The organism is Nocardia sp. NPDC058244, from assembly GCF_042882065.1.
Lineage (GTDB): Bacteria > Actinomycetota > Actinomycetes > Mycobacteriales > Mycobacteriaceae > Nocardia.
The window spans coordinates 424374-481433 of the sequence record NZ_JBHVWX010000002.1 but is presented as its reverse complement, the minus strand read 5'-3'; the positions used below and the strand labels follow the sequence as shown (position 1 = coordinate 481433).

The following is a 57060-nucleotide window of genomic DNA, read 5'->3' as shown; positions in this document are numbered from 1 at the left end:
GCACCGATTCGTCGAGCAGCTGCACGGTCTGCGGCGCGCGTTTCAGGTTGGTGGCCTGCGGCAGGATCGCGGTGATCTCGGCGTCGGTGAGAACGGCGCAGGCATCGGGCCAATTGTCGACGGTGGCGGGCAGCGTCACCGTGATGGGCACGGCGGCCGGGGCCGCCGCGCCGAATTCGATCTTGGGCGGGCCGACCGGACCGCACCCGGACACCACCGCCGCCGCTATCGCGATCGAGCCGAGCACGCGCAGATTCACCAGAAATCCCCCCGCTAACACCGAGATTCGAACAGACGGTCGTTATTGTCGGCTGAACCCGACCCAGACGCAACGCGCGTTCTGGTCGTTCCAACAGTTCACAATCATTCGTCGAACATATTGGGTAATCCCCGAGCGTAGCGATCGGCGTCGATCACCCGCAGCGGCTCGAGTTCGGGCGTGCGGCGCAGCCGGAAAGTGCGGCAGCGCTGGGCCGATGAGCCGGCGACGTCGAGCAGTGCGTTGACCGCGGCGCGCGCCGATTCGTTGGCGCCCTCCATCGTCGCCAGGTCGACATCGGTGCGCACGTAATCGCCTGCCAGGAACAGATTCTCGATCGATCCGTGCGCTTCCGGCCGCGCGTCCCACGAGCCCGCGGTATTGATGAGCAACGGATCGGCATTCGCGTTCCGGCTGCCCTGCCAGGTGATCCCCGGATCGAGAAACCAGGAATGGACGTCGGCCGGGCGGAGCAGTTGTTCGCGGTCGTTGAGGTGCGCGGCGAGCTGGGCCCAGACCTCGCGGAAGATCTCCTCGTGCGTGCATTCCACGGCGGGCTTGCCGTACAGCATGCCCGGCGTATTCCAATCGGAGATGTCGACCGAGAGACAGTCGGCCACCGAGCCGTCGCCGAACGAATTCAGCTTGTGCGTCCACAGCTGGTTCTGGCTGATCGAGGTGAGCGACCACGGGGAATCGACGAACGCCGTGTGCCCGCGCGAAATATGCAGTGGGGAGCGGAAATAGATCTGGATGCCGTTCATCCAGTCGACGAACAGGCGATCCGTCGCCGCCAGTTCCGGCGCGAGTTCGAACACCTGCGGCGACCAGAGTTTGCGCGCCTGTTCGACCGGCAGCGCGGTGACGAAATAGTCCGCCTCGACGGTGCGGGCGCCGGTGGCGTCGGTGATCCGCGCGGCGCCGATGCGCCTGTCGCGCACCACGAGTTCCTCGACGCGCGCGCCGAGTTCGAAGCGCACGCCGAGTCCGCGCAGGTGCTGCACCCACGGGTCGATCCAGGCGATATTGGTGGCGTTGTTCAGCACCCGGTCCAGGCCGCCGTCGTTGCCCAGACCGAGCGGATTGCCGAGGAACTGCTCGCCCATGCTGCCGATGGTGCGGGTGCTGGCCAGATTCTCCTTGGCCGCGACCATGATGCTGGTGAGCGAACGGGACACGATCGCGCGGAACTCGTGCGAGCGCTCGTGCCCGTGCACGAAGTCATACCAGGAGGTGTGCTCCCACTGGCCGAAGCGGCGGGCCTCGCAACTGCTGTTGAACACCAGCAGCCGGTTGGCGAAGTAGCCGACCTCCGCGGGCGGCATCTTCGTCATCGTCGACAGGGTGGCGGCCAGGGTCTCCCTGATCGCGTCCGGATGGGTGTTCGGGTTGGTGAAGCCGTCGGGCAGGGCGAGCAGGATGTCGTCGGTGTCGCGGCGGGAGAACCTGGCCTCGGGCACGGTGAGCAGGTTGCTCCACACGCCGTCGGCATTGCCCGCGACGGGAATCCGGCGCATGGTGTCGGGCAGGTTCTGATAGAAGCCGGGGAAGAAGCGGAAGCCGTGCTCACCGGGCAGATCGGGCCTGCCGTCGCGGCCGGTACCGGGGACCGGCACGCTGCGCGCCTTGCCGCCGAAGGCCCTGGCCTCGTAGACGGTCACCTCGAAACCGCGTTCGGCCAGCTCGTGCGCGGCCGTCAGCCCGGCGACGCCGCCGCCGAGGACCGCGACCCGGCGGCCGGGAGGCGCGCCCAGCGCGACACCCGACGCGCCCGCCACGGCTCCTGCCGATACCACCCCAGCTGCGACTGTGCCGCGGAGAAAAGTCCTCCGCGAGACGGGCCACCGTTGCGCCATATGCTGTTCAGCTGCCTTGCTCGAGTATTGCCTGCGATTTGCTACCACTCTAGAGCGCGGCGAAGACCTGGCTGTTGCGACCTGCACGTCGTTCGCCCGAGCTCGAAACCGACCGGTCGCGCGGAAAACGCATCGCGCGATCGGTCACATGCTAGCCAGAGCCTTCGCGATTGTGCGCTGAATTGGACGTTAGACCTGCACCAGGCCGCGGTCGGGCACCGGGTCCGGTTGCGGTCGCGGCTGCCGGGTGGTCGTCGCGGCGAAGGCGCCGGCGATCACGATCGCGCCGCCGACGAGTGAGGCCACCGACGGCCGCTCGTCCAGGGCCACCCAGGCCGCGGCGATCCCGGCGACCGGCACGAGCAGCGACAACGGCGCCACCGTGCCCGCTGGATAGCGGCTCATCAGATACGTCCACAGGCCCGATCCGCACACTGTCGCGAGGAGGGCGATGTAGGCGAGCGCGGCCAGCGCGGGGAGCCCGGCGGTGGACGAGACCGCCGCGCCGAGCGCGCGGAAACCGGTGTCAGGCCCCTCGACAGCCAGCGACAGCGCCAGCAGCGGGAGCGGCGGGATCACCGACATCCACAGCGTCAGATGCAGCGGATCGAAGCCGGGGGAGTCGGCGCCGGCCTGGCGCGCGCCGATATTGCCGAACGCCCACCCCAGGCCGCCCGCCAGCGTCAGCAGGACCGGGAGCAGCGTGGCATCGGCCAGCCGATCGGCGCCGATGACGACCATGCCGAGCACGGCGACCGCCAGACCCGCGACCTGCACCGGCCGCAGGCGCTCGCGCAGCAGGACGGCCCCGAGCACCACCGTGAACGGCGCGGACGACTGGAGCACCAGCGAGGCGAGTCCGGTGGGCATGCCGGTGCGCATCGCGGTGAACAGGAAGGCGAACTGCAGGATGCCGAACCCGGTGCCGTAGAGCAGCAGCCAGCGGGTACGCACGGCGGGACGCGGAATGAAGACGAGCACGGGGATCGCGATCACGGCGAACCGCAGCGCGGCGAAGAAGAACGGCGGGAAGTGGTCGAGGCCGATCCGGATGGCCAGGAAGTTCAGGCCCCAGAGCACGACGACGGTCAGTCCGAGCAGGCGGTCGCGGGTGGTCACGCCCTAATCGTGCGGTTGGCGAAGCATCAGGACAATCGAATAAAAGTGGATCAATAAAGTAGATTTTCTTCATGTTTTCCATCGACCGACTGCGGATTCTGCGCGAGCTGGCCGATCGCGGCACGGTCGCCGCGGTCGCCGAGGCGCTGTCGATGACGCCGTCGGCGGTCTCCCAGCAACTGAAGGTGCTCGCCAGGGAAGCCGGCGTCGCGTTGCTCGAGCCGGACGGGCGCCGGGTGCGGCTCACCGACGCCGGACAGGCGCTGGTGCTGCGGGCCGATGACGTGCTCGCCGCGATGGAGCGGGCGACCGCCGAGATGGCGCACTACCGCGGCTCGCCGCGCGGGCAGGTCAGGGTGGCGTCGTTCCCGTCCGGCGCCGCGCTGCTGCTGCCGCCGGTGCTCACCGCGCTGTCCGGCAGCGGCGTAGAGCTCGTCGCGGGCGACGAGGACCTGCCGCCGTCGGCGGCACCCAAGCTGCTGGCCGACTACGACGTCGTGCTCACCCATCGCGACGAACGCGCGCCATCGCCCGCCGGTCCCCGGCTCTCGGCGCGGGTGCTGATGCGGGAACCGATCGACGTCGTCGTCGCCGCGACGCACCCGCTGGCGGGCAGGCCCGCGGTCCGCCCGGAGGAGCTGGCCGACGAGGTGTGGGTGAGCGTGCGCGGCGGATTCCCCGTCGACGACGTGCTCGAATCGATCGCCACCATCACCGGGGTGCGGCCGCGGATCGCGCAGCGGCTCAACGAGTTCCGGGTGATCGAAACGCTGGTGGCCTCGGGTTACGGTGTCGCGCTGATGCCACGCTTCGCGGTCGCGCATCCCGGGCTGTCGGTGCTGCGACTGGCCGGCGTGCGCGCGGCGCGGGTGTACGAACTCCTCACCCGGCCGCAGGCGCACCGGCGCCCCGCCATCGCCGCGGTGCTCGACGCCTTCGAGGCCGCGGCCCGCGACGTCAGCGCGCGCTGACCGGCGCGCACAGCCGCTCGACCAGCGCGCGCAGGATGCCGATGTTGGGGATGTCGGCGACCGCGGTCGAGTCCAGCTCGAACCACCTGCCCTCGACGGCGATCTCGGCATGCCCCGACACCGTTCGCAGGCCCTGGACCCGGTGCCACGGCACGCTCTTGTTGCGCGTGCCGATCTCGGTGCCGGTCAGCCAGATGCCGCCGAAGTCGAGGCGGTGTCCGGCGTGGACGGCCGCGAGCGCCCGTGGCAGCTGGGCCGCCGTGACGGCCTGCTGGATCCAGTCGCCCCACTGCTCGGCATCGGCGAACGAGCTGTCGAGCACGAAGTGCCGACCGGCGAGATCGGTGAGCGTGTAGGTGGCGACGGTGCTGACCGGCCCGCCGTCGGCACGCGTGCGGACGATCTTCCGCAGCACCGTCGTCGAGTCGAACCGCGCGACGCCGATATGCCCGCCCAGCACCGCGACCAGGCCGTGGTCGTAGACGGCGAGCCGGTTACCCGCGGTCTCCCGCTCGTGCCACCACGCCTGCGCCGTGCTCAGGACGAACGCGAAGACGGCGCCGAGCGCGGTCAGCCCGGTGATCCAGGCGATCCCGGCCTGCTCGATGACGAAGGCCAGGGCCGTGACCGCGAGCGCGACACCCGCCACGACGCCGATCACGCGAATCCGGCTCCACGCCATCACCGTCGGTGCGTACGCCGCCCGGTGCTGACCCAGCCCGGCTCCGGCCGCCACATCCGCGATCTGGCGCGCGGCATCGACCTCGGACACGTTCCCCCCCGGTTGATCCGGCTACGTCAGTACTGCCCCGGCTGGTACTGCTGGCCCTGGTAGGACTGCCCCGGCGGCGCGAACTGCTGGCCCTGCTGCTGCCCGTGGTAGCCGAAATCGTCGGCGACCATGGCGGCCAGTTCGAGCAGCGCCCGCCTGGTCGGCTTGCTGACCAGCTCGAGGTCGATCTCGGCGCCCTCGGCCAGGTGATCGTCGAACGGGACGATCTGCACGGCCCGGGTGCGGTCGAGGAACAGCTTGCGCAGCTGGTCCAGGTCGACCGTCGAGGCGCCGCGGCGCGAGGCGTTCACGACGACGACGGTCCGCTCGACGAGCTTGCTGTAGCCGTGGTGGTCGAGCCAGTCCAGCGTCGCCGACGCGCTGCGCGCACCGTCGATCGCGGGTGAGGTGACCAGCACCAGCGAGCTCGCCATGTCCAGCACGCCCGACATCGCCGAGTGCATCAGACCGGTGCCGCAGTCGGTCAGGATGATGTTGTAGAACGACTGCAGGATGCCGATCGCCTTGCGGTAATCGGCCTCGCTGAAGGCCTCCGACACGGCCGGGTCCTGCTCGGAGGCGAGCACTTCCAGCCGGCTCGGGGCCTGCGAGGTGTGCGCGCGCACGTCCGAGTAGCGGGTGATGTTCTGGTCCTCGAGCAGGTTGCGCACCGTCGAGCGGGTCTGGCGCGGCACCCGGTGGGCGAGGGTGCCCAGGTCGGGGTTGGCGTCGATCGCGATGACGCGGTCACCGCGCTGCGAGGCGAAGGTGGAACCGAGACCGACCGTGGTGGTGGTCTTGCCGACGCCACCCTTGAGCGAGAGGATCGCGATCCGATAGTCGCCGCGGACCGGCTGGTTGACCCGCTCGGCGAGGTCGCGATGGACGACGTCGGCCGCCGACTCACCCGGGTTGATCATGCCGCCGGAGGCCTTGTGCACAGCGCGGCGCCACCCGCTGCGCGGCGCCTTGCGGGCCCGCTTGAGCAGGTTCAGGTCGTTGACCGAATGGCCCGGCTGACCAGGTGCGGGCACGTGCTGCGGCTGGAACGGCTGATGCTGCTGCGCCGGTCCGCCCTGCCACTGCGGCTGTCCGGGCGGCGGGCCGAGCGGACCCGGCTGGCCGGGCACCTGACCGGGCGGCATGCCACCCGGCATCGGCGGCTGGTACATCGGCGGCGGCGGGGGCGCCCAGCTGTAGATGGGTTCGGACTGCTGGCCCTGCGGCGGCTGCTGCTCCTGCCCGGGGAACTGCGGCTGCTCGGGCGCGCCAGGATACGGCCCGGGAGCGCCGGGGTACGGCTGCTCACCGGTGGCCTGCGGACCGGGCCACGGCTGCTCGGCGCCGGGCACCGGCTGACCGGGCCACGGCTGTTCGGCGCCCGGCACGGGCTGACCCGGCCACGGCTGCTGCTCGGGGCCGTTCACGACGGGATGCGCGCCGCCGCTCTGGTACGGATCGGGCGCGCCCGGATACTGGTTCGGCGCGAACGGGCCCGGCACGAAGCCACCGGGCTGGAACACCGTCTGCTCGGCGAGCCCGGCGTGCGGCTCGGCCGCGGCGGCCTCGGCGGGCTGCGGCTCGGCGGCGTCGTCGGCCTGCTCGGCGGTGGCGGCCGTCGGCTCGAGGTCGTCGTCGGTGGCCGTCTGCACCCCGGCGGATCCGGACGCAGCGTCGGCCGTCTCAGCCGACGGACTCTGCAGCCAGGGCGGAGACGTCGGATTATGGTCGTTGTTGGTCACAGTTCCCCCACTTTGCCCGATGAACGAGCAGGAAGCTCGGCGCTGAATGTGCACCAAAACGCTAGCACGGTGCTAATTTCCGCGCGCCGGGGGCGGCCGCCCGGAGAACCGCTCCGGCCCGGCAAGCGCGCAGCTCAACCGGTAGATCCGCACCGAAGCCGACCGGTCGGGCCCGAGTTGTCCACAGCCCTTCCGGCCCTGTGCACAACCGGCGAAGGCCGGGCCCGCGCATCGCGGACCCGGCCTTCGCGGTGTCGAACTAGCGCGCGGCGGCGCGGTTGACCGCCGAGACGACGGCGCGCAGCGACGCGGTGGTGATCGAGGTGGCGATGCCGACGCCCCACACGACCTTGTCGCCGATCGCGACCTCGACGTAGGCGGCGGCCTGCGCGTCGTCACCGGCGGACATGGCGTGCTCGCTGTAGTCGAGCACCCGCACGTCGAAGCCGACGGTGGCGATCGCGTCGACGAACGCGGCCAGCGGGCCGTTGCCGGACCCGGTGATCTCCTGCTCGACGCCGTCGACCTTGACCGTGGCGACGATGGTGTCGACGCCGCCGTCGGTCTCCGACGCGGTCACCTTCTGGCGCATCCGCTCCAGCGGCAGGATCGGGTTCAGGTACTCGGTGGCGAAGACGTCCCACATCTCCTTGGGCGTGACCTCGCCGCCCTCACCGTCGGTGATCGCCTGGATCGCCTGCGAGAACTCGATCTGCAGCCGGCGCGGCAGCACCAGGCCGTGATCGGTCTTCATGATGTAGGCGACGCCGCCCTTGCCGGACTGCGAGTTCACCCGGATGACGGCTTCGTAGGTGCGGCCGACGTCCTTCGGGTCGATCGGCAGGTACGGGACCTCCCAGGTGATGTCGGCGACGTCGGCGTTCTGCGCGTCGGCGGTGGCCTTCATCGCGTCCAGGCCCTTGTTGATGGCGTCCTGGTGGCTGCCGGAGAAGGCGGTGTAGACCAGGTCGCCGCCGTACGGGTGGCGCTCGGCCACGGCCAGCTGGTTGCAGTACTCCACCGTGCGACGAACCTCGTCGATGTCGGAGAAGTTGATCTGCGGGTCGATGCCGCGGGAGAACATGTTCATGCCCAGCGTCACCAGGCAGACGTTGCCGGTGCGCTCGCCGTTGCCGAACAGGCAGCCCTCGATGCGGTCGGCGCCGGCCTGGTAACCCAGCTCGGCGGCCGCGACGGCGGTGCCGCGGTCGTTGTGCGGGTGCAGCGACAGCACGATCGAATCGCGGCGGGCAAGGTTGCGGTGCATCCACTCGATCGAGTCGGCGTACACGTTCGGGGTGGCCATCTCGACGGTGGCGGGCAGGTTGATGATCAGCGGCTTGGCCGGGGTCGGCGCGATGATCGCCGAGACCGCGTCGCAGACCTCACGGGCGTAGTCCAGCTCGGTGCCGGTGTAGGACTCCGGGCTGTACTCGTAGCGCCACTCGGTGTCGGGGTAGCGCTGCTCGATCTCCAGGCACAGGGTGGCGGCGTCGGTGGCGATCTTCTTCACCGCGTCGCGCTCGGCGCGGAAGACCACGCGACGCTGCAGGATCGAGGTGGAGTTGTAGAAGTGCACGATGACGTTCGGCGCGCCGTTGCAGGCCTCGAAGGTGCGCTCGATCAGCTCGGGGCGGCACTGGGTCAGCACCTGGATGGTGACGTCGGCGGGGATCGCGCCGTCCTCGATTATCTCGCGGACGAAGTCGAAATCGGTCTGGCTGGCGGCCGGGAAGCCGACCTCGATCTCCTTGTAGCCCATCCGGACGAGCAGGTCGAACATGCGGCGCTTGCGGGCCGGGCTCATCGGGTCGATGAGCGCCTGGTTGCCGTCACGCAGGTCGACGGCGCACCACGCGGGGGCGCGATCGATGATCTTGTCGGGCCAGGTGCGGTCGGGCACCGAGATGGGCTCGACCTCTTCGGCGAAGGGCCGGTACCGGAACGACGGCATCGACGAGTTCTTCTGGTGGTTCCAGGCGGGCTGGTCGGCCGGTGCGGGTTTGCCGGGGGCCGTGATGGTGCGCGAAGCGGATACGAATGCGTCAGCCGAGGACATGCAAGTTTCTCCGTGGATGTGAGTGGATTCCCTGGTGGGAGCGGGTCGACCGGCGCGTTGGAACCCCGCGACGGGAGCCGGTCCGTATCAGAACCCGTCGCGGCGGCCGAGAAGAAGTGCCCGCTGCATGATCCTTCGAGCTTACCGCGTGCCCTACCCCGCTGGTAAGCGGCCTGGGGAAACCGGCCGGTAGTAAGCGAGCGGTACGGTTTTCTGCGAATCGCACGCTTGTACGGACCATCGCGTCCGACGAGACGTCACAAAGGAACTCGGATGACCTGGTTACAGCAAGTGGCCGTGCTCGCGGCGGGCATCGCCGCGGGCGGCATCAACACGATCGTCGGCTCCGGCACGCTCATCACCTTCCCCACCCTGCTTGCCTTCGGTTTGCCGCCGGTGACGGCGAACGTGTCGAACACGATCGGTCTGGTCCCCGGCTCGGTCAGCGGGGTGATCGGCTACCGGCGCGAACTGGAAGGACAGCGGTCGCGACTGCTGCAGCTGGGCACCGCCTCGCTGCTCGGCGGCATCACCGGCGCGATCCTGCTGCTCGTCATGCCCGCGGAGGCCTTCAAGGCGATCGTGCCGGTGCTGATCATCGCCGCGCTGATCCTCGTGGTCGTGCAGCCCCGGCTGGCGGCCTGGGTGAAGCGGCGCAGGGCCGACGGTGACGCGGCCACCCCCGCGCACGGCGGCCCGATCCTGCTGGTCGCGGTGTTCGGCACCGGCATCTACGGCGGCTACTTCGGCGCCGCCCAGGGCGTGCTGCTGCTCGGCCTGCTCGGGGTGTTCGTGCACGAGGACATCCAGCGGCTCAACGCGGTGAAGAACGTGCTGGCGCTGATCGTCAACGCGGTGTCGGCGGTGATCTTCATCCTGATCGCCGAGGTGAACTGGCAGGCCGTCGCGCTGATCGCGGTCGGTTCGATCATCGGCGGCCAGCTGGGCGCGAAGGTGGGCCGCAGGCTCTCGCCGAACGTCTTGCGCGCGGTGATCGTCGTCGTCGGCACGATCGCGGTGATCCGGCTGCTGACGTCCGGGTGAGCGGGGGCCGCGTCATGCGGCCCGCCCGGTGGTTGTGACTACCACCAAAGGCCCCTCGGTTGAACACCATTGGCGTTTCACACGGGGTATCCTGCGCTCGGCCATGCGTGATGAGGGAGGTGGCCTGGTGCACAGACGTGCCTTCTTCAAGGCGGCGGGACTGGCGACGATCGCCGGTGCCGTGGGGACGACGCTGACGACCACGGCCGCCGCGGCCGATCCGCGCGAGGCGATGTTCCGTACCTGGGTACCGGAGATCTTCGAGCCCATCCCCGACGCGCCGGCGCACACCGAGGCCATCGTCATCGGTTCCGGCTTCGGTGCCGCCGTCACCGCACTGCGGCTGGCCCAGGCCGGGATCGCCAACACCGTGCTCGAGCGCGGTTCGCGCTGGCCCAACGACCCGTGGCGGGAGATCTTCACCGGCGACGACCTGCCCGACGGCCGCGGCTTCTGGCACCGCACCAGCTTCACCGGCGTCACCAAGGTGCCGATGAGCTTCGGCAAGTTCGGCGGCGTCCTCGATGTCACCGAGTACCCGGGGATCGACGTGTGGCGCGCGGCCGCGGTCGGCGGCGGCTCGGTGATCTTCACCGGCGCGATGGTGGCGCCCGAGCGCAAGCTGTTCGACCACGTCTTCGGTGGCGTCGTCGACTACGGCGAGCTCGAGCGCGTCTACTACCCGCGGGTGCGTGAGATGCTGCGGCTGGACCCGATGCCCGCCGACATCTACCAGTCCGCGCCGTTCGCGCACTCACGCGCGTGGGACGACCAGGTCCGCGCCGCGGGCTATCAGCCGGTGGCCAACGATTCGATCTTCACCTGGGACGTGCTGCGCAGCGAGCTGGCGGGCAATTCCCGCGCCTCGGCCACCGCCGCCCGCTCCAACCTGGGCAATTCCAACGGCGCGAAGTTCGACCTGAACCAGAACTACCTGCGCTACGCCAGGGAGACCGGCAGGTCGCAGGTGTACCCGGGCCACCGCGTCGACGCCATCGCCCAGGAGGCGAGCGGCAAGTTCGTGGTCACGGTGACGAAACTGGCCCCGACCGGTCAGCACCTCGGCACCCGCACGCTGACCTGCGACAAGCTGTTCCTCGGCGCTGGTTCCGTCGGCACCTCCGAATTGCTGGTCCGGGCCCAGGCCACCGGCGCGCTGCCCAACCTCAACGAGCACGTCGGCGACGGCTGGGGCACCAACGGTGACGTGGTGCTGGCCCGCGGCGCGAGCGCGGTGGCGGGCCAGGGGCAGGGCGTGCCGAGCGCGAGCCGCGTCTTCGACGCGTCCGGCGTCCCGCTGACGCTGGAGAACTGGTACATCCCCGGCATTCCGTTCGAGACCGGCGCGCTCGCGTCGCTCGGCATGGTGCTCGACTCGACCAGGGCCCGCTTCGGCTACCACGGCGGCGGTGTCGGGCTGAGCTGGTCGGCGGGCGCGCAGAACGCCGTCGTCGACGCGGCGCGCGCGGTCGATCACCGGATCGCCGAACGCGCGGGCGCGGTCGCCGAGTACGGCGCGCTCGGCTACGACGCGAACGCCCAGTTCACCGCGCATCCGCTGGGCGGCGCGGTGCTCGGCAAGGCGACCGACGCGTTCGGCCGCGTGCACGGGCACCCCGGCCTCTACGTGATGGACGGCGCGGCGATCCCCGGCAGCACCGCCACGGTCAACCCCTCGCTCACGATCACCGCGCTGGCCGAACGCAATATCGCGGCCGTCATCGGCGCCGGTCGCTGACACTCGCGCGGACGGTCGCGCGCAATGTGACCGATCCGCGCCGATTCGGCCGTACGCTCGGCAAGGACGATGGCGTTCGAAGGGAGTACCGAGGTGGCCTCACCGGGCATCGAGCGGATCGAGGCATTGCCGGACGTGCGCTCCAAGACGCCGTCGCTGAAGACCGATCTGTTCATGCTGGTGCTGGCCATCATCTCGGTCGGGCTGGTCGTGTGGGTCACCTTCTTCCCGGTCTCCGGGACGACTTATCACGCGATCGTGGTCACCGACTGGACGATCTGCGGCATCTTCCTGATCGAGTTCCTGTGGCGGTGGCGCCGGGCGGGCTGGCCGTGGAGCTTCCCGTTCATCTACTGGTACGAAGTGCTCGGCATGATCCCGGTGACCAGCCCGATCTTCCGCGGCTTCCGGCTGCTGCGGATCGTGGTGATCCTGATCCGGCTCGGCCGGGTCGCCGATCGCGCGCTGGGCGAGCGGGTCACCGCGACGGTGGTGAACCGGTTCGTCGGCACCATCGTCGACGTGATCAAGCGCCCGATGACGATCGCGATCCTCGACGAGGTCTCCAAGGTCCTGCGGGCAGGCCACTACACCAAGAACATCGCCGCGGCGCTGGAGGAGAACCACGCCGAGGTCGACCAGATGATCGTCGACCTGATCAAGAACGACCCGGCGACCAGCAAGCTGCGCTATCTCCCGTTCCACGACGACATCATCCGGCTCGTCGCCGACACCGTGTACCGGATGCTGCGCCAGCTGCTCGACGATCCGCGCACCGACGAACTGGTCGCCGACATGCTGCGGGAGAACCTCGATCAGATCAACGACGCGGTGCGCGCCGGCATCAACGTGCCGCCGTCGCACCGCGGGGCGACGCCCGCCGAGCACGGCGTGCGGCACCACCTCGATCAGGTCAAGCGTGCCTGATCTCGTCGCGCGGGGTCGCGTAGCGCACGGTCTCGAAGATCACCAGCAGGGCCAGCACCGCGCAGAGCAGCGTCAGCGCGGCGAGCGCCGGTAGCTTCGTCGCCACCGGGACGAGCGCGACCAGGATCACCGCGGTGACCACGCGGGGGAGCGAGATCGACTTGGTCGCATAGTATTTCGCCGCGATCACGCCGAGCAGGAACAGGGCGGGCCCGACGTAGAGCGCGATCAGCGGAATCCCGTGCAGCGCGTCGGTGAGCTTGTGGTGCGAGGCGTCGCCGACGTAGTACAGCACCTTCTTCAGCCCGAGCGAGAGCGCGATGACACCGGCGATCATCGGGAAATGCCCGTAGGTGTAGCTGCGCTGGGCGATCTTGATCTGGTGTGCGCCGCGGGAATGCGCGAAGGCGTGCTCGATCGAGATCGCCGCGACGTCGAAGTACAGCCACCACAGCAGGCCCGACACCGCGAGCCCGAGCATCGAACCGAGCGCGATCGGCCACGAGATCGGCAGACCCGCGACCCCGATGCCGATCGAGACGATGGACTCGCCGAGCGCGATGATGACGATCAGCCCGTACCGCTCGGCGAAATGCGAGGCCGAGTTGATCCGCCAATCGCTGCCCGCGAACCAGGTCCAGAGCATGTCGCCGGCGATCGCGCCCAGCCACAGCAGGATCTGGGTGAGGCCGTCGGTCATGGCGGCGACGACGAGCAGGCTGGTGCCGAGGGTGATCGAGCCGATCGCCCAGCGCAGCAACTGCCCGCGCAGCTGGGAGTCCTCGGCGCTGATCACCCAGAAGATCGAGACGTGCACCAGCCGGACCACGAGGTAGGCGATGGCGAAGACCAGCGGGCCGAACCAGCCGCCGCTCAGGTCGTCGAACGCCTCGGGGATGGTCAGTGCCGCGATGAACGCGCCGCCCATCGCGACGAACATCGCGACCCGGGCGATGCCCTCGTCGGCCCTGACCACATTGCCCAGCCAGGAGTAGGCGATCCACAGCCACCACATCAGCGCGAGCACCAGTCCGGCGCGGACCACGTTGGCCGCGGTCGGATCGTCGGCGGCCAGCGCGGTGACCATGGTGAACGCGAAGACGATCACGAGGTCGAAGAACAGTTCGAGCTGGGTCACCGAGGCGCCTTCGGCCACCTGCTGGAACCGAACCCGTCGAGTACCGATCATGCGCACATCGTCGCACCCGGCGTCGTCGTCCGCGCGGAACGGACGGAGCTTTCGCCGTCGGCGCAACCGCTAGCCGACGCCGTATCGCTCGATCTCGGGATACCGCTCGGCGAAGTCGATGAAGTTCGCGACGACCTCGTCACTCACCTTGCGCAGGGTGCGCTTGAACAGGATGCCGGGGATGGGCAGCGGCAGCTGGATCTCGACGTGGTAGTCGATCTCGATGCCCTCGGGGGTCTCGAGCAGGTCGAACGAGCCGCTGCCCTTGGACCCGCGGCTGCTGTCGACGACCTCCCAGGACACCCGGTTGTGTTCCCAGAAGAACTCGAGGACCTGTGAGTCGGAGTTGCCCATGAAGGTCGCTGTGACGAAGACCCGGCGCGGCCTGCCGTCGGCGTCGCGGGGGCCGACGCGAACGTCGCTGTAGGTCGTCGACCACTCGGCCAGCAGGTCGACGGCGAGCAACGCATCCATGATCTGGCCGACGGGAGCATCGACGGTGAATCGGATGTCGATCTTCGAGCGCATCTTGCCTGTCCTCCGAAACCCCCGCTGTGTTCGCGCCCGATTGTGCACAGTTGTACCAGTGATCGTCAACACGTCTATGGTCTGGACAAATGACCGGGTCAGGGGCGTATTGCCCGCTCGACGGCGGTTTCGATCAGTTCCATGCTCTGTTGCTCGGTGAAGATTCCGGGCAGTGTGAGGTGTTCGACAATGAGCCAATTCAGGGCCAGATACAGCAGGAGCACCGAGGCTTCGTCGCCCGGCTGGCCGGACGCCAGGTGGTTGCGGACATTGAAATCGAGGTCGGCCCTGACCCGCTCGGTGAGCACTTCGCGCAGCTCCGGACGCCGGGTCGCCTCCAGCCGCAATTCGAGGAGGGCGAGGTAGGCGGTGCGGTGCGATTCGAGCCGTCCGACCACCTCCTTCATCAGCGCGGTGATGTTCTCGACCGTCTTGGGTCCCTCGCTGACCAGCGCCATCGTCTCCTCGGTCGGCTGGACCACCTCGTAGAACCGGGTGCCTGCCTGGGTGAGCAGCTCGTCGCGGCTGGTGAAGTAGTTGGACGCGGTGCCGACGGGCACCCCGGCCTGCTTGTCCACCGCGCGGAAGGTGAGGCCGCGCGCGCCCTCACCTGCCAGCACCTCGATCGCCGCGTCCAGCAGCGCCTGCCGTCGTTCGGGATTAGTTCGCACTTGACACCACTCCGTCTGTAGTACTACGTTCAAACCACTTCATTCAGAGTACAACAATTTAGGCGGTACCCATGCGAAAGCTTGTCTACTACATCGGTGTCTCGCTCGACGGCTACATCGCAGGTCCCGGCGGTGAGGTGGACTTCTATCCGACGCCGCAGAACTACATGGAATGGATGACGGCCGAGTTCCCCGATTCGATTCCGACCCATATCCGCCCGCACATCGGGATGGACCCCGAGCTGCCCGCCGTCAAGTGGGACACGGTGCTGATGGGTCGCGGCACCTACATCCTCCCGGGCGAGCACGTCGAGAGCCCGTTCTCGCACCTGAAGCAGTACGTCGTCTCGTCCTCGCTGGACCAGGCCGATCACCCCGGCGTCGAGATCTTCGCCGGCGATCCGGCCGAGCTGGTGCGCGAGCTCAAGCGAGGGGAGGGCGGCGACATCTGGCTGTGCGGCGGCGGGAACCTGGCCGGTCAGCTCATCGGCGAGATCGACGAGATGGTCGTCAAGAGCTACCCGGTCATCGCGGGCGACGGAGTACACGCGTTCACCGGCGTCTTCCAACCGACATCCTTCACGCCGGTGCAGCGCAAGGAATTCGACAACGGCACGCAGGTCACCTGGTTCACCCGGGCCTGATTTCCGCGGTTATCCACAGGTGACGAGCCTGTGTCGTTTTCCACAGGCTGGGGAGGTAGCGGCAAATCCGGTGGACCTGGGCCGGTAGTCTAGGTCGCTGATACCAAGCCTGACTGTCGATCGTGAAGGACCTAGCCGTGGCTCTCGTTGTTCAGAAGTACGGAGGATCCTCGGTGGCCACCGCCGAGCGGATCCGGCGCGTCGCTGAACGGATCGTGGAGACCAAGAAGCAGGGCCACGACGTCGTCGTGGTCTGCTCGGCCATGGGCGACACGACCGACGAACTCCTCGATCTCGCGGAGCAGGTGGCCCCCGCGCCGCCTGCTCGCGAGATGGACATGCTGCTCACCTCCGGCGAGCGCATCTCGAACGCGCTGGTGGCCATGGCGATTCATTCGCTCGGCGCCGAAGCACGCTCGTTCACCGGATCCCAAGCCGGCGTGATCACCACCGGCGCGCACGGCAACGCCAAGATCATCGACGTCACCCCGGGCCGCCTGCAGGAGGCGCTGGCCGAGGGACAGATCGTGCTGGTCGCCGGTTTCCAGGGCGTCAGCCAGGACAGCAAGGACGTCACCACGCTGGGCCGCGGCGGTTCCGACACCACCGCCGTCGCCCTGGCCGCGGCGCTGAAAGCCGATGTCTGCGAGATCTACACCGACGTGGACGGCATCTTCAGCGCCGACCCGCGCATCGTCGGCGACGCGCAGAAGCTCGACAAGATCTCCTACGAGGAGATGCTCGAGATGGCCGCCTGCGGCTCGAAGGTGCTCATGCTGCGCTGCGTGGAGTACGCGCGCCGCTACAACGTTCCCGTTCATGTCCGGTCGTCCTACACCGACAAGATCGGCACCACTGTTTTCGGATCGATGGAGGACATTCCCGTGGAGCAGGCAATCCTGACCGGCGTCGCGCACGACCGCAGCGAGGCCAAGGTGACCGTCGTCGCCCTGCCGGACGAGCCGGGCTACGCGGCCAAGGTGTTCCGCGCGGTCGCCGACGCCGAGATCAACATCGACATGGTGCTGCAGAACATCTCCAAGGTCGACACGGGCAAGACCGACATCACCTTCACCCTGCCCAAGACCGACGGCGCCCGCGCGGTCGAGATGCTCACCAAGCGGCAGGACGAGATCGGCTTCGCGCAGGTCCTCTACGACGACCACATCGGCAAGGTCTCCCTGGTCGGCGCGGGCATGAAGTCGCACCCGGGCGTCACCGCCACCTTCTGTGAGGCGCTCGCCAACGCGGGCGTGAACATCGACCTGATCTCCACCTCGGAGATCCGGATCTCGGTGCTCGTGCGCGACACCGAACTCGACGAGGCCGTGCAGGTCCTGCACAAGGCCTTCGATCTCGGCGGCGAAGAGGCCGCCGTCGTCCACGGCGGAACGGGGCGTTAAGCGATGGGTGTACGGGTAGGAGTCGTCGGCGCGACCGGTCAGGTCGGCGCCGTCATGCGCAAGCTGCTGGAAGAGCGCAACTTCCCGGCCGACGAGGTGCGGTTCTTCGCGTCCGCGCGCTCGGCCGGCAAGACGCTGCCGTGGCGCGGCGGCGAGATCGTCGTCGAGGACACCGAGACCGCCGATCCGTCGGGTCTGGACATCGCGCTGTTCTCGGCCGGTGCCACCATGTCCCGCGTGCAGGCCCCGCGCTTCGCCGCGGCGGGTGTCACCGTGATCGACAACTCCTCGGCCTGGCGCAAGGATCCCGATGTGCCGCTGGTCGTCTCGGAGGTCAACCCCGAGGCCACGCGCAACCTGCCCAAGGGCATCATCGCGAACCCGAACTGCACCACCATGGCCGCGATGCCGGTGCTCAAGCCGCTGCACGACGTGGCGGGCCTGCAGCGCCTGATCGTGTCGAGCTACCAGGCCGTGTCCGGGAGTGGCCTGGCCGGTGTCGAGGAGCTCGCCACGCAGATCCGCGCGGTGGCCGCCGACGCCGAGAAGCTGGTCCACGACGGCAGCGCCGTGGAGTTCCCCGCGCCGAACAAGTACGTCGCCCCGATCGCGTTCGACGTGATCCCGCTGGCAGGCGCGCTGGTCGACGACGGCTCCGGCGAGACCGACGAGGACCAGAAGCTGCGCAACGAGAGCCGCAAGATTCTCGGCCTGCCCGACCTGCTGGTCAGCGGCACCTGTGTGCGCGTGCCGGTCTTCACCGGTCACTCGCTGTCGATCAATGCCGAATTCGCCGAACCGCTTTCGGTGCTGCAGGCGCAGGAACTGCTGGCCAAGGCGCCGGGCGTGCGCCTGGTCGACGTGCCGACCCCGCTGGCCGCCGCGGGCCAGGACGACTCGCTGGTCGGCCGCCTCCGCCAGGATCCGGGCGTCCCGAACGGCCGCGGCCTCGCGCTGTTCATCTCCGGCGACAACCTGCGTAAGGGCGCCGCGCTCAACACCATTCAGATCGCGGAAGTCCTCCTGAACAACCGCTGAGCATCGCCGTCGAACGGGCCTGACCACCGATACCGGTGGGCAGGCCCGTTTTTCGTGCTCAGGACTCGACCCGGCGCAGTCCGTCCAGGATGACCGCGAAGGTCAGCTGCCGCTGCCGATCGTCGGCTTCGCGAGTGGCGCCGAATCCGGCCTTCAGGATGAGCATCAGGTCGTCGACATCGATATCGGACCTGATCGCGCCGTCCCGCTGCGCGCGCCGCAGCAGCGTGCCGATGGCGCCGGCCAGGTCGGCCGCCGCGCCGAGCGTGGCCAGCCGATCCGAGCCGACCGCGTCGGCGAGATCGCGCTTCACACCGTTCTCCCGGCCGAGAAATGCCAGGAATTCGAAGAACGCCGCCCCGGCATCGTCGGCCTCGGACAGTTCCCGCGCATAGGCCGCGGCGCGTTCGACCCGGTCGATGATCGCGGCAGTGAACAGCGCTTCCTTGGTCGGGAAGTGCCGGTACACGGTGCCGGCGCCGACGCCGGCGCGGCGCGCGATCTCGTCGATCGGTACCGAAAGTCCTTCAGCGGCAAAGGCTTCCTGTGCCGCAGTGAGGACCAGCGCGCGATTGCGGCGGGCGTCGGCGCGCAGCGGGCGTGGTTCGTCGGGCACGGTGGCGATTCTAGCGACGACCGTTGACAACCGGGGCGCTGGTTCCGGATGATAAGCGGGTCCATCGTTCCGGTTATGAAGGATGCTCCGATGACCGAAAGCCCGGTCCAGCTCGTCGAGCGGTTGATGACCGTTCTCCCCGCCCGCGACGCGACGGCCTTCACCGCCGAATTCGCCGACGACGCCGTCTTCGAGATGCCGTTCGCGCCGCCGGGCGTGCCCGGCCGCATCGTCGGCCGCACGGCGATCCGCGATGCCCTCCGGCAGGGCTGGGCGGCCACCTCGGCGGTCCAGGTGCACGCCGTCCATCCGCAGATCTATGCCACCGACGACCCCGAGGTCGTGGTGGTGGAGACCGAGGTGGAGGTGACCCGTCCGGGTGCGGAACGTGTCCGGGTCCGCTCCGCGATCAACGTGATCCGGGTGCGCGCGGGTGAGGTGGTGCTGTACCGCGACTACCTGGACTCGTCCCGTTTCCGGCATCCCGGCAACAGTGGCGCCGAGGGGGACTCGCGATCCTGACCTAGCGCCGGATCCCGGGGGTGCGTGGATCGTCGCCGAGGCAGACCAGCACCGCGCATCCCGGCGGAATGCTCGCGAACGGCGCGGCCAGCGGCTGGTTCAGGCACTCGAAGACGGTGCAGCCCGGATAGGCGCCGGGGCCGATGCCGAAGACCGCGAGCAGGATGTTGGCGTCGATCAGCCGCGCCGGATCGAACTCCACCGGCGGCTCGACGTACGGTTCGGCGACCGGCGTCGGCGCATCGGTGAACGCCGCGAACAGCCGGCGGAAGAACTCGTGCGGCAGTTCCTCGGGATGCGCGATCACCCCGCTCGCGCCGTAGGCGGTCTCGTTGCCGAACGCGCCGGTCCACATGACCATCAGGTCGAGACCGGGCAGGAAGAAGACGTTCTGCAAGGCGAGCCCCGACATGAAGAAGCCGTCGGCGGGCAGGAAATCGGGCGACTCCGCGCAGTCGGCGCCCACCCAGAACAGGTAGCCGTAGCAGTGATTCTGCGGTGACGGGGTGCGGGCCGCACGCAGGTAGTCGGCCGAGATCACCCGGTGCGCGCCCCAGCGGCCGTCGTTGGCGACGAGCAGGCCGATCTTGGCGAGATCATTGGGCGGCAGCAGCAGGTGGGCGTAGCCGTAGGTGTGCCCGGACCGGTCCCGCGCCCAGTAGTAGTCCGAGCGGGGGATGCCGAGCGGGTCGAACAGCTCGCGCTGCGCGAACTGCTGCAGCGGTTCGCCGACGGCCAGCTCGATCACCCACGACAGCAGGTCGACATTGCGCTGGCTGTAGCTGAACGTGGTGCCCGGCGGGTTGGTCAGCTCCACCGCCAGTGCCTGGATCGCGCTGTTCGGGTCGACCGGGATCACCGCGGTGATGCCTTCGGTGAGCACGCCGACCTTCATCCCCGAGGTCTCGGTGAGCAGGTTCTCCACCGTGATCGACCGGTGCAGCGCGTCGCCGAGGCCGCCCGGCAGATAGCGGTCGATCGGGGCGCCGATCTCGAGTTTGCCCTGATCGGAAGCGATTCCGGCGAGCAGCGACACCACCGACTTGGTGACGCTCCAGATGTTCCACGCCACGTCACCGGTCTCGTCGTTGCGCGGGCCCTCCCCGACGAGGCAGTTGTGCCGGAACACCTGGACATTGAGCCGGTTACGGGTGTCGGCGAAGCGCAGGGCCTCGTCGAGCTTGGCCGGGTCGAGTCCGACCTGTTCCGGACGGGCGCGTTCGAGGTCGCGTGCGGAGGTCACCGCGCACGTCTTCGGGGTGGTGGGGGCGGCCACCGCGGGTGGGGCGACCAGTGTCGCCGAAGCCAGTGCAGCCACGATCGTTCCCGCGAAAAATCCCCTGATCAGCCCCATACGGCCGAGACTAGCCCGCGCCGCCGTCCGTAACCCGTATAGCGGGGCCGCCCGATCCCCTAATCGCGGGCATGTTCATCTACCCGTAAAGCCCCGAACCAGATAGATCGTCGCGCCGACGGCCAGCACCCCGAGGCCGGCGAGCACCGATCCGATCGGCAGCGCGAACCCGACGACGACGCAGCCCAGCGCCCCGAGCACCGGCACCCAGCGCGGCGGTCTGCCCTCGGCCGTGGTCAGCGTGGCCGCCGACAGATTGGCGATCAGGTAGTAGGTGAGCACCGCGAACGAGGAGAACCCGATCGCCGCCCGCAGGTCCACCGTCGCCGCCAGCACCGCGACGACGGCGCCCACCGCCAGCTCGGCCCGATGCGGCACCGCGTAGCGCGGATGCACCGCGGCGAGCGGACGCGGCAGATGCCCGTCGCGCGCCATCGCCAGCGTGGTCCGCGAGACACCGAGGATCAGCGCCATCAGCGACCCGGCCGCCGCGAGCACCGCCCCGGCCCGCACCACTGGCACCAGCCACCCCGCCCCGGCCGCCTCGACGACCCGCGCCAGCGGATCACCAGCCGCCGCGAGCCCGCCGGACCCGAGGGTGAGCAGCGCGGCCACCGCGACCAGCGCGTACACCACCAGTGCCCCCGCCAGCGCGAGCATGATCGCCCGCGGAATCGTGCGGGCCGGGTCGCGCACCTCCTCGCCGAGCGTGGCGATCCGCGCGTAGCCTGCGAACGCGAAGAACAGCAGACCCGCCGCCTGCAACACGCCGTACGCCCCGATCTCCGCGTCGAGAACCGTTGCCGCCGAATGATCCCCACCGATCCCCACCACGACCACCGCCGCCAGCACCGCCAGCACCAGCCCCACGATCACCCGCGTCGCCAGCGCCGACTTCTGCACGCCCACATAGTTGATCGCGGTCACCACGACCACCACCCCCACCGCCACCCCGTGCGCCTGCGCGGGCCACGCGTAACTCCCCACGGTCAACGCCATCGCCGCGCACGACGCCGTCTTCCCGACCACGAACCCCCACCCCGCCAGGTATCCCCAGAACTCCCCGAGCCGCTCCCGCCCGTACACATACGTCCCACCCGAGACCGGATACACCGCCGCCAGCCGCGCCGACGACATCGCATTGCAATACGCCACCACCGCCGCCACCCCCAACGCCACCAGCAACCACGACCCGGCCACCCCCGCCGCGGGCCCCAATGCCGCGAACACCCCGGCCCCCACCATCGCCCCCAGCCCGATCACCACCGAGTCCCGCACACCCAGCTCACGTCGCAACGGCAGATCGGAAGTCATGCGCTCATCGTCGAACATCACCCGGCGTCCCGCGACCGGACGCGGCCGGAGACGGCAAACGCCGCCAGGTCGATGAGGGAGACCTGGCGGCGTTCGAGTCGAAGGGCCGCCGCATGGACGGCCCGTCAGGGTGTCGACGCCCCACAAGCGCCTCTCGGCGAGTGGTCGCTCGTAGCGACAAAGGGGTGAGGCCCGGGGCTGTTCGGGCGCCGACAGTGGTGTTCAACCAAGGCTCCCTTCGAGCTATTCCGCGCCTCGGATGTGATCCGCGCAACGGCTGCTTGATTGACTCGTTTTCTTGACTTATTCCAGAAAATGGGCAGAGTGGATGGTGTGCACACCGAGGAGATGGACGCTTGCCGACTGTTGCGCGAGGCCGGGTTGCGGGTGACCGCGCCCCGGATCGCGGTGCTGGACGCTGTTGCCGCGCTGCCGCATTCGGATGCGGAGACGATCGCGACGGCCGCCAGGGCGCGGTTGGGCGCGGTGTCGACGCAGGCCGTGTACGACGTGCTCAGCGCCTGCGTGCGAGTGGGAATCCTGCGGCGGATCGAGCCCGCGGGCTCGCCTGCCCGGTTCGAGACCAGGACCGGGGATAATCATCATCACCTGGTGTGCCGAAGTTGTGGGCTGGTCGTCGACACCGATTGTGTGACCGGCGCCCCGCCCTGTCTGCAGCCCGCGGACGATCACGGTTTCGCGATCGATGAGGCCGAGGTCGTCTTCTGGGGGTTGTGCCCCGACTGTCGAAACCAGGAGGCCGCGAAATGACCAAGCCGACCACGACGAACACCGGCAATGCCGTCGAGAGCGACGACGAATCGCTGACCGCCGGAACCCAGGGACCGGTGCTGCTGCACGACCACTACCTGATCGAGAAGCTGGCCCAGTTCAACCGCGAGCGGGTGCCGGAGCGCATCGTGCACGCCAAGGGGTCCGGTGCCTACGGTGAGCTGGTGGTGACCGGCGATGTCAGCCGCTACACCAAGGCCAAGCTGTTCCAGCCGGGCGCGCGCACCGAATCGCTGGTGCGGTTCTCGACCGTGGCCGGGGAGCAGGGCAGCCCGGACACCTGGCGCGACCCGCGCGGGTTCGCGGTGAAGTTCTACACCGAGGACGGCAACTACGACCTCGTCGGCAACAACACCCCGATCTTCTTCATCAAGGACGCGATGAAGTTCCCCGACTTCATCCGCTCGCAGAAGCGGCTGCCGGGCAGCGGCCTGCGTGACCACAACATGCAGTGGGACTTCTGGACGCTGCGCCCGGAGTCGGCGCACCAGGTGACCTGGCTGATGGGTGACCGCGGCCTGCCCAGGACCTATCGCCACATGGACGGCTTCGGCTCGCACACCTACCAGTGGATCAACGCCGAGGGCGAGCGGTTCTGGGTGAAGTACCACTTCAAGACCGACCAGGGCATCGAGTTCCTCACCCAGGCCGAGGCCGACACCCTCGCCGGTTCCGATCCCGACTACCACCGCCAGGACCTCTGGGAGGCGATCGAGCGCGGCGAGTTCCCGAGCTGGACGCTGAAGGTGCAGATCATGCCGGTCGCCGAGGCCGAGGGCTACCGGTTCAATCCGTTCGACCTGACCAAGGTGTGGTCGCAGCGGGACTACCCGCTGATCGAGGTCGGCACCTGGACGCTGAACCGCAATCCGGGCAACTTCTTCGTCGACATCGAGCAGGCCGCCTTCGAGCCGTCCAACATCGTCCCCGGCATCGGTTTCTCGCCGGACAAGATGCTGCTCGGCCGGGTCTTCGCCTACGCCGACGCGCACCGCTACCGCATCGGCACCAACTACGCGCAGCTGCCGCCGAACCAGGCCAAGGCCGCCGAGGTGAACTCCTACTCGAAGGAGGGCGCCATGCGGTACCAGTACAACCCGGCCGACGTGCCGGTCTACGCGCCGAACTCGTTCGGCGGGCCGCACGCCGACCCGGCCGCGGCGGGCGACGGCGGGCTGTGGGAATTCGATCCGTCGATGGTGCGGGCAGGCTATGTCGAGCACGCCGAGGACGGCGACTTCACCCAGGCGGGCACGCTGGTGCGCGAGGTCCTCGACGAGGCGGCGCGTGAGCGCTTGGCCGACAATATCGTCGGGCACGTGCTCGCCGGTGTCAGCGAACCGGTACTGAGTCGAGTATTCGAGTACTGGCGCAATGTCGACGCCGATCTGGGCAAGCGCGTCGAGGAAGGGGTGCGGGCAGGCCGGGAGGGCTGATCCACCGCATCGGAGCGACAGCGGGGCAGGTACGCCGAAAGGCTGCCTGCCTCGCGTCGTGTCCGCAGGAAATGGGTTGGCGCGGAGCGGATTTCGTTCCGCGCCGTCGATGTTTTTCGGTCAGAAGTTGCTGAACCAGTACAGCAGGCTCGCCAGCAACCAGACGATCACGGTCTCCATCGTCGCTCTCCATCTTGTCGGTACTTCCATCATCGCCGAAGAATCGGCCGATGCTGACAAGTTGTTCTTAAGAACCTCTCGAGACGGGCATCGCATCCTTTCTCCAGACACCGGAACAACCGGGTCCGACCGGTCTCGAGGGGTGATCAGTCGGACCCGGCGGTGCAGACCAGAAGGTGGCTCTTCCAGACGCTGAAGACGCACTGCCGACGGTAACCACACCGAAGGACTGGGCCGGAGCTGTTCCGCGGGTGTCGCGGGGTACGCCGACCGGGCCGGTCTGTTCGCGGGGTGACCGGCCCGGTCGTTTGCGTTCGACGGCATTCGCCGTCAGGGTTGAGGGGTGGTCGAAATCGCCGAGCACCGAGACGCGCTGGATCGTGCCGAGGTACGGCTGCGCGAAGAGTTCGCGACGATGTTCGAGCCGGCGACGATCCATCGTTTCCTGCACACCTCCTATGACGACTTCGCCGCCAGGGCGACGGTGACTTTGTATCTCCCGTTGCTGGCGGAACGTTTCGGCAGGCAGCGGCTCCAGGCGCTGGCCAAGGTCGAAGGCAAGGTCGCGACGCCGCGTCCGACGGTGCTGTTCCTGTGTACGCACAACGCGGGCCGGTCGCAGATGGCGCTGGGGTTCTTCGAGGAGCTGGCGCTGGGCCGCGCGGTCGCCTGGTCGGGCGGGTCGGTGCCGGGCGAGCAGCTCAATCCGGCCGCGGTGGCGGCGATGGCGGAGGTGGACGTCGACATCTCGCGCGAGTATCCGAAGCCGTGGACCGACGAGATCATCCGGGCCGCCGACGTGATCGTCACGATGGGCTGTGGCGACACCTGTCCGCTGGTGCCCGGCGTGCGCTACGAGGAGTGGATCATCGAGGACCCGGCTGGTCTGGAACTGGAGCTGGTGCGGCCCATCCGCGACGACATCGGCCGCCGCGTGACGGGCCTGCTCACCGAGCTGGGGATCGACGTCAGCGAGCCCGCAGGTACGCCACCCAGCCCCCGTAGCCGGTGATGTCGGTGGCGGCGACGGCGGCGTCGTAGCTGCACGCGAATCCGATCACCGAGCGGCCGTCGGACAGCTCGATGCTGCTCAGCGCCATCGGTGCGGGCAGCTCGGCCAGGAAACGGCCGAGACCGCCGGGGGAGACCAGGAACAGCTCGCCCAGGATCGGCGCGCCGAGGCCGTCGCCGTGGCGGACCAGGCCGGGCTTGGGCGGGGTGGTGTCGAGCGCGGTGAGCCGGTAGGCGTCGCTGGTGGTGATCTCGCCGGCGAACCGGGCGCCGAGCTGTTCGAGCTGCCAGTGCAGCGGCTGGCCGCGCAGGTGCGCGCCGAATACCGCCAGCGGCACACCGGTTTCCACCAGCAGCGGCGGCGGGGTGCCGGTCAGGCGGGCGGCCAGGTCGACGGCGAGCTGGTCGGCGAAGGCGGGGACGACCACCATCACGCCGAACGGCGATCCGGCGGCGGTGGGCGCGCCGGGCACCGCGACGGCGGCGAGATCGAGCAGGTTGCAGAAGTTGGTGTAGGTGCCGAGCCTGCGGTTGATCGCCACCGGGTCGGCGGCCACCTCGGCGAGCGACGGATGCTCGGTGGTGGTCGGCAGCAGGAGGCCGTCGTAGCCGGTCAGCAGCGCGGTGGCCGCCGCCCTGGCGCGGGCGAGGGTATCGAGATCGGTGGCGAAGGCATGCGCGTCCAGTTCCCGTGCCGCGCCGATGATTCCGGCGACGGTGGGATCGAGGCCGGCCGCGCCCTTGTCGACGAACGCGCCGACGGCCGCGTACCGCTCGGCGACGATCGCGCCGTCGTAGAGCAGCCGGGCCGCGTCGAGCAGCGGGGAGATGTCGATCTCGTGCACCGCGACGCCCTGATCGCGCAGGGTGGCGACGGTGTCGGTGAACGCCTGCCGATAGGCGGGGCTCAGGGGCGCGAGGTCCTCGGGGCGGGGGATCGCCACCTTCGGCCGGGGTGCGGCGGCCAGGCGCACGTCGGCGGGCCAGGCGCGGCTGCGCGGATCGCGGGCGTCGGGGCCCGCCATGGTCCTGGCCGCGGTGACGGCCAGGTCGAGGTCGGCGGCGAAGACGGTGACCGCGTCGTAGTCGGCGCAGGCCGGGACGACGCCGTGCGCGGGGATCACCCCGAGGCTGGCCTTGATGCCGACGATGCCGTGCAGCGCGGCGGGTACGCGGCCCGATCCGGCGGTGTCGGTGCCGATCGCCAGGTCGGCGATGCCGAGGGCGACCGCCGCCGCCGAGCCGGAACTCGAACCGCCGGAGATCAATTCGGGATACAGGGCATTGCGGACCGCGCCGTACGGGCTCCGGGTGCCGACCAGGCCGGTGGCGAACTGGTCCAGATTGGTCTTGCCGAGCACCAGCGCGCCCGCCGCGACCAACCGCTCGACGGCCGCGGCGGTTTCGATTGCCGGATAGGCGAATTCGGGGCAGGCGGCGGTGGTCGGCAGGCCCGCGACATCGACATTGTCCTTCACGGCGACGAGCAGTCCGGCCAGCGGCAGCTCCTCGCCCGCGGCGATCCGGCGCTCCAGTTCCGCTGCCTCGGCGGCCAGTTCGGGTTCCGGGCGCAGCGTGATCCAGACCTCGGGACGGTCCACTTCGGCGATCCGGGCGTACGCCGCGGCGACCCTCGCGGTCGCGGTGTCGAGTAGTCCTGCTGACATGGCGGGGTCTCCTTAATCGCTCATGGACATGGCGGCGACGGCGCGCGAGATGCGGTCGAGCACGACATCGAGCGAGTCGCCGATGTGGGTGTGCAGGAGTCGCTGCGCCAGCTCGAGCTCGCCGGCGAGCACGGCGTCGAGAATGCCGAGGTGCTCGCTGATCGTGGTCTCGATGCGGTTGTTGATCATGAAGTCGTACATGCGCACATGCCGGATGCGGGAGTTCACCGCGATCAGCGCGCGCACCATCTCGGCATTGCCCGCCGCGGTCAGCAGGGCGACGTGGAACTCCTCGTCGACCACGACGAACCCCGGCTCCTGGGCGGGCGGGTCGGCCTGCAGGGCCAGCCAGCGCTGTTGTTCGGCGCGCAGCAGGCGTTCGTCGTGGGTGAGGGTGGGGTCGGTGCGCACCCTGGTCATCCCGCCCAGTTCGAGCGTCAGCCGGAGTTCGTACAGGTCGCGGATGCGGGCCACGCTCGGCCGGACCGGGCTGAACCCGAATTCCTCGCGTTCCAGCAGGCCGTCCGAGCAGAGCATGGTCAGCGCCTCGCGTACCGGCGTGCGGGAGATGCCGAATCTGGTCGACAGCTTCGGCTCGGTCAGGCGCTCGCCGAAGCGGATGTCGCCGTTCATCAGCTCCGCGCGCAACGTCGAGTACACGACGTCTCGCAGCGGTCTGCCCGCGCCGTCATCCGGTGCATCCACCCTTGTCGACATGGCTGTATACGCTATCGACCGGGAATTTCTATCAAGTGACAGAAAGTAAGCGTCAGGTTATCGGGTCCTCACACCGCCGCATCTCACCAAGGCCGCGTTCGCGTGGAGAGCACTTCTCAACCACCTTCGAACACGCAGGGAACCTCGGGTGACACAGTCCGCGCGCAGTCTTTCACCGAGCCCACCGCCGCGCTCCCACTCCGCTCACCCGGAAGGGCGACCCATGAACGCATCCGCCGCAATCGTGGCCCTCATCCTCGGCCTGTTCTCGGTCATCGCCATCACCGTCTGGTGGCCCAACCCCCTCGACCGCGAAACACCCCCACCCTACGAAGAACCTCTGCTCCGCGGCGCGTCCGTCCCTCGCCCGACCCGTCGCGACCACCACTGATCCGGCCGGTGCGCCGGATAGCCGGGTGAGAGTTCCGCGGCGGCTGTAGCATCGCTCGGTTGCGACCACAACGGCATATGAGGGAACGTGAGAACCGACGCGAGACGGGCCACTCCGGCAGACAGCGATCTTGACCCCGGATTTTTCGACGCCGACGCCCAGCAGTCCGTGGCCTGGCTCGCGTGGAGCGACCCGGCCGCGATCGACGCCCGCATCGAGCGGTTGTTCGACGAGACACTGCCCCGGCTGGAAGCGGTTCGGGGTACCGAGGGCCGCCCCTCGCTCGATGACCGATTCAGCGTCGCCGCGTTCGACTGGATCGCTGCCCTGATCGAGGTCGCCGTCCGTGGCGAGGACGGACGGTACACGCCCGAAACCGATCATCTCGCGGACCAATTCGTCACCTATATCGGCGAGTGGCTGGTGCGACGCGTCGAGGGCGTCTGGTTCAACTCTCCCGGGAACGGCGCACCGATCTTCGACCAGTACGGTCCAGCGGTCGGCTACCGATGGTCGCCGGAGTCGGCGAACGACCTGGTGGCGTTGCTGTTCATGATGGCCGTGAACAGCGACGACAGCCCGTACGCGTACTTCGTCGACCTGCTGTGCGAGCGCGGACTGGTGTTCGCGGAGGAGCGGGACAGGCCGGATCTGAAGGCGGAGATCTTGGCGTGACCCCGGAAATACGAGGAGCCCCTGACCAGTGAACTGATCAGGGGCTCTTCTGTGTCTCAACCAACACGTCGGGGTGACAGGATTTGAACCTGCGACCTCTTCGTCCCGAACGAAGCGCGCTACCAAGCTGCGCCACACCCCGTGAGGCGAACCTGAAGTAGCTTACAACGAGGTGGTCGGGATTGTTAAACCGGCTGGTCAGGGAGCTAGTTGAGGGCTCGGACCGAGCTGAAGATGCGCTTGGCGGTGGCGGCGTCGATGGCGTCGGGGACGCCGGTGTCGGCGATCATCACCATCACGAAGCTGCCGTCCTTCGCGCCCTTGAACGCGTAGGTGTAGATGGAGAAGGTGGACGCGCAGCCGGGCTTGGGGTTGGGGACGGTGCCGGTGGTCTCGGTGAACATGCCGTCGGTCTTGCCGTCGATCGACTTCAGCGGCTGGGCCGGGCCGGGGGTGCCGGTGGCACCCGTGTAGGCCAGGGGCGCGGCCTTGGTGCCGAGCTCGGCGCCCGCCGCGGCGTGGTCGGCCTGCTTGGAACCGGTGAGCAGCGACATGGTGCGGGTGGAGCCGGGGCAGTAGTCGCGGCCGTCGGAGGCGTAGCCCTTGCCGATGACGGTGTCGCCCGGCGGTTCGCCGACGCCGCCGATGGTGGTCTCGGTGGCGACCTTCCAGCTCGGCGGCACGTCGTAGGCGGCGCCGCGATCGGGCGAGGCGACCACCTGATAGCCCGAGATGAGCGGCGTGCGGTTGCCCGCGGCGCCGGACGGCGACGGCGTGGTGGAGCTGGGCTGCGGCTTGCTGCTCGACGGCGGCGGCGCGCCGGTGGTGGTGAGGGCGCTGACCATCGACGGGGTGGTGCTCCCGCTCGCGGTGGTGGCCGGGTCGTCGTCACCCCGGGTCAGCGCGAACGCCGTGATGGCGCCACCGGCCAGCAGCAGGGCGGCGACACCGGCCGCCACCCAGACCACGGCCTTGCTCCCGGATTTCCGCCCGGGCGGGCCGTACGGCGGCTGTCCGTAGGGCTGGTTGCCGTACTGCTCCAGCGGCGGCACCTCGCCGTACTGCGGCTGCCCCCACTGCTGCGCGGGATTCGGCTGTCCCGCAGGCGGTTGCGCGCCCCACTGCGGCTGACCTGCGGGCGCGCCCCAGGGCTGACCCGGCTGCCCAGCGGGCGGATTCGTCCCCGGCCACCCCGCGTTGGGGGTGCGCAACTGAGTCGCGTCGGCCTGGCCCGGCTGGGGTGCGCCGGGCGGTCCTGCCGGGGGGTTCGCGCCGGGCCACGGGGTGGGGTCCGCAGGCCCGCGCAGCTGGGTGACATCGGCCTGGCCGGGCTGCCATGGTTGCGGCGAACTGGGTTGTGCTGCGGCGGGATTCGCGTTTGGCCAAGGTGCCGCCGGATTGCCCAACTGGGTCGGGTCGGCCGGCCCTGGCGGCGCGGCAGGCGGATTCGCGCCGGGCCACGGGCCGGGTTCGGCGGGGTTACGCAGCTGAGTGGCGTCGGCCTGGCTGGGCTGCCATGGCTGGGGTGAACCGAGTTGTCCGGCAGGGGGATTCGCGCCGGGCCAGGGCGTCGCTGGATTGCCCAGCTGGGTCGGGTCGGCCTGCCCTGGGGGCGCGGCAGGTGGATTGCCGCCTGGCCACGGGGCGGGGTCCGAGGGGCCGCGCAGCTGAGTGGCGTCGGCCTGGCCGGATGTCGGAAAGCCTGGCTGTCCGGTCTGGGGGTTCGCGCCGGGCCAAGGCGGCGGTTCGGCAGGGTTACGCAGCTGGGTGGCGTCAGCCTGGCTTGGCTGCCACGGCTGCGGCGAACCCGGCTGTCCGGCGGGGGTATTCGTGCCTGGCCAAGGGGCCGAGGGGCCGCGCAGTTGGGTGGCGTCGGCCTGGCCGGGCTGCGGCTGCCCGGGAGGCGGGTTGTCCCACTGCTGGGGGCCCGCCGGCGTCCACTGGGTGGGCTCGGGGAGGGCGGGGAGTGGGCCGGAGCCGTCCCAGCGCAGGGTGGGTGGGAGGCCGGTGCTGCCGGGTGTCCACACGGTGGTGGGATCGGGATTCGGCTGTCCCGGAGCGGGATCCGCCGGTGTGGGAGCGCCCGGGGGCGGGTTCACCGCACCGGGGCGCTGCCACTGCGCGTCGGATGGGTCGGGAGCGCCGGAACCGCCGAATACGGTCGGGTCGTTGCGCCGGTCGTCGGATCCACTGCTCACTGTCATCCCCTACTGACAAACGTCGTTCGGGGCGCAACCCTAGCGGGCGACGGCCTCCGATGCCGAGATGCCGTGGCCGGTGTCGGCCGACGGCCGCTTCGGCGGGGCGCCGACCAGCGTCAGCAGGGTCGCCTCCGGGCGGCAGCAGAATCGGTAGGGCGCCCACGGCGAGGTGCCGATGCCCGCCGAGACGTGCAGCTGGGTGTGCTCGCCCCACTGCGAGGCGCCCTTCACCCGCGACTTGTCGATGCCGCAGTTGGTCACCAGCGCGCCGTAACCGGGCACCACCAGCTGCCCACCGTGCGTGTGACCGGCGAGCACGAGGTCGTAGCCGTCCTCGGCGAAGCGGTCGAGTACCCGGGGCTCGGGCGAGTGGGTGACGCCGATGCTCAGCTGCGCGAGCTGGTTGGGCGCGCCCGCGACGGTGTCGTAGCGATCGCGCTGCAGGTGCGGGTCGTCGACACCCGCGCTCGCGATGCGGATGCCCGCCACCTCGAGGTCGCGACGGGTGTGGGTCAGATCCAGCCAGCCGCGTTCGGTGAACGCCGCGCGCAGATCCTGCCAGGGCAGCGGGTCACCGTAAACGCGGCGATGATCCTTCTTGAAATACTTCAGCGGATTCTTCGGCACCGGCGCGAAATAGTCGTTCGAACCGAACACGAACAGACCGGGACGGGCCAGCAGCGCGCCGAGTGATTGCACGACGGCGGGCACGGCCTTGGGGTGCGAAAGATTGTCGCCGGTATTCACGACCAGGTCGGGTTCGAGCCGGTCGAGTTCGCGCAGCCACTGCTGTTTGAGCTGCTGGCCCGGCATCATGTGCAGGTCGCTGACATGCAGAATCCGCAGCGTCGGTGAGCCGGGCGCGAGGACCGGCATGGTGGCTTCACGCAGGACGAACGCGTTCCGTTCGATCAGCGTGGCGTAGCCGATTCCGGCGACGGCGGCCCCGGCGGCTCCCAACGCGGTTCGGCGGACAGCGGACGTCGAGATAACGGGCATTTGCCCAGCATAGGCGACCCCCTCCCGGAACGGCGCGTGTGTTTCCGCACAAACGGTCGGAAATTCGGTTGCGATGAAAATGTGATGGGACTCCGCCGGGTGAACAGCTAGCGTGAGGCGCATGTCGGAACTGAAATCGCAACTGCGCGCGGATATGACCGCCGCGATGAAAGCCAAGGACACTCTGCGTCTGTCGACCCTGCGGATGCTGCTCGCCGCGATCCAGAACGCCGAGGTCTCGGGAGCGCAGGCGAGGGAACTCTCCGATGCCGACGTCGTCTCCGTGTTGCAGAAGGAAGCCAAGAAGCGCAACGAGTCGGCGCTGATCTACGAGCAGAACGGGCGTGGCGAGCTGGCCGCCAACGAGCGTGCCGAGGAAGAGATCATCGAGGAGTACCTGCCGACGCAGCTGACCGAGGCCGAGGTGGCCCAGGTGGCCGACACCGCGATCGCCCAGGTCGCCGAGGAGATCGGCGAGCGGCCGGGGATGAAGCAGATGGGTCAGGTCATGAAGGCGGCCACCGCGCTCGCCGAGGGCAAGGCCGACGGTTCGCGGCTGTCCGCGGCGGTCAAAGCCCGCCTCTGAGCGGTCGGACAACGAACAGGGCCGCCGTCCGGAAGGACGGCGGCCCTGTTCACGTTCCTAGCGCGGCACCGGGATCGGGATCGGTGGCAGGCGCGGGATCTGCGGGAGACCGGGCAGCGCGGGCGCGGGCGCGGCCGGCGGCGGCGTGGTCGGCACCGGCACGCGGACCGAGCCGTCGCTGATGTAGATCGTGACGACCGAGCCGGGGATGGCCATGCCGTTCGGCGAACTGCCCATCACGGTGCCCTTGGCCTGCGAGCCGGGGCTGGTCACCGCCGACACCTGGAATCCGGCGCCGGACAGGATCGAGGTGGCCTCGCCCTGCGACTTGCCCGCCACGTCCGGGACCTGGGAGTTGTTCGCGCCGCGGACGTACTTGTCGTCCACCGGCGGCAGGCCGGGCGGCGGGAACCGGTCGAGGACCGGCTTGATGGCGTTGAACCAGGTGCGCGCGGGTTCGTTACCGCCGAACAGGCCCGCGGCGTTGCTGGCGCCACAGTTGCGCAGCGGGAACGAGCAGATCTCGCCGGGGGTCGGGCTGTCGCCGTAGACGTAGACCGCCGAGGCCAGCGAGTTGGTGAAGCCGAGGAACGCCGAGGAACGGTGGCTTTCGGTGGTGCCCGTCTTGCCCGACATCGGCGCGGCCCAGCCCGCGGCCCGTGCGGCGCCCGCCGCGGTACCGCTGACGTCGTCCTTGCTCATCGCGTTGGCGAGGGTGTTGGCCAGACCGGGGTCGACCACCTGCTCGCACGCCTGCTGGGTGAGCGGGACGGCCTTGCCGCTGCGGTCGACGACCTCCTTGATCGGCGAGGGCGGGCACCACTTGCCACCCGAGCCGATCGTGGCGGCCACGTTCGACAGCTCGAGCGGGTTCAGCGCGAACGGGCCGAGGGTGAACGAACCCATGTTGTTGTTCTTGATGTGGTCGGCCAGGCTGGTGTTGCCGTGTCCGGAGGTCCCCGGCTCGGTGTAGGTCCGCATGCCGAGGCGCACGGCCATGTCCACCGCGGCGGCCACGCCGACGTCCTGGATCATCTTCACGAACGTGGTGTTGGGCGAGGTCGCGAGCGCGTCGGTCACCGACATCGACCCCGGGTAGTTGCCCGCGTTCTTGACGCACCACGAGTCGGCCGGGCAGCCCGGCGAGTTCGAGTAACCCATGCCCTTGGCGGCGTAGGTGCCCGGCACGTCCACCTGGGCGGCGATGCCGAGGCCCTTCTCCATCGCGGCGGCGGTGGTGAAGAGCTTGAAGATCGAGCCGGCGCCGTCACCGGCCATCGAGTACGGCTGGCCGAGCAGCGTCTGGTTGGCGTCGCGGTCGAGGCCGTAGGTGCGGCTCGACGCCATCGCGAGGACGGGGTGCGAGTCCTGGCCGGGCGCGATCACCGACATGACCTCGGCGATGTTGTCGAGGTTGGGGTCGGCCTGCTCGTTCACCGACCGCTTCACCGACTCCTGCAGGACCGGATCGAGCGAGGTCTTGATCAGGTAGCCACCCTTGTCCACCTGCTCGCGGCTGATGCCCGACTCGGCGAGGTACTGCAGCGCGTAGTCGCAGAAGAAGCCCTTGTCGTTGGCGGCGATACAGCCGCGCGGCAGGCCCTTCGGCTCCGGCAGCACACCGAGCGGCTCGGACTTGGCCTTGCGGAACTCCTCCGCGCGGTTGGGGATGTTCTGGATCAGCGTGTCGAGCACCGTGTTGCGGCGATCGGTGACGCCCTGGACGTTGGTGTACGGGTTCAGCTTGGAGCTGGACTGCACCATGCCGGCCAGCATCGCCGACTGGGTGACGTTCAGGTCGGCGGCGTCGACGCCGAAGTAGGTCTGCGCGGCGTCCTGGATGCCGTAGGAGCCGTTGCCGAAGGGCACCAGGTTCAGATAGCGGGTGAGGATCTCGTCCTTGCTCAGCTCGCGGTCGAGGGTGAGCGCCATCCGGATCTCGCGCAGCTTGCGCGCGGGGGTGGTCTCGATCGCGGCCCGGCGTTCGACGTCGGTCTTCGCGACGACGAGCAGGTTGAAGTTCTTCACGTACTGCTGGTCGAGCGTGGACGCGCCCTGCTGCACCTCACCGGAGGAGGTGTTGGTGAGGAACGCGCGCAGCGTGCCCTGCCAGTCGACGCCCTTGTGGTCGGCGAAGCGCTTGTCCTCGATGGAAACGATCGCCAGCTTCATGTTGTTGGAGATGCGATCGCTCGGCACCTCGAACCGTCGCTGCTCGTAGAGCCAGGCGATGGGCGCGCCGTTCGCGTCGACCATGGTCGAGACGGCCGGGACCGTGCCTTCGACCAGTTCGGCTGACACGTTGTCGACGGCATCGGCGGCTCGGTTGGAGATGAACCCGAATCCACCGGCCAAGGGGAACAACAGCCCGGCGACTAGCACGGAGGCCAGCGCGCAGCTGCCGGCCAGCCTCGCGAGCGTTTGAGTGATCGGCACCCGCCCAGCCTAAAGGGTGGGGTGGCGGTGTTCACGGCTGTGCTGCTCGACAGGTGATGTCCGGTCGGTGCCAGGGGGGTTGCTCGGGCGTGTCAACAAAATGATCACATCGGCGTGTCGCGCCCGGCCACGCCGGTGAACAGCAGGACTGCCCGGTCGGATCCCTGATTTGAATGGACGGCCGTACCAAAAAATCGGGGGGTGGTCTTGCGCAAGCGCCATACCTTTACCTAGATTGAGAACCCAGTGTGATAGAGCTAACACTCAAAGTGGAATGTGGTGCGGACCGCAGCGGTAGTTGGGTTGCTGTGATCCGCGCTCGCGATTCTGGAGCGCCGCACAACGGTGTTCGGACTGCAAAGGGGCACATCAAAATGCACATCACAACCCCCATCGCTCGACTGGATGTAGAGCAGGCCGAGGCAAGGATCGCTTGGGTTGCCCAGGCGCGATGCAAGGAAGTGGACCCTGATCAGCTGTTCGTTCGTGGTGCGGCGCAGCGCAAGGCGGCGACGATCTGCCGCCATTGCCCGGTGTTGATGCAGTGTGGCGCCGACGCGCTGGACAACCGGGTGGAGTTCGGAGTGTGGGGCGGGATGACGGAGCGGCAGCGGCGCGCGCTGCTCAAGCAGCATCCCGATGTGACGTCGTGGGCCGACTTCTTCCAGGCCCAGCGCCAGCACCAGGTGGCGATCTAGCAGGCGAGACCGCAGCGTTATCACAAACGGCGCCGAGACCGCTGGGTTTGCGGAATCGGCGCCGTTGGCGAGTGTTACGAAATTGTGAGCTATAGCTGAAATGTCTGAATCGAGCTCTGGATTCGGACCGGACAGCTCAGACCGCGGCGGGTTTGCCCGCCAACTGGTCACCGACCGCACGCAACGCCTCCAGGTCGGAGACCTCGAACGGCAGCGCGGTGACCGAAACGATCGGGACCCGCGGATGGGCGCCGGTGAAGCGATGCAGCAACCGCTGTTCCCGCTTCGCCGTCGCCACCCGCTCGGCGTGGATGCGCAGCACCGACGCGGCCAGCGAGTCCGTCCCATCGAGCTGATCGGCGGCGGTCAGCGCGTGATCGGCGGACAGTCCCGACAGCGCGGGGTGGGTCCGGTTCAGCACCAGGCCGGCCAGCGGCATCTGCTCGGTGGACAGCCGGTCGACGAAGAACGACGCCTCCCTCAGCGCGTCGGGTTCGGGCGCGGCGACCACCAGGAAGTGCGTGCCCGGCTTCGACAGCATCGCGAAGGTGCGCTCGGCCCGGTCCTGGAAACCGCCGAACAGCGACTCCAGCGACTGCAGGAACGTCGAGGCGTCCTTGAGCATCTGGCCGCCGACGATCGTCGAGACACCGCGCATCGCCAGGCTCATCGCCCCGGTGACGAACCGGCCGACCCCGCGACCAGGCGCCATGATCAGCCGGATCATCTTGCCGTTGAGGAAGTTGCCGAGCCGCTTGGGCGCGTCGAGGAAGTCCAGCGCGTTGCGCGAGGGCGGAGTGTCGACCACGATCAGGTCCCACTCCTTGTGCCCGGCCAGCTGACCGAGCTTCTCCATCGCCATGTACTCCTGCGTGCCGCCGAAGGACGAGGCCACCGTCTGATAGATCGGGTTGGCGAAGATCTGCTCGGCCTTCTCGGCGCTGGTGTGCTCGAGCACCATGTCGTCGAAGGTGCGGCGCATGTTCAGCATCATCGCGTGCAGCTCGCCGGGTACCTCGGGACCGAGGTCGACGCGCTGCGGGGTGTTGTCCAGCTCGGCGACGCCGAGCGACTGGGCCAGCCTGCGCGCCGGATCGATGGTGAGCACCACGACCTTGCGGCCCGCCTCCGCGGCCCGCAGCGCGATCGAGGCCGCGGTCGTGGTCTTGCCGACGCCGCCGGAACCGCAGCAGACGATCACGCGGGCCGTCGGATCGGCGATGATCCGGGAGACATCCAGCGGGGGCGTGGTGGTCACTTGCTCGCTCATCGCACTCCCTGCGCGGATAGCTGTTCTGCCAGTTCGTAGAGTCCGCCCAGGTCCATGCCTTCGCCGAGGGCGGGCAGGTGCAGCTGGGGCACGTCGACCCGCGCCAGTTCGGCGGCGCTCTCGTCCTGTGCGGTCAGCATGACGGCGTGGTCGACGGTCTCGGTGAGCAGACCCGCGAAATCCTCGTCGGGCAGCGTGATTCCGGCCTTCGCCAGACTGGCGGCGATGCCGGTGCTGTCGAGCTCGCCGCGCACGGCCAGCGCGCGATCGACGGCGGTGAGCCGGGATTCGGCCGCCCGGTTGACGATCACCGTGCCGATCCGCAGGTCGTTGGCCGCCAGCTCGGCGACCGCGTCGGCGGTCTCCTGCACCGGCAGCGCCTCGAGCAGGGTGACCAGGTGGATCATCGTCTGGTCCGAATGCAGCAGCTTGGACACGCCCTCGGCCTGCGAGGCGATCGGGCCGCCCTTGGCGATCTCGGCCATGGCCTGGGTGACGTCGAGGAAGCTCGCGATCCGGCCGGTCGGCGGTGCGTCGACGACGATGTCGTCGTAGGCGGGCTTGCCGTTCTTGTCGGCGCGCACCACGCATTCCTTGATCTTGCCGGTGAGGATCACGTCGCGCAGACCGGGCGCGATGGTGGTGACGAACTCGATCGCGCCCATCCGGCGCATCGCCCGGCCCGCGAAGCCGAGGTTGTAGAACATGTCGAGGTATTCCAGGAACGCGTGCTCGATGTCGAGGGCGAGCGCGAACACCTCACCGCCGCCGTCGGCGCTGGCGATCTGGGTCTCGGTGGGTGGCAGCGGCGGCCGGTCGAACAGCTGCGCGATGGACTGACGGCTCTCCACCTCGACCAACAGCACTTTGCGTCCCCCCGCGGCCAGGGCGAGCGCGAGTGCGGCCGAAACGGTCGACTTGCCGGTGCCTCCCTTGCCGGTGACGTAGTGCAAGCGGGCGGTGGCCGCGCGCTGTGGCCATCCGGTCGACGGTTCGGGAACCGACGAAACCGGCTCTGCTGTTGGTGCTCCCACGTGGCCGAGCCTATAACCCGTTTCTCGGCGGCGGTCGGGGTGCGCCCTAAACTCACACCATGAGTGAAGTCACCCTGTGGGAGTACGCCACCGTGCCGCTGCTGACGCACGCGACCAAGCAGATCCTCGACCAGTGGGGCGCCGACGGCTGGGAGCTGGTCACGGTGCTGCCCGGCCCGACCGGCGAGCAGCACGTCGCCTACCTGAAGCGGCAGAAGTAGCCGTGGCCACCGCGTGGAAGGACGCGCTCGATCGGCTCGGGGTCACCCTGCCGCCGGTCGCCGCTCCCGTCGCGGCCTACATCCCGGCCGTGCGCACCGGTTCGCTGGTGTACACCTCCGGCCAGCTGCCCTTCGTCGACGGTGAGCTGTCGGCGGTCGGCAAGGTCGGCGCGGACGTCGATGTGGAGCAGGCCAAGGAGGCCGCGCGGCTGTGCGCGCTGAACGCGCTGGCCGCCGTGCACGACCTGGTCGGGCTCGACCAGGTGGTGCGGATCGTCAAGGTCGTCGGGTTCGTCAACTCCGCACCGGGATTCACCGATCAGCCGATCGTGATCAACGGCGCCTCGGAGTTCCTCGGCGAGGTCTTCGGCGAGGCGGGCGTGCACGCGCGCTCCGCGGTGGGTGTCTCGGAACTGCCGAAGAACACTCCCGTCGAGGTGGAATTGATCGTCGAGGTCGGATAGGCAGCCGTCATGGCACTGGAACATCCCGCGTACGGCCAGGTCAGGGCGGTCACGCCGACGGCATCGGTCCTGCTGGCGGACAACCCGTCGCAGATGACGCTCGACGGCACCAACACCTGGCTACTGCGCGCTCCCGGCAGCGACGACTACGTGGTCGTCGATCCGGGGCCGAAGGACAAGAAGCACACGGCCGCGATCGTCGCGGCCACCGGCGGCCGGGTGGCGCTGACCCTGATCACCCATCACCACCCCGATCACACCGGCGGCATCGATCACCTGGTGAAGGCCACCGGGACGCCGGTGCGTTCGGTGGATCCGAGCTACCTGCGCGGCGAGGTCAGCGCGCTGGTGGCCGGCGAGGTCGTCGAGGCGGCGGGCCTGCGGATCACTGTGCTCGCCACTCCGGGCCACACCGCCGACTCGGTGAGCTTCCTGCTCGACGACGCGATCATCACCGGTGACACGGTGCTCGGCCAGGGCACGACCGTCCTGGCCTCGTCACCGGGCGCGCTCGCCGACTTCCTCGGCTCGCTGGAGCTGCTGCTCGAGCTCGGCGCGGGCAAGGCACTGCTGCCCGCGCACGGTCCCGATCATCCCGACGCGGCCCCGGTGGTGCGGTACTACCTGCACCACCGGCGCGAACGGCTCGATCAGATCCGCGCGGCGCTGGTCGAATTGGGCCAGGACGCGGGTGCTTTCGAGGTCGTCCGCAAGGTGTACGCCGATGTGGACAAACGGCTGTGGCCCGCCGCGCGTAGCTCGGTGAAGGCACAGCTGGAATATCTGCGGGCCGAACGCGGGGCCTGAGCGCGGTTCGGAGGCCGACGTGCGGTGATCCGCGCGTCGGCCTTCGGCGTGCCCGGACGACGTGCTGAAACGACGACGGCACGCCGGAACCACAGTGGTGCGGACGAGGCCCTCTTCCTACGGAGCCGCACCGGTGGTCCCGGCGTGCCGAGACGTCGACGAACTACTCGCCTCAGCGAGCGCGACGGGCGAGCCGCTCGGAATCCGAGATCAGCACGCTCTTGCCCTCGAGTCGCAGCCAGCCGCGATGCGCGAAGTCGGCCAGCGCCTTGTTCACGGTTTCACGGGAGGCGCCGACCAGCTGGGCGATCTCTTCCTGGGTGAGGTCGTGGGTCACGCGCAGCGCGCCCGCTTCCTGGGTGCCGAAGCGCTGAGCGAGCTGCAGCAGCGCCTTGGCGACGCGACCCGGCACGTCGGTGAAGATCAGGTCGGCGAGATTGTTGTTGGTGCGGCGAAGACGTCGGGCCAACACGCGCAGCAGCTGCTCGGCGATCTCGGGGCGCTGATCGATCCACGCCTTGAGCGCGTCACGGTCCATCGTCACCGCGCGGACCTCGGTGACCGTGGTGGCGGTCGAGGTACGCGGGCCCGGGTCGAAGATCGACAGTTCACCGAACATGTCCGACGGACCCATGATGGTCAGCAGGTTTTCCCTGCCGTCCGGGGACCGACGACCGATCTTCACCTTGCCCGAGGTGATGATGTACAGCCGGTCGCCGGGTTCGCCCTCGTTGAAGATGACGTGGCCGCGCGGAAAATCTACGGGCTGCAGCTGCTTGGCGAGCGCGGCCACCGCGGTGGGCTCGACGCCTTGGAAGATGCCTGCTCTGGCGAGGGCCTCGTCCACGAATGTGCTCCTTATGGGATATGGCTTGCGAACCTGGTCGAGCGAATCGACCAACAGCGCAGTCTACGCGGCATCACAGCAGCACAGTGACAGACACCACGTAAAGAGTGGATTGCGCACTGTGCGCGGAGTGTGAACGGGCGGTTGTGCCCAGGGTGGAACGATGATCAGCTGGCCCGAGCGACGTCCATTTCGGCGGTCCGTGAGCGGCGCTTGCGCATCCGCGCGACCGCGGCGGGGAGGCCGAGCTTCGTCAGCTCTTTCACTTCGGCGTTGCTGGCGTTGTCCAGGTACTGCTGAACCTCTTCGTCGGGTTCGAGAAGCTTTCGGAGCCGATTCTCGACCCGCTCCATCCCCAGCGCGAACAGCATCAACAGCACTGGGAAGAGCACCACAGCGAGTCCTTGCATGACAGGCAGTAAACACGGTCCAGGTCTCAGATGGAACACAGGCGGCAAACTGGCCACCCGATGTTGTCGTAGCGGTTCCGTATGGTGGACAGGTGCCCGTTTCCCCCTCCACCGCGGCCGCAGGCGACGCCGAAACGGCCGCGGCGCCCACCGGTATCTCCGCGGCGCGCAAGCGCAAGAACCGTGCGATAGCTGCGGAAACGCGGATCGGATTGGTTCGGCGGGCACGCCGGATGAACCGCACCCTCGCCGCGGCCTTCCCCGACGCGCACTGCGAGCTGGATTTCACCACTCCGCTGGAGCTGGCCGTGGCGACGATCCTGTCGGCCCAGTGCACCGACGTCCGCGTGAACCTCACCACTCCCGCGCTGTTCGCCAAGTACCGCAGCGCGCGCGACTACGCCGAGGCCAACCGGGCCGAGCTGGAGGAATACATCCGGCCGACGGGGTTCTACCGGAACAAGACCAGTTCGCTCATCGGGCTCGGTCAGGCGCTGGTCACCGAATTCGACGGTGAGTTGCCTCACACCATGCCGGAACTGGTCAAGTTGCCGGGCATCGGACGCAAGACTGCGAACGTCATCCTCGGCAACGCCTTCGATGTGCCGGGAATCACGGTCGACACCCATTTCGGCAGGCTGGTGCGCCGCTGGAAGTGGACCGAGGACGAGGATCCGGTCAAGGTCGAACACGCGGTCGGCGAGCTGATCGAGCGCAAGGAGTGGACGATGCTCTCGCATCGGGTGATCTTTCACGGTCGCCGGGTGTGTCATGCGCGCAAGCCGGCCTGCGGCGCCTGCGTGCTCGCCAACGATTGCCCGTCGTTCGGGATCGGGCCGACCGATCCGGTGGCCGCCGCCGATCTGGTCAAGGGGCCTGAGCGCGAGCACCTGCTCGATCTGGTCGGCCTGTGAGTGATCCCGCCGAACCGTCGCCGATGCGACGGCCCGCGGTCCGCTGGGCGCTGGCCGCGCTGATCCTGGTCGTCGCCGCGGCGGTGGCGCTGTGGCCGCGTGGTGGTTCCGAGAACGCCGGCCCGTCGGCACCCCAGACCAAGCAGCCCGCGACCGCGTCGGCGGAGCAGCGGGCCGCGGCGGGTCTGGCACCGTGCCCGGCCCCGGCTCAGCAGGCCGGATCGGGTCCGCTGGCCGGGATCACCCTGAACTGCCTCGCCGACGGCGCGCCCGTCGACCTCGCCGCCGCGCTCGGTGGCAAGCCCGCGCTGCTCAATCTGTGGGCGTACTGGTGTGGTCCGTGCGCCGTCGAGCTGCCCCACCTGCAGGAATTCGCGCAGCGCGCGGGCTCGCAGCTCACCGTGCTCACCGTGCACAGCGATCCCGACGAGGTGAAGGCGCTGTCGCGGCTGGACGGCCTGGGCATCACGCTGCCCGGAATCGAGGACCCGCGGGCGAGCGTGCGCACCGCCGTCGGCGCGCCCGCGGTACTCCCGGTGTCGGTGCTCGTGCGCGCGGACGGCACGATTGCCAGTGTCGAGGTTCGCACGTTCGCCGATGTCGCCGACATCGCCGACACGGTGGCCGAGGAGCTCGGCGTTCGGATCGCGGTATGACGAAGGACGTTGTGATGAACGGTGTATTACGGCTGGACGAGTCCGGCCTCCCGTCCTGGCTGACCGCCGCGATCCGGCACGGTGGCCCCGATGCCGACGACACCCTCGCCACCTCCCGTGCGCTGCGCCGGGCCATGTCGATCACCGGCAAGCCGCGCCAGGCCGCCGTGCTCGTGCTGTTCGGCGGCTCGCCGGAGCCCGACTCCGCCGCGCAGGGCGGGCTGCCCGCCGACGCCGACGTGTTGCTCACCCAGCGCGCGTCCACCATGCGGCAGCATCGCGGCCAGGTCGCGTTCCCCGGTGGCGCCGAGGACCCGGGCGACGACGGCCCGATCGGCACCGCGCTGCGCGAGGCCGCCGAGGAGACCGGCCTCGACCCGGCGGGCGTGCAGCCCTTCGCGATGCTGCCGAAACTGTTCGTTCCGCCCTCGAAGTTCGACGTGACCCCGGTCCTCGGCTACTGGCGAGCACCGAGCGCGGTCGGCGTCGTCGATCAGGCGGAAACCGAGCGTGTCGTCCGTGTTCGGCTGACCGAATTGCTCGATCCGGCACACAGATTCATGGTGCGTGGCAGTCTCGGCTACCAGAGTCCCGCGTTCCAGGTCGACGGCATGCTGGTCTGGGGGCTCACCGGCGGTATCCTCGCCGGAATCATCAAAACGGCTGGGTGGGAAAGAGACTGGGATCGGGGCGACGTGCGTGACCTGGAGAGCTCGTTGGCTGCGGTCGGAATGACCCTGTGAGCCCGTCGGTATGGCTCGATATCGCGGTGGTGCTGATCGCGTTGGTCGCGGCGTCCACCGGCTGGCGGCAGGGCGCGGTGGCCTCGGCGCTGGCGTTCTTCGGCGTCGCGCTCGGCGCGGTCGCCGGCATTCTGATCGCGCCACACATCCTCAAACACCTCAGTGAGGGGCGCAGCCGGTTGCTCGGCGGCATCCTGCTGATCGTGCTGCTGGTGATCGTCGGCGAGGTCGCGGGCATGGTGCTCGGCCGGGCCGCGCGCACCGGCATCCGGCATCCGGCCGCGCGCAGCGTGGACAGTGTGGTCGGTGCCGTCCTACAGGCGGCGACCGTGCTGGTCGCGGCGTGGCTGCTCGCGTTGCCGCTGGCCACCGCGTCCCAACCGGGGGTCGCGGCCGCCATCAACGGGTCGCGGGTGCTCGCCGACGTCAACTCGGTGGCGCCGCAGTGGCTGCGCAAGCTGCCCAACGAATTCTCCAAGCTGCTCGACACGTCCGGGCTGCCGGATGTCATCGGGCCGTTCGGCCGGGCGCCGATCGCCGCGGTCGAGCCGCCGGACGCGAGCGTGCTCGCCAGTCCGGTCGCGGCATCGCTCCAGCAGAGCGTGTTGCGCATCCGTGGTGTCGCGCCCAGTTGCCAGCGGGCGCTCGAGGGCTCCGGCTTCGTCGTCGCGCCGGAACGGGTGATGACCAACGCGCACGTCGTCGCGGGCACCACGAGCGTGTCGGTCGATACGGCGCGCGGGCCGATGGAGGCCAGCGTGGTGCTGTTCGACCCGTCCAAGGACATCGCGGTCCTCGCGGTGCCGGGTCTCACCGCGCCGGTCGTGCCGCAGGCGCCGGAGGCGGCGAGCTCGGGGGAGAGCGCGATCGTGCTCGGCTACCCCGGTGGCGGCCCGTACACCGCCAGCGCCGCCCGTGTCCGCGAGACCCTCGACCTCACCGGCCCGACGATCCACCGGGACGGCACCGTCGAGCGTGAGGTGTACACCGTGCGCGGTCAGGTCAGGGCCGGTAACTCGGGCGGACCGCTGGTCGACACCGAGGGCCAGGTGCTCGGCGTGGTCTTCGGCGCCGCCGTCACCGACGACGACACCGGCTACGTGCTGACCCTGCGCGAGATCGCCCCCGAACTGGCGGCCGCGCAGACCAGCGGAAGCCCGGTTCCCACCGGTGCGTGTGTCCTGAGCTGAGCGCGGATCGTCCCGGGCGGCCGTCGGCTGCCCGGGACGAACCCGGTCAGGGGGAGACCAGGCCGTCCTTGGGCGAGCCGTTGACGCCGTTCTGTTCGCGCCAGCGGGTGGTCAGCACCTCGTTGACCTTGCCCGGATTCTCCTGGTGCGCGTAGTGCCCCGCGCGCGGGATCGACACCAGAGTCCGATCCGGCGACAGCCGCGCCCCACGGTGGAACGTGGTCGGCAGCAGGTAGGGGTCGTGCTCGCCGCGCAGCCCGAGGACCGGGATGTCGATCGGCGTGCGCATGGTGGCCATGAACCGCTTGCCGTCGGGCCGCCACTGACTGCGGAAGGCCCAGCGCTGGTATTCCAGCGCGCTGTGCGCGGCGCCGGGAATCCGGATGGCGGTGCGCATCCGGGCCGCGGTCTCGGCGAATTCGGCCGTGCGTGACCAGGATTCACCGACCCGCTCGCGCAGCAGCCGCTCCACCTCGGCGCCGTCGCGGCGGGTGAGCAGGTGCTCCGGGTAGCGCGGCAGCTGGTAGCGCAGGAAATCCGGCAGCCAGGTGCGGCGCTGCGCCGGATCGCGCAGGACCGCGCTCTTCAACGCCGCCGGGTGCGGCGAGCTCACCAGGGCGATCGAGCGGACCAGCCGGGGATGCAGCACGGCGGTGGCCCAGCAGACCAGGCCGCCCTCGGCGTGCCCGACGAGCGTGGCCTCGGTGTGGCCGAGCGCCCGGATCAGGCCGGCGATGTCACCGGCGAGGGTCCAGCCGTCGTAGCCGCGCGGTGGTTTGTCGGTGTCGCCGTAGCCACGCAGGTCGACGGCGACGGTGCGGTACCCGTGCTCGGTGAGCCCGGTCAGCTGGTGCCGCCACGACCACCAGAAGTCGGCGAAGCCGTGCAGCAGCAGCACCAGCGGGGCATCAGCGCGGTCCGTTCCGTCGGCTTCGACGACGTGGAAGCGGATCCCGTTGGCGTGCACGTCCCGGTGGGTCCACGGTCCGTCGTAACGGACGCTGGACGGATCCGGGAATGAGTTGGACGACACGCCGATCGAGCCTAGTAGGCGGGTCCGGCCGTCGCGACCGGGCCCGCCCGGCGCGTCATCGACGGGTCGACTTCTCCAGCGCGGGAGCGGGCTCGCTGTGGGTGAGCGCCGCGGGCAGCACCTCGGCCGTCTGCTTGAGCGAGTTGATCGTCTTCTCCGGTGCCCGCAACTTGCGGACCTTCAGCCAGCCGAGCAACGCGAGCAAGGCCGTCGTGATCACCATCAGCACGAACACGATCAGGAACGCGGCCCAGCGGTACAGCCACACGTCCAGCAGTTCGGCGAGGAAGAAGAAAAAGAAGAACGAGCTGAACAGCAGCACGGTCAGCGCGAGAATGAAGAACACGCTGCCGGTGAGTCCCTTGCGGACCTCGGCGGTGACCTCGGCCTTGGCCAGCGCGACCTCGGCGCGGACCAGTGTGGACATCTGTTCGGTCGCATCGCGGACGAGGCTGCCGAAACTCGCCGATCCGGGCGGGTTGGCGTCGGTCAACGGGATGGAAGTGACCGTGCGACCGTCATTTCCGCCTTGGGTGTAACTCACTTCGTCGACCCTTCTCCCTGTCCTGGCACTACTAGGCCTCACTGTCCGGTTGTAGCTCGTCCGCTTCGCGGCGCGCCTGGTGCACACGTCCTCGGCGCAACAGTAGCGCCGATCCGAGCAGCGATGCTGCCATGGAGGTCACCAGGACGGCGGCCTTCGCCAGATCGATGGCGTCGTCACCGACATCGGCCAGGGCGAGTTCCGCCACCAGCAGGCTAACGGTGAACCCGATCGCGCCCAGTACCGACAGGGCGAACATGTCGCGATATTCCAGCCCCACCGGTCGTTTCGCCACGCCGAACCGGATCGCGAGCCAGCTGATCCCGAAGATGCCGATGGTCTTGCCGAGCAGCAGTCCGAGGATGATCGCCAGCGACAACCGATCGGTGAACAGCGAGCCGAACACCGCGGCGTCGAGCGGAACGCCGGAGGCGAACAGCGCGAACAGCGGCACGCAGATGCCCGCCGAGATCGGCTGCACGACATGCTCGAGATGGGTGGCGGGCGCCATCTTCTCGCCCGGGTCCTTGCGCACTCTGGTGAGCAGTCCGAGCGCCACACCGGCCAGCGTCGGATGGATGCCCGCCTCGTGCAGCGCGTACCAGCAGACCAGCGCGACCGGCAGATAGAACAGCGGTGTGTGCAGCCGCTGCCGCTGCGCCAGCGCCCAGGCCGCGCAGCAGGCCAGCGCGACGCCGAGCCACAGCATCGACAGCGACGCGGTGAACAGCACCGCGATGAGGATGATCGCGAGCAGATCGTCGACCACGGCCAGGCTCAGCAGGAACACCCGCGCGCTGGCGGGGATGCGCGAGCCGGTCATGGCGAGGACCGCGAGCGCGAAGGCGATGTCGGTGGCGACCGGGATCGCCCAGCCTTTCTCCATGCCGGGTACGCCGTGGCCGACCGTGATCGCGATCAGCGCGGGGGTGACGACACCGCCGACGGCGGCGATGATCGGCAGCGCGGCCCGCTTCGGGTCGGCCAGCTCGCCGACGACGAATTCGCGTTTGAGCTCCAGCCCGGCGACGAAGAAGAAGATCGCGAGCAGCCCGTCCTTGGTCCAGTCGGCCAGGGTGAGATCCAGGTGCAGCGCGGGAATGCTGAGCCGGGTGTCGACCATCGTCTGATAGCTCGCGCCCCAGGGCGAATTCACCCAGATCAGCGCGACGGCGGCGGCGATGAGCAGGAGTGCGCCACCGACGGTCTCGGTGCGGAGATAGCGGGTGAGCTCGGAGCGAACACGGGTGATCACAGGGGGGCCTTTCGGCGGGGTCGACGGCGCTGCGGGCGCTCATCCACCCGGCGGTACCTGGAGATTCACGACCGCATGCCGACCAGTCTTCCCGGCACACCTGAACGCAATTCTAACGGACACGGCCGGTGACATCCGATGCCACCGGCCGTATCCAGCGCGTTCGCGGCGCGCCCCGCCTCAGTTGCCGCCGGCCCGAATCGCCTCGAAAACGCCCGGATCGACCAGGGTCGAGGTGTCGCCGAGTTCGCGGCCCTCGGCCACATCACGCAGCAGTCGCCGCATGATCTTGCCGCTGCGGGTCTTGGGCAGCTCGGGCACGATGTGGATCTCGCGCGGCTTGGCGATCGGGCTGATCTCCTTGGCCACCTCGGCCTTCAGCTCGTCGACCAGGCCGTCGCCCGCCCGGCCCGCCGAGTCACCGGTGAGGATGACGAAGGCGACGATCCCCTGACCGGTCGTCGCGTCGCTGGCGCCGACGACGGCGGCCTCGGCCACGGCCGGGTGCCCGACGAGCGCGGACTCGACCTCGGCGGTGGAGATGCGGTGGCCGGACACGTTCATCACGTCGTCGACACGGCCGAGCACCCAGAGGTCACCGTCGGCATCGAGCTTGGCGCCGTCGCCCGCGAAGTACCAGCCCTGCTCGGCGTAGCGCTCCCAATAGGTGGCCCTGTACCGCTCCATGTCGCCCCAGATACCGCGCAGCATCGACGGCCACGGCTTGTCCAGCACCAGGTAGCCGTTGGCCTCGGTCTCGCCGAGCTGGACCGGCTTGCCCTCCTCGTCGACCACCGTCGCCGAGATGCCGGGCAGCGCGCGCATGGCCGCGCCGGGCTTGGCCGCGGTGACGCCGGGCAGTGGGGAGATCATGATGGCGCCGGTTTCGGTTTGCCACCAGGTGTCGACGATGGGGGTTTTGTTGGCGCCGATGACGTCGCGGTACCAGCGCCAGGCTTCGGGGTTGATGGGTTCGCCGACGGAGCCGAGCAGGCGCAGGGTGGTCAGGTTGTGGGCGTCGGGGATCTCGCGTCCCCATTTCATGAAGGTGCGGATGAGGGTGGGGGCGGTGTAGTAGATGGTGACGCCGTACTTCTCGATGATCTCGAAGTGGCGGTGTTCGGTGGGGGAGTTGGGGGTGCCTTCGTAGACGACCTGGGTGGCGCGGTTGGCCAGGGGGCCGTAGACGATGTAGCTGTGGCCGGTGACCCAGCCGATGTCGGCGGTGCACCAGTAGACGTCGGTGCCTGCTTTGTGGTCGAAGACGTTGTGGTGGGTGTAGGCGGTTTGGGTGAGGTAGCCGCCGGTGGTGTGCAGGATGCCTTTGGGTTTTCCGGTGGTGCCGGAGGTGTAGAGGATGAAGAGGGGGTGTTCGGCGGGGAAGGCCTGCGCCTCATGGGAAGGCGAAGCGGTGCCGACGGTTTCGTGCCACCACAGGTCGCGCCCATCGGTCCACGGCACCTCGGTGCCGACCCGGCGCACGACGAGCACGTGCTCCACCGAGGACGGCACATCGCCCTTGGCCGCGAGCGCCTCGTCGACGGCCTCCTTGAGCGGGGCGGGCTTGCCGCGCCGCCACTGCCCGTCGGTGGTGATGATCAGCCGGGCCTCGGCGTCGTCGACGCGCTGCCGCAGGGCCGTCGGGGAGAACCCGGCGAACACCACGGAATGGGTGAGTCCCAGCCGCGCGCAGGCCAGCATCGAGACGATCGCCTCGGGCACCATCGGCATGTAGATCGCCACGCGATCACCCGCCTCCAGGCCGAGCTCGGTCAGGTAGTTCGCGGCGCGGGAGACCTCTTCGAGCAGTTCGTGATAGGTGATGTCGCGCGAGTCGCCGGGTTCGCCTTCCCAGTGGATGGCGACCTGGTCGCCGTGTCCGTCGATGACGTGGCGGTCGACGCAGTTGTAGGCGACATTGAGCTCGCCGTCGGCGAACCAGCGCGCGACCGGGGCGTCGCTCCAGTCCAGCACCTGGGTGAAGGGCGTGTGCCAGTGCAGGCGGTGCGCCTGCTCGGCCCAGAAGCCGTCACGGTCGGTCTCGCCGCGCTCGTAGAGGTCGGCGCCCGCGTTGGCGGAGGCGGCGAACTCCGCGCTCGGGGGATACGAATCCTGGTGTCCTGCAGCGGTTTCGGTCATGTCGAATCAGCCTCACATGCCTGGTGCGGTCGGGTCGGTCGCGCGGGGCTCACCCCTGCTCCCTCGAGCGTAGTCAACCCGGTCGCGCTGTCGGCGGCGTTGTGTCGGCAAGGTTTCGGCATGGTCAATCGGGGCCGGTTCATCCGATGACTTCGCGGACAGACCGGCCGGTCGCGGGCTATCGTTTTAAATCAACCGTTCAGCTGATGGTTCCGAGAATTGTTCATTTTTTTCTGCCGAGCATGAGGGGCTCGGCATTTTTTCCTGCGTTTCCGTCGAGTAACCGTACTGATACATGTGAAGCGAAAAAGGCTCGGTTCACTGAAAAACCGGGCCGAAGTGGCTAACCTCCGAGCGTTATGCCACGGGAATCGAACCGGGAGAGAGCGTTGAGATTCATCAGAGCGACCGCGCTGATCGCAGCGGGCCTGGCGGCCACCAGCCTCGGCCTGACCGCGTGCTCGTCCGACGACAGTGCCGACGCGAGCATTGTCACCACCAACGCGGGGGAACCGCAGAATCCGTTGGTACCGACCAACACCAACGAGAACATGGGCGGTCGCGTCGTCGACCGCTTGTTCGCCGGGCTGAAGTACTACGACGCCACCGGTGAGGCGCACGACGAGATGGCGGAGAAGATCGAGACCGCCGATCGCAAGTCGTACCGCATCACCATCAAGCCGAACTGGAAGTTCACCGACGGCACCACGGTGACCGCCAAGTCCTTCGTCGACGCGTGGAACTACGGCGCGCTCGCCTCCAATGCCCAGCTACAGAGTTACGTGTTCACCCCCATTGTCGGATTCGACGAGGTGAATGCCGAACAGCCCAAGGCGCAGACGATGTCGGGCCTGAAGGTGGTCGACGACCGCACTTTCACCGTCGAACTCAAATCCCCCTCGATCGATTTCGAGAGCGCTCTCGGCTACGCCCCGTTCTATCCGCTGCCCGACGCCGCCTTCAAGGACATGCAGGCGTTCGGCGAGAAACCGATCGGCAACGGCCCCTACGCCTTCGGTTCGTGGGAGCACAACGTCAAGATCGACTTGACCCCCAACCCGGATTACCCCGGCGGCCGCCCGGCCAAGAACAAGGGCCTGCGGTTCGTCATGTACCAGTCCTTCGACACCGCCTACGCCGATCTGCAGGCGGGCAATCTCGACACCCTCGACACCATTCCCGACAGCGCGCTGACCTCCTACAAGAGCGACCTGGGCGACCGCGCGATCACCAAGCCGACCGCGCAGAACCAGCACATCGGCATCCAGACCAGCGTGCCGCATTTCGGTGGCGAGGAAGGCGTGCTGCGCCGTAAGGCGATCTCGATGGCGATCAACCGCCCGCAGATCATCGACAAGATCTTCAACGGATTGCGCATTCCCGCGCGCGATTTCACCGCATCGACGCTGCCCGGCTTCGACGGCAACCTGCCGGGTTCGGAGGTGTTCGACTACAACCCCGACCAGGCCAAGAAGCTGTGGGCGCAGGCCGACGCGATCTCGCCGTGGTCGGGCAAGTACACGATCACCTACAACTCCGACGGCGGTCACCAGGCCTGGATCGAGGCCGTGGCCAACAGCGTGAAGAACACCCTCGGGATCGACGCGGTGGCCAACCCGGTGCCCACGTTCAAGAACGTGCGTGACGCGGTGAACGCCAAGACCATCGGCACCGCCTTCCGCTACGGCTGGCAGGGCGACTACCCGACGATGATGCAGTTCCTGTCCTCGCAGTACTACAGCTACTCCGACACCAACAATGTCGACTACAACAACCCGGAGGTGGACCGCCTCTTCGACGCCGCCATGGCCGCGCCGACCCAGCAGGAGTCCTACAAGCTGATCGCCCAGGCGCAGACGATCATGATCAAGGACATGGCCGACATCCCGGTGTTCGACTATGTCGCCGCCGCGGGCCGATCCGACCGGGTGACCAAGGCCGAGCTGGCCTGGAACGGTCTGTTCGACTTCGAGAACATCGAGAAATAGCACTCGGAACTGGGCCGGGCCACGGTAAGTGGCTCGGCCCCAGTCGTTTTCGGAGGAAAGATGGCTTGGTACATACTTCGGCGCCTGCTCCAGATGATCCCGGTGTTCCTCGGCGCGACGCTGCTGATCTACGCGATGGTGTTCCTGATCCCCGGTGACCCGATCAAGGCGCTGGCCGGTGAGAAACCGCTGACCCCGGCGGCCGAGGCGGCACTGCGCGCCCGGTATCACCTCGATCAGCCGTTCATCGTGCAATACCTGCACTATCTGAAGGGGATTCTCACCCTCGATTTCGGCACCTCGTTCTCGGGCAGGCCGGTGCGCGAGGAACTCCAGCGCGCCTTCCCGATCACGATCAAACTCGCGTTTCTCGCGGTGCTCATCGAGGGCCTGTTCGGCATCGTGTTCGGCCTGATCGCGGGCCTGCGCAAGGGCAAGCTCTTCGATTCGACCATGCTGATCGCCAGCCTGGTGATCATCGCGGTGCCGGTGTTCGTCGTCGGCTATCTGGCGCAGTTCTTTCTCGGGGTGAAATGGGGGATCGCGCCGGTCACCGTCACCGGGAACGCGAGCCTGGGGGAATTGCTCGTCCCGGCGTTCGTGCTCGGGTCGCTGTCGTTCGCCTACGTGCTGCGGTTGACCCGTAACTCGGTGGCGGAGAACAAGACCGCCGACTACGTGCGCACCGCGACGGCGAAGGGGCTTGGTCGCAGGCGGGTGGTCACCGTGCACATCCTGCGGAATTCGATGATCCCGGTGGTCACCTTTCTCGGCGCCGATTTCGGCGCGCTGATGGCGGGCGCGATCGTCACCGAGGGCATCTTCAACATCCCCGGCGTCGGCGGCACCATGTACCAGGCGATCACCCGCGGCGAGCCACCGACGGTGGTGTCGTTCGTGACGGTGCTCGTCGTGGTGTTCCTGCTGACCAACCTGTTCATCGACCTGCTCTACGCCGCGCTGGACCCGAGGATCCGTTATGCATGAGAGCCAACAGCATTACGTGGCCCCCGCCGACGAGGTGGAGGTGCTGGCCACCGACCGGGTGGTCGACACGGGCACGCCGACCAGCATCTGGGGTGACGCGTGGCGGCGGTTGCGCCGCAATCCGGTGTTCCTGGTCGCGGTCGTGCTGATCGTGCTGGTGCTGCTGGTCGTGGTGTGGCCGTCGCTGTTCACCAGCCAGGACCCGAAGCTGTGCCTCGGCGAGTTCGGCATGGACGGCCCCCGCCCCGGTCACCCGTTCGGGTTCGACAAGCAGGGCTGCGACGTCTACGCGCGCACGATCTACGGCGCGCGGGCCTCGGTCAGTGTCGGGATCGGAGCGGCGATGCTGTTCCTGCTGGTCGGCGGGATCCTCGGCGCGCTGTCGGGATTCTTCGGCGGCTTCCTCGACACCGTGGTCTCGCGGATCGCCGAGGTCTTCTACGCCATCCCGATGGTGCTGGCGGCGATCGTGCTGCTGCAGCTGCTGCGGCCGACCACGGTGCTGACGGTGATCCTGATCCTCGTCGCGTTCACCTGGCCGCAGGCGGCGCGCATCGCCCGCGGCGCGGTGATCGAGGCCAAGAACAGCGAGTACGTCACCGCGGCCAAGGCGCTGGGCGTGTCGCGGCTGGGGACCCTGATGCGACACGTGCTGCCGAACGCGGCGGGTCCGCTGATCGTGGTCGCCACGCTGTGGCTCGGCGTCTTCATCGTCACCGAGGCCACCCTGTCGTTCCTCGGCGTCGGCCTGCCGCCCGACATCGTCGCCTGGGGCGCCGATATCGCCCGCGCGAAGTACGAGATCCGTACCTCGCCGATCCTGTTCTACCCGGCCGCCGCGCTGGCCATCACGGTGCTGAGCTTCATCCTGCTCGGTGACGCGGTGCGCGACGCACTCGATCCGAAGGAGCGCACCCGATGAGCGAGGCCACCCCACTGCTCGAGATCCGCGATCTCGATGTGTGTTTCACCACCGACGGCAAACAGGTACCCGCCGTTCGCGGCGTGAATCTCACCGTCTTTCCAGGTCAGACCGTCGCCATCGTCGGTGAGTCGGGCTCGGGCAAGTCGACGACCGCGCACGCGATCATCGATCTGCTGCCCGGCACCGGCAAGGTCACCGCCGGACAGATCCTGTTCGACGGCACCGACCTCACCCAGGCGTCGGAGAAGGAGATCGTCGCGATCCGCGGCAACGGCATCGGCCTGGTCCCGCAGGACCCGATGTCGAACCTGAACCCGGTGTGGAAGATCGGCTTCCAGATCCGGGAGACGCTGGCGGCCAACGGCATCGCCACCGGCGACGCCGCCCGCAAGCGCGCGGTGGAACTGCTCGCCGAGGCGGGCATGTCGGACGCCGAACGGCGGGTGAACCAGTATCCGCACGAGTTCTCCGGCGGTATGCGACAGCGCGCACTGATCGCGATCGGGCTGTCCTGCCGGCCCAAGCTGCTCATCGCCGACGAGCCGACCTCGGCGCTGGACGTCACGGTGCAGCGGCAGATCCTCGGTCATCTCGAACAGCTGACCGCCGAGCTCGGCACCGCGGTCCTGCTGATCACCCACGACCTCGGCCTGGCCGCGGAACGGGCCGAGCACCTGGTGGTGATGTATCGCGGCCGGGTCGTCGAATCCGGTCCGGCGCTGCAGATCCTGCGCGATCCGCAGCACGCGTACACCAGGAAACTGGTCAGCTCGGCGCCGTCGCTGGCCGCGCAGCGGATGTCGTCGTCGCGGCAGCGGGCCGCCGTGCGCGCGCAGGCCGTCGAGGTGGCCGAGGCCGGGGACAACGTCGGCGACACCGTGCTCGAGGTGCGGAACCTGTCCAAGGCGTTCAAGATCCGCGGCAAGCGGCCGTGGCAGTCCACGGATTTCGTGGCGGTCGACGACGTGAGCTTCAGCGTCGACCGGGGGACGACCACCGCGATCGTCGGCGAGTCCGGTTCCGGCAAGTCGACCATCGCGCAGATGGTGCTCGGCCTGCTCGAACCGACCGCGGGCAGCGTGTCCTTCGACGGCAAGGACGTCGCCACGCTGGACCCCAAGGGCGCGTTCGCCTTCCGGCGTCGCGTGCAGCCGATCTTCCAGAACCCCTACGGCTCGCTCGACCCGATGTACTCCATCTTCCGCACCATCGAGGAGCCGCTGCGGGTGCACAAGATCGGCACCCCGGCCGAGCGGGAGGCGGTGGTGCGCGATCTGCTCGACAAGGTGTCGCTGCCGTCGTCGGTGCTGCGCCGGTATCCGAACGAGCTCTCGGGTGGGCAGCGTCAGCGGGTGGCGATCGCGCGGGCGCTGGCGCTCTCGCCCGAGCTGGTGGTCTGCGACGAGGCGGTCTCGGCGCTCGACGTGCTGGTCCAGGCCCAGATCCTCACCCTGCTCAACGATCTGCAGGCCGAGCTCGGCCTGACCTATCTGTTCATCACACACGACCTGGCCGTCGTCCGGCAGATCGCCGACCACGTCCTGGTCATGCGGGCGGGCAAGGTCGTCGAGTCCGCGACCACCGACGAGGTGTTCGCGGCGCCGGAACAGGACTACACGCGGGCGCTGCTCGACGCGATTCCGGGCCGGGAGCTGCTCGCCGGGTGAGGTCCGGCTCGGCCGCGCGAAACGCCTCGTCCGCGCAGCTCACCGGCGTACCGTGAGCCGGGTCCGAGGTGGTGCGTGGTGGATCGCAGGGGTAGGAGACGCCGATGGATCGCATTCAGGCCGAACGGCAGGCCGAGCTGGAAGCGCGCAGGCGCCGGGCGCTGACCCCGGCCGCCAAGCGGTTGGCCGAGGAGCTGTGGCCGGACCGCACCTGGCCGGGGGTGCGCGGTCTGCACGTGGTCGTCGGGGGCGCGGTGGTCGGACGGTAGCCTCGTATGCCGTGACTGATCCGCTGCAGCCCCTGGTCGACCTGCCCGGCGTGCGTGAAGCCGCCGACAAGGCCCGCGACGCGCTCGCCGCGGTGCATCGGCACAAGTCGAACCGGCGTGGCTGGGCGACGACTGCCGCCGAGGCGGCCGTGCGCGCCGCGCGGTCCTCGGCCGCCATCGAGGGCGCGAGCACCGACCTGCCCGCCGACGGCAAGGTCAGCGATCCGGTGCTGGCCGGCGCGTTGCGGGTCGGGCAGGCGCTCGACGGCGACGCGCTGACGAATCTGGTCGGCACCTGGCAGCGCGCGCCGCTGCAGGCGCTGGCCCGGCTGCACCTGCTCGCCGCCGCCGATCTGGTCGCCGATGAGCAGGAACTCGGCAGGCCGCGCTCGACTCCCGGCGTCGCCGAGCGGCTCGATCTGCTGGTGCAGACCGTCCAGGCGAGCAAGGCGCCCGCGCCCGTCCTCGCGGCGGTCGTGCACGGTGAGCTGTTGTCGCTGCGACCCTTCGGCAGCGCCGACGGTGTCGTCGCGCGGGCGGCGTCGCGCCTGGTCACGGTGTCGAGCGGGCTCGACCCGCGCAGCCTCGGCGTGCCGGAGGTGTTCTGGCTGCGGCGCCGCCAGGCCTACTTCGACGCGGCCGCCGGGTTCGGCATGGGCACCCCGGAGGGGGTCGGCGGCTGGGTGCTGTTCTGCGCGGGCGCGCTCGAAGACGGTGCCAGAGAGGCGAACTCGATCGCCGACGCGGCTGCGGGCTGAGACCCACCCCCGAACATCGAAACGGGCGGCGTGCCGATTACTCGGCCTCACCGCCCGCTAGCACGGACAACCCGGTTACCAAGCGTGCTCGGTGGGTTGTGTTCGGTGGCCTCGGCGATCATCCGAACCCCGCCGGTTCATCCCCGCAACCTGTGCGAGGCGTTCGCCGACGACTGCCCGAATTTCGCAGGCCCACAACTCTGCTGCCCTTGTCGCGGCGCGCTCCGCGTGGGTGCCTGGCGTCCGTGCTGGGAAGGGTGGGATGGGAGGCGAAACCTTCTCTTCCGGCTCCGTCTTGGCCTTCCGTCCTTCCGTGACTCCATTCTTACACTGTGATGGCACTCACAGCAAGCGTATCGATGGCATCACCGGATACGACAATTTTCGGCGTGTCGCCGGGCGATTCGTGCTGGGGCGTCGCAGGTCAGCGACGTTTCCGCAGCAGTCGGTAACTGATCGCGCCGGCGATGATCGCGCTCACTCCGAGGGCCGCGGTGGCTGCCACGGTGGTGCTCGACGGCGCCTGGAAGCGCGACCACAGCGACACCGGATTGGAGAAGGTGAGCACCGGCCAGCCCCGGGCGACGGCCTCCTTGCGCAGCGCCCGGTCGGGGTTCACCGCCGTCGGGTGGCCGACCGCGCTCAGCATCGGCAGGTCGGTCACCGAATCGGAGTAGGCGTAGCACCGGGACAGGTCGTAACCCTCTGTGGCCGCCAGCTTTTCGATCGCGGCGACCTTGCCCTCGCCGTAGCAGTAGAACTCGATGTCGCCGGTGTACTTGCCGTCCTCGACGACCATCCTGGTCGCCTCGGTGTGCGAGGCGCCGAGCACCTCGGCTATCGGCGTGACGATCTCCTCGCCGGAGGCCGAGACGATCACCACGTCGTGTCCGCGGATCTTGTGATCGGCGATCAGATCGGCCGCCTCGGCGTAGATCAGCGGGTCGACCAGATCGTGAAGCGTTTCGGCCACAATCGATTTCACCTGCTCGACATCCCAGCCCGCGCACATGTTGGCGAGGTTTGCCCGCATTCGTTCCATCTGGTCGTGATCGGCACCGGAAAGCAGGAACAAAAAGTGCGCGTAGCTGCTCTCCAGCACGGCTCGGCGATTGAGCAGACCCTGTGCGTAGAACGGTTTGCTGAACACGAACGCGCTCGACTTCGCGATCACTGTTTTGTCGAGATCGAAGAAGGCGGCGACGCGTCCGCCCGGCACCGGCGCTCGGCCCGAAGGGGCGAGTCTTGTGTCCGGAAGCGGAGTCTGGTCGCGTTCGGCCGTCACGACAACAGAATAGGCACGCCGCGCGCGGCGCGCAGGAACCGCCCTTCCGGGGCGCCGCGAGAGTTTGCCCCGGGGACGCCGGAGGCCGCGAATCGCCGA

The 57060-nt window shown here is 69.0% G+C and carries 53 protein-coding genes and 1 tRNA gene (1 of these 54 cut by a window edge); 27 read left to right on the top strand and 27 right to left on the bottom strand.

Annotated elements, in window-relative coordinates:
- From ACFVW6_RS08475 to ACFVW6_RS08465, 3 genes are all read right to left on the bottom strand, one after another.
- Positions 1 to 259 carry the 5' portion of a hypothetical protein gene (locus ACFVW6_RS08475; protein ID WP_378824925.1) on the bottom strand. The gene continues 359 nt to the left of window position 1, outside the view, so 259 of the gene's 618 nt are visible here — the first part of the coding sequence; it begins with the start codon at positions 257 to 259; the stop codon falls past the left edge of the window.
- 104 nt (positions 260 to 363) lie between these two features.
- Positions 364 to 2115: an FAD-dependent oxidoreductase gene (locus ACFVW6_RS08470; protein ID WP_378824927.1), complete on the bottom strand. Its 1752-nt coding sequence runs from the start codon at positions 2113 to 2115 to the stop codon at positions 364 to 366.
- A gap of 189 nt (positions 2116 to 2304) precedes the next feature.
- On the bottom strand, positions 2305 to 3234 hold the full coding sequence (locus tag ACFVW6_RS08465; protein ID WP_378824930.1) for an EamA family transporter: 930 nt from the start codon (positions 3232 to 3234) through the stop codon (positions 2305 to 2307).
- A 71-nt stretch (positions 3235 to 3305) separates the two neighbouring features.
- Between ACFVW6_RS08465 and ACFVW6_RS08460 the strand changes: the two genes are divergently transcribed.
- Entirely contained in the window at positions 3306 to 4205 is a 900-nt protein-coding gene (locus ACFVW6_RS08460) for a LysR family transcriptional regulator (RefSeq protein WP_378824932.1), read from the top strand.
- On the opposite strand, the gene ACFVW6_RS08455 is transcribed toward ACFVW6_RS08460, so the two are convergent.
- The 3 genes from ACFVW6_RS08455 to leuA form a co-directional block, all read right to left on the bottom strand.
- Entirely contained in the window at positions 4192 to 4977 is a 786-nt protein-coding gene (locus tag ACFVW6_RS08455; RefSeq protein ID WP_378824934.1) for a DUF6585 family protein, read from the bottom strand. The genes ACFVW6_RS08460 and ACFVW6_RS08455 overlap by 14 nt on opposite strands.
- Before the next feature lie 26 nt (positions 4978 to 5003).
- Positions 5004 to 6629, bottom strand: coding sequence for a MinD/ParA family protein (locus tag ACFVW6_RS08450; protein ID WP_378824936.1), 1626 nt, complete (start codon positions 6627 to 6629; stop codon positions 5004 to 5006).
- A gap of 349 nt (positions 6630 to 6978) precedes the next feature.
- Positions 6979 to 8778 (bottom strand): 2-isopropylmalate synthase, encoded by a 1800-nt coding sequence (gene leuA, locus ACFVW6_RS08445; RefSeq protein ID WP_355280961.1) that lies wholly within the window; start codon positions 8776 to 8778, stop codon positions 6979 to 6981.
- 273 nt (positions 8779 to 9051) lie between these two features.
- Between leuA and ACFVW6_RS08440 the strand changes: the two genes are divergently transcribed.
- The 3 genes from ACFVW6_RS08440 to ACFVW6_RS08430 all read left to right on the top strand — a co-directional run bounded on the left by ACFVW6_RS08440 (position 9052) and on the right by ACFVW6_RS08430 (position 12487).
- Entirely contained in the window at positions 9052 to 9822 is a 771-nt protein-coding gene (locus ACFVW6_RS08440; RefSeq protein WP_355280959.1) for a sulfite exporter TauE/SafE family protein, read from the top strand.
- Between the two features lie 103 nt (positions 9823 to 9925).
- Complete coding sequence (locus tag ACFVW6_RS08435; protein WP_378824939.1) at positions 9926 to 11560, top strand: GMC oxidoreductase; 1635 nt, start codon at positions 9926 to 9928, stop codon at positions 11558 to 11560.
- Between the two features lie 69 nt (positions 11561 to 11629).
- A complete protein-coding gene (locus tag ACFVW6_RS08430) occupies positions 11630 to 12487 on the top strand; it encodes an ion transporter (RefSeq protein WP_378824941.1) in 858 nt (285 codons plus the stop codon).
- Here ACFVW6_RS08430 and ACFVW6_RS08425 read toward each other — a convergent pair.
- The 3 genes from ACFVW6_RS08425 to ACFVW6_RS08415 form a co-directional block, all read right to left on the bottom strand.
- Positions 12474 to 13676 (bottom strand): low temperature requirement protein A, encoded by a 1203-nt coding sequence (locus tag ACFVW6_RS08425; RefSeq protein WP_365009780.1) that lies wholly within the window; start codon positions 13674 to 13676, stop codon positions 12474 to 12476. The genes ACFVW6_RS08430 and ACFVW6_RS08425 overlap by 14 nt on opposite strands.
- 69 nt (positions 13677 to 13745) lie before the next feature.
- Entirely contained in the window at positions 13746 to 14204 is a 459-nt protein-coding gene (locus ACFVW6_RS08420) for an SRPBCC family protein (protein ID WP_378824944.1), read from the bottom strand.
- Between the two features lie 98 nt (positions 14205 to 14302).
- The gene (locus ACFVW6_RS08415; protein WP_355280951.1) at positions 14303 to 14875 is read right to left on the bottom strand and encodes a TetR family transcriptional regulator; all 573 of its coding nucleotides are present in this window, start codon (positions 14873 to 14875) and stop codon (positions 14303 to 14305) included.
- 71 nt (positions 14876 to 14946) lie between these two features.
- On the opposite strand from ACFVW6_RS08415, the gene ACFVW6_RS08410 reads away from it, so the two are divergent.
- From ACFVW6_RS08410 to ACFVW6_RS08400, 3 genes are all read left to right on the top strand, one after another.
- Positions 14947 to 15519: a dihydrofolate reductase family protein gene (locus tag ACFVW6_RS08410; protein WP_378824946.1), complete on the top strand. Its 573-nt coding sequence runs from the start codon at positions 14947 to 14949 to the stop codon at positions 15517 to 15519.
- Positions 15520 to 15656: 137 nt separating this feature from the next.
- Positions 15657 to 16922 (top strand): aspartate kinase, encoded by a 1266-nt coding sequence (locus tag ACFVW6_RS08405; RefSeq protein WP_218716967.1) that lies wholly within the window; start codon positions 15657 to 15659, stop codon positions 16920 to 16922.
- A 3-nt stretch (positions 16923 to 16925) separates the two neighbouring features.
- Complete coding sequence (locus ACFVW6_RS08400; RefSeq protein WP_378824950.1) at positions 16926 to 17960, top strand: aspartate-semialdehyde dehydrogenase; 1035 nt, start codon at positions 16926 to 16928, stop codon at positions 17958 to 17960.
- Positions 17961 to 18018: 58 nt separating this feature from the next.
- Here ACFVW6_RS08400 and ACFVW6_RS08395 read toward each other — a convergent pair whose 3' ends face one another.
- Positions 18019 to 18576, bottom strand: a complete 558-nt coding sequence (locus ACFVW6_RS08395) for a TetR/AcrR family transcriptional regulator (protein ID WP_378824952.1) — start codon at positions 18574 to 18576, stop codon at positions 18019 to 18021.
- Positions 18577 to 18666: 90 nt separating this feature from the next.
- Here ACFVW6_RS08395 and ACFVW6_RS08390 point away from each other — a divergent pair, with 90 nt between their 5' ends.
- On the top strand, positions 18667 to 19098 hold the full coding sequence (locus ACFVW6_RS08390; RefSeq protein WP_378824954.1) for a nuclear transport factor 2 family protein: 432 nt from the start codon (positions 18667 to 18669) through the stop codon (positions 19096 to 19098).
- Position 19099: 1 nt separating this feature from the next.
- Here ACFVW6_RS08390 and ACFVW6_RS08385 read toward each other — a convergent pair whose 3' ends face one another.
- Positions 19100 to 20407, bottom strand: a complete 1308-nt coding sequence (locus ACFVW6_RS08385; RefSeq protein WP_378825697.1) for a serine hydrolase domain-containing protein — start codon at positions 20405 to 20407, stop codon at positions 19100 to 19102.
- A gap of 120 nt (positions 20408 to 20527) precedes the next feature.
- A complete protein-coding gene (locus ACFVW6_RS08380) occupies positions 20528 to 21766 on the bottom strand; it encodes an APC family permease (protein WP_378824956.1) in 1239 nt (412 codons plus the stop codon).
- Positions 21767 to 22114: 348 nt separating this feature from the next.
- Between ACFVW6_RS08380 and ACFVW6_RS08375 the strand changes: the two genes are divergently transcribed.
- The 3 genes from ACFVW6_RS08375 (at position 22115) to ACFVW6_RS08365 (ending at position 25186) form a co-directional block, all read left to right on the top strand.
- Positions 22115 to 22537 (top strand): Fur family transcriptional regulator, encoded by a 423-nt coding sequence (locus tag ACFVW6_RS08375; RefSeq protein ID WP_357346603.1) that lies wholly within the window; start codon positions 22115 to 22117, stop codon positions 22535 to 22537.
- Complete coding sequence (locus tag ACFVW6_RS08370; protein WP_378824958.1) at positions 22534 to 23994, top strand: catalase; 1461 nt, start codon at positions 22534 to 22536, stop codon at positions 23992 to 23994. The genes ACFVW6_RS08375 and ACFVW6_RS08370 overlap by 4 nt, the downstream gene beginning before the upstream one ends.
- Before the next feature lie 523 nt (positions 23995 to 24517).
- Positions 24518 to 25186, top strand: coding sequence for an arsenate reductase ArsC (locus ACFVW6_RS08365; RefSeq protein ID WP_378824960.1), 669 nt, complete (start codon positions 24518 to 24520; stop codon positions 25184 to 25186).
- Here ACFVW6_RS08365 and atzF read toward each other — a convergent pair.
- Positions 25143 to 26852: an allophanate hydrolase gene (atzF, locus tag ACFVW6_RS08360; protein WP_378824962.1), complete on the bottom strand. Its 1710-nt coding sequence runs from the start codon at positions 26850 to 26852 to the stop codon at positions 25143 to 25145. The two genes, ACFVW6_RS08365 and atzF, sit on opposite strands and share 44 nt — an antisense overlap.
- Positions 26853 to 26864: 12 nt before the next feature.
- On the bottom strand, positions 26865 to 27569 hold the full coding sequence (locus ACFVW6_RS08355) for a GntR family transcriptional regulator (protein ID WP_357345993.1): 705 nt from the start codon (positions 27567 to 27569) through the stop codon (positions 26865 to 26867).
- 478 nt (positions 27570 to 28047) lie between these two features.
- Between ACFVW6_RS08355 and ACFVW6_RS08350 the strand changes: the two genes are divergently transcribed.
- Complete coding sequence (locus ACFVW6_RS08350; protein ID WP_378824965.1) at positions 28048 to 28635, top strand: hypothetical protein; 588 nt, start codon at positions 28048 to 28050, stop codon at positions 28633 to 28635.
- Between the two features lie 68 nt (positions 28636 to 28703).
- On the opposite strand, the gene ACFVW6_RS08345 is transcribed toward ACFVW6_RS08350, so the two are convergent.
- The 3 genes from ACFVW6_RS08345 to ACFVW6_RS08335 form a co-directional block, all read right to left on the bottom strand.
- Positions 28704 to 28777 (bottom strand) — tRNA-Pro (locus ACFVW6_RS08345).
- Between the two features lie 64 nt (positions 28778 to 28841).
- Positions 28842 to 30833 carry a hypothetical protein gene (locus ACFVW6_RS08340; protein ID WP_378824967.1) on the bottom strand — a complete coding sequence of 664 codons (1992 nt, stop codon included), beginning with the start codon at positions 30831 to 30833 and terminating at the stop codon, positions 28842 to 28844.
- Positions 30834 to 30872: 39 nt separating this feature from the next.
- Positions 30873 to 31835 carry a metallophosphoesterase gene (locus ACFVW6_RS08335; RefSeq protein WP_355280928.1) on the bottom strand — a complete coding sequence of 321 codons (963 nt, stop codon included), beginning with the start codon at positions 31833 to 31835 and terminating at the stop codon, positions 30873 to 30875.
- A 121-nt stretch (positions 31836 to 31956) separates the two neighbouring features.
- On the opposite strand from ACFVW6_RS08335, the gene ACFVW6_RS08330 reads away from it, so the two are divergent.
- Complete coding sequence (locus tag ACFVW6_RS08330) at positions 31957 to 32421, top strand: GatB/YqeY domain-containing protein (protein WP_357346001.1); 465 nt, start codon at positions 31957 to 31959, stop codon at positions 32419 to 32421.
- Between the two features lie 57 nt (positions 32422 to 32478).
- On the opposite strand, the gene ACFVW6_RS08325 is transcribed toward ACFVW6_RS08330, so the two are convergent.
- Positions 32479 to 34857 (bottom strand): transglycosylase domain-containing protein, encoded by a 2379-nt coding sequence (locus tag ACFVW6_RS08325; RefSeq protein WP_355280924.1) that lies wholly within the window; start codon positions 34855 to 34857, stop codon positions 32479 to 32481.
- Between the two features lie 374 nt (positions 34858 to 35231).
- On the opposite strand from ACFVW6_RS08325, the gene ACFVW6_RS08320 reads away from it, so the two are divergent.
- Positions 35232 to 35555, top strand: a complete 324-nt coding sequence (locus ACFVW6_RS08320) for a WhiB family transcriptional regulator (RefSeq protein ID WP_019044565.1) — start codon at positions 35232 to 35234, stop codon at positions 35553 to 35555.
- 136 nt (positions 35556 to 35691) lie between these two features.
- Here the strand turns inward: ACFVW6_RS08320 and ACFVW6_RS08315 are convergent, their stop codons facing one another.
- Positions 35692 to 36825 carry an ArsA family ATPase gene (locus ACFVW6_RS08315; RefSeq protein WP_378824970.1) on the bottom strand — a complete coding sequence of 378 codons (1134 nt, stop codon included), beginning with the start codon at positions 36823 to 36825 and terminating at the stop codon, positions 35692 to 35694.
- Positions 36822 to 37859 (bottom strand): ArsA family ATPase, encoded by a 1038-nt coding sequence (locus ACFVW6_RS08310; RefSeq protein WP_378824972.1) that lies wholly within the window; start codon positions 37857 to 37859, stop codon positions 36822 to 36824. Before ACFVW6_RS08310 ends, ACFVW6_RS08315 begins: the two co-directional genes overlap by 4 nt.
- A 59-nt stretch (positions 37860 to 37918) precedes the next feature.
- Between ACFVW6_RS08310 and ACFVW6_RS08305 the strand changes: the two genes are divergently transcribed.
- Genes ACFVW6_RS08305 through ACFVW6_RS08295 form a run of 3 tightly spaced genes read left to right on the top strand, consistent with a single transcriptional unit; the run spans position 37919 to position 39351 of the window.
- Complete coding sequence (locus tag ACFVW6_RS08305; RefSeq protein ID WP_019044568.1) at positions 37919 to 38080, top strand: DUF4177 domain-containing protein; 162 nt, start codon at positions 37919 to 37921, stop codon at positions 38078 to 38080.
- Positions 38081 to 38082: 2 nt separating this feature from the next.
- The gene (locus ACFVW6_RS08300; protein ID WP_357346006.1) at positions 38083 to 38544 is read left to right on the top strand and encodes a RidA family protein; all 462 of its coding nucleotides are present in this window, start codon (positions 38083 to 38085) and stop codon (positions 38542 to 38544) included.
- Between the two features lie 9 nt (positions 38545 to 38553).
- Entirely contained in the window at positions 38554 to 39351 is a 798-nt protein-coding gene (locus ACFVW6_RS08295; RefSeq protein ID WP_378824976.1) for an MBL fold metallo-hydrolase, read from the top strand.
- 172 nt (positions 39352 to 39523) lie between these two features.
- Here the strand turns inward: ACFVW6_RS08295 and ACFVW6_RS08290 are convergent, their stop codons facing one another.
- Positions 39524 to 40198 carry a Crp/Fnr family transcriptional regulator gene (locus tag ACFVW6_RS08290; RefSeq protein WP_019044571.1) on the bottom strand — a complete coding sequence of 225 codons (675 nt, stop codon included), beginning with the start codon at positions 40196 to 40198 and terminating at the stop codon, positions 39524 to 39526.
- Positions 40199 to 40365: 167 nt separating this feature from the next.
- Positions 40366 to 40608: a hypothetical protein gene (locus ACFVW6_RS08285; RefSeq protein ID WP_255587266.1), complete on the bottom strand. Its 243-nt coding sequence runs from the start codon at positions 40606 to 40608 to the stop codon at positions 40366 to 40368.
- 155 nt (positions 40609 to 40763) lie between these two features.
- Between ACFVW6_RS08285 and nth the strand changes: the two genes are divergently transcribed.
- Genes nth through ACFVW6_RS08265 form a run of 4 tightly spaced genes read left to right on the top strand, consistent with a single transcriptional unit; the run spans position 40764 to position 44111 of the window.
- Positions 40764 to 41522 carry an endonuclease III gene (gene nth / locus ACFVW6_RS08280; protein WP_355281019.1) on the top strand — a complete coding sequence of 253 codons (759 nt, stop codon included), beginning with the start codon at positions 40764 to 40766 and terminating at the stop codon, positions 41520 to 41522.
- Between the two features lie 23 nt (positions 41523 to 41545).
- Entirely contained in the window at positions 41546 to 42178 is a 633-nt protein-coding gene (locus ACFVW6_RS08275; protein WP_378825700.1) for a TlpA family protein disulfide reductase, read from the top strand.
- The gene (locus ACFVW6_RS08270) at positions 42175 to 42921 is read left to right on the top strand and encodes an NUDIX hydrolase (RefSeq protein ID WP_378824978.1); all 747 of its coding nucleotides are present in this window, start codon (positions 42175 to 42177) and stop codon (positions 42919 to 42921) included. The genes ACFVW6_RS08275 and ACFVW6_RS08270 overlap by 4 nt, the downstream gene beginning before the upstream one ends.
- A complete protein-coding gene (locus tag ACFVW6_RS08265) occupies positions 42918 to 44111 on the top strand; it encodes a MarP family serine protease (protein WP_365009838.1) in 1194 nt (397 codons plus the stop codon). The genes ACFVW6_RS08270 and ACFVW6_RS08265 overlap by 4 nt, the downstream gene beginning before the upstream one ends.
- A gap of 46 nt (positions 44112 to 44157) precedes the next feature.
- Here ACFVW6_RS08265 and ACFVW6_RS08260 read toward each other — a convergent pair whose 3' ends face one another.
- The 4 genes from ACFVW6_RS08260 to acs all read right to left on the bottom strand — a co-directional run bounded on the left by ACFVW6_RS08260 (position 44158) and on the right by acs (position 49082).
- Positions 44158 to 45144 carry an alpha/beta hydrolase gene (locus tag ACFVW6_RS08260; protein ID WP_355280908.1) on the bottom strand — a complete coding sequence of 329 codons (987 nt, stop codon included), beginning with the start codon at positions 45142 to 45144 and terminating at the stop codon, positions 44158 to 44160.
- A gap of 55 nt (positions 45145 to 45199) precedes the next feature.
- Positions 45200 to 45688 carry a phage holin family protein gene (locus ACFVW6_RS08255; RefSeq protein WP_355280906.1) on the bottom strand — a complete coding sequence of 163 codons (489 nt, stop codon included), beginning with the start codon at positions 45686 to 45688 and terminating at the stop codon, positions 45200 to 45202.
- 31 nt (positions 45689 to 45719) lie between these two features.
- Positions 45720 to 46943: a Na+/H+ antiporter NhaA gene (gene nhaA, locus ACFVW6_RS08250; RefSeq protein WP_378824982.1), complete on the bottom strand. Its 1224-nt coding sequence runs from the start codon at positions 46941 to 46943 to the stop codon at positions 45720 to 45722.
- 180 nt (positions 46944 to 47123) lie between these two features.
- On the bottom strand, positions 47124 to 49082 hold the full coding sequence (acs, locus tag ACFVW6_RS08245; protein WP_378824984.1) for an acetate--CoA ligase: 1959 nt from the start codon (positions 49080 to 49082) through the stop codon (positions 47124 to 47126).
- Positions 49083 to 49441: 359 nt separating this feature from the next.
- Here acs and ACFVW6_RS08240 point away from each other — a divergent pair, with 359 nt between their 5' ends.
- The 6 genes from ACFVW6_RS08240 (at position 49442) to ACFVW6_RS08215 (ending at position 55676) form a co-directional block, all read left to right on the top strand.
- A complete protein-coding gene (locus ACFVW6_RS08240) occupies positions 49442 to 51070 on the top strand; it encodes an ABC transporter substrate-binding protein (protein ID WP_378824986.1) in 1629 nt (542 codons plus the stop codon).
- Positions 51071 to 51130: 60 nt separating this feature from the next.
- Positions 51131 to 52057 (top strand): ABC transporter permease, encoded by a 927-nt coding sequence (locus ACFVW6_RS08235; RefSeq protein WP_355280901.1) that lies wholly within the window; start codon positions 51131 to 51133, stop codon positions 52055 to 52057.
- Positions 52050 to 52979 (top strand): ABC transporter permease, encoded by a 930-nt coding sequence (locus ACFVW6_RS08230; protein WP_355280900.1) that lies wholly within the window; start codon positions 52050 to 52052, stop codon positions 52977 to 52979. Before ACFVW6_RS08235 ends, ACFVW6_RS08230 begins: the two co-directional genes overlap by 8 nt.
- Positions 52976 to 54649: an ABC transporter ATP-binding protein gene (locus ACFVW6_RS08225; RefSeq protein WP_378824991.1), complete on the top strand. Its 1674-nt coding sequence runs from the start codon at positions 52976 to 52978 to the stop codon at positions 54647 to 54649. The genes ACFVW6_RS08230 and ACFVW6_RS08225 overlap by 4 nt, the downstream gene beginning before the upstream one ends.
- A gap of 104 nt (positions 54650 to 54753) precedes the next feature.
- Positions 54754 to 54918: a hypothetical protein gene (locus ACFVW6_RS08220; protein ID WP_355280897.1), complete on the top strand. Its 165-nt coding sequence runs from the start codon at positions 54754 to 54756 to the stop codon at positions 54916 to 54918.
- An 11-nt stretch (positions 54919 to 54929) separates the two neighbouring features.
- A complete protein-coding gene (locus ACFVW6_RS08215; RefSeq protein WP_357346023.1) occupies positions 54930 to 55676 on the top strand; it encodes an oxidoreductase in 747 nt (248 codons plus the stop codon).
- A 424-nt stretch (positions 55677 to 56100) separates the two neighbouring features.
- On the opposite strand, the gene ACFVW6_RS08210 is transcribed toward ACFVW6_RS08215, so the two are convergent.
- Positions 56101 to 56895 carry an HAD-IB family hydrolase gene (locus tag ACFVW6_RS08210; RefSeq protein ID WP_355281017.1) on the bottom strand — a complete coding sequence of 265 codons (795 nt, stop codon included), beginning with the start codon at positions 56893 to 56895 and terminating at the stop codon, positions 56101 to 56103.
- Between the last annotated feature and the right edge of the window lie 165 nt (positions 56896 to 57060).

Bases quoted from the DNA above. Each gene is read 5' to 3' on its own strand.
- ACFVW6_RS08470 (WP_378824927.1), bottom strand. From the start codon at position 2,115: ATGGCGCAACGGTGGCCCGTCTCGCGGAGGACTTTTCTCCGCGGCACA.
- ACFVW6_RS08460 (WP_378824932.1), top strand. From the start codon at position 3,306: ATGTTTTCCATCGACCGACTGCGGATTCTGCGCGAGCTGGCCGATCGC.
- leuA (WP_355280961.1), bottom strand. From the start codon at position 8,778: ATGTCCTCGGCTGACGCATTCGTATCCGCTTCGCGCACCATCACGGCC.
- ACFVW6_RS08440 (WP_355280959.1), top strand. From the start codon at position 9,052: ATGACCTGGTTACAGCAAGTGGCCGTGCTCGCGGCGGGCATCGCCGCG.
- ACFVW6_RS08435 (WP_378824939.1), top strand. From the start codon at position 9,926: ATGCGTGATGAGGGAGGTGGCCTGGTGCACAGACGTGCCTTCTTCAAG.
- ACFVW6_RS08430 (WP_378824941.1), top strand. From the start codon at position 11,630: ATGGCGTTCGAAGGGAGTACCGAGGTGGCCTCACCGGGCATCGAGCGG.
- ACFVW6_RS08425 (WP_365009780.1), bottom strand. From the start codon at position 13,676: ATGATCGGTACTCGACGGGTTCGGTTCCAGCAGGTGGCCGAAGGCGCC.
- ACFVW6_RS08420 (WP_378824944.1), bottom strand. From the start codon at position 14,204: ATGCGCTCGAAGATCGACATCCGATTCACCGTCGATGCTCCCGTCGGC.
- ACFVW6_RS08410 (WP_378824946.1), top strand. From the start codon at position 14,947: ATGCGAAAGCTTGTCTACTACATCGGTGTCTCGCTCGACGGCTACATC.
- ACFVW6_RS08400 (WP_378824950.1), top strand. From the start codon at position 16,926: ATGGGTGTACGGGTAGGAGTCGTCGGCGCGACCGGTCAGGTCGGCGCC.
- ACFVW6_RS08390 (WP_378824954.1), top strand. From the start codon at position 18,667: ATGACCGAAAGCCCGGTCCAGCTCGTCGAGCGGTTGATGACCGTTCTC.
- ACFVW6_RS08380 (WP_378824956.1), bottom strand. From the start codon at position 21,766: ATGACTTCCGATCTGCCGTTGCGACGTGAGCTGGGTGTGCGGGACTCG.
- ACFVW6_RS08375 (WP_357346603.1), top strand. From the start codon at position 22,115: ATGGACGCTTGCCGACTGTTGCGCGAGGCCGGGTTGCGGGTGACCGCG.
- ACFVW6_RS08370 (WP_378824958.1), top strand. From the start codon at position 22,534: ATGACCAAGCCGACCACGACGAACACCGGCAATGCCGTCGAGAGCGAC.
- atzF (WP_378824962.1), bottom strand. From the start codon at position 26,852: ATGTCAGCAGGACTACTCGACACCGCGACCGCGAGGGTCGCCGCGGCG.
- ACFVW6_RS08355 (WP_357345993.1), bottom strand. From the start codon at position 27,569: ATGTCGACAAGGGTGGATGCACCGGATGACGGCGCGGGCAGACCGCTG.
- ACFVW6_RS08335 (WP_355280928.1), bottom strand. From the start codon at position 31,835: ATGCCCGTTATCTCGACGTCCGCTGTCCGCCGAACCGCGTTGGGAGCC.
- ACFVW6_RS08330 (WP_357346001.1), top strand. From the start codon at position 31,957: ATGTCGGAACTGAAATCGCAACTGCGCGCGGATATGACCGCCGCGATG.
- ACFVW6_RS08320 (WP_019044565.1), top strand. From the start codon at position 35,232: ATGCACATCACAACCCCCATCGCTCGACTGGATGTAGAGCAGGCCGAG.
- ACFVW6_RS08315 (WP_378824970.1), bottom strand. From the start codon at position 36,825: ATGAGCGAGCAAGTGACCACCACGCCCCCGCTGGATGTCTCCCGGATC.
- ACFVW6_RS08305 (WP_019044568.1), top strand. From the start codon at position 37,919: ATGAGTGAAGTCACCCTGTGGGAGTACGCCACCGTGCCGCTGCTGACG.
- ACFVW6_RS08295 (WP_378824976.1), top strand. From the start codon at position 38,554: ATGGCACTGGAACATCCCGCGTACGGCCAGGTCAGGGCGGTCACGCCG.
- ACFVW6_RS08285 (WP_255587266.1), bottom strand. From the start codon at position 40,608: ATGCAAGGACTCGCTGTGGTGCTCTTCCCAGTGCTGTTGATGCTGTTC.
- ACFVW6_RS08275 (WP_378825700.1), top strand. From the start codon at position 41,546: ATGCGACGGCCCGCGGTCCGCTGGGCGCTGGCCGCGCTGATCCTGGTC.
- ACFVW6_RS08270 (WP_378824978.1), top strand. From the start codon at position 42,175: ATGACGAAGGACGTTGTGATGAACGGTGTATTACGGCTGGACGAGTCC.
- acs (WP_378824984.1), bottom strand. From the start codon at position 49,082: ATGACCGAAACCGCTGCAGGACACCAGGATTCGTATCCCCCGAGCGCG.
- ACFVW6_RS08240 (WP_378824986.1), top strand. From the start codon at position 49,442: ATGCCACGGGAATCGAACCGGGAGAGAGCGTTGAGATTCATCAGAGCG.
- ACFVW6_RS08235 (WP_355280901.1), top strand. From the start codon at position 51,131: ATGGCTTGGTACATACTTCGGCGCCTGCTCCAGATGATCCCGGTGTTC.
- ACFVW6_RS08230 (WP_355280900.1), top strand. From the start codon at position 52,050: ATGCATGAGAGCCAACAGCATTACGTGGCCCCCGCCGACGAGGTGGAG.
- ACFVW6_RS08225 (WP_378824991.1), top strand. From the start codon at position 52,976: ATGAGCGAGGCCACCCCACTGCTCGAGATCCGCGATCTCGATGTGTGT.
- ACFVW6_RS08220 (WP_355280897.1), top strand. From the start codon at position 54,754: ATGGATCGCATTCAGGCCGAACGGCAGGCCGAGCTGGAAGCGCGCAGG.